The following is a 42,005-nucleotide window of genomic DNA, read 5'->3' as shown; positions in this document are numbered from 1 at the left end:
TGTCCCGGTAGCTCAACGGAAAGGTGTAATACAGCCAAACGCAGTAGCTAATAATTTCACCAGGGAAGCGATGACGGGAGTACATGGGCAAGCAGTCGTTCTTAAAGTTGAACTAGTACGATTATTCTACGTTCCGGTTAACCTGACAATACGCTCTGTCGTTAACCTAGAGTCTTTATCTGCGTTCAAATTGCAACAAAATTGCAAACATGAGAAGTACAACTATTTTTCGTCTTTCTCATCCATTGCCGTATTCAAACTAAAATCACTTTAGAGTCTCTACCTAACCGGAGAGTCAATAGATAGGAGAAAGTTTTTTGAACCGATTAGGAAATACTTAACTGTCAGCAAAAAGCACTCCCTAAAACACATAGGGAGTACTAAACAGGGTGCACAGGGTGCAGATGAAAAACTAAAAGGAAATCAGGAGGACTGACCTCATTGAATGATGGGACAAATGAGGGTATCAGAATTCTCTAGAATGGCTGACTCAGAAAGCAACCCTTGGAGTTCTGATTTCAGAATTTGGAGCTGCTGAATTTGACGATCAATGTCGGAAATCTTGTCCTGCAATTTGACTCGCACATGATCACACGGTAGCTCACCTTGATCATGCACGGCTAAAAACTCTTTGATTTCTGCCAGGCTTAATCCAAGACTTTGAGCCCGTTTAATGAAGCTCAATCGAGTAAACACATCGAAACCAAACAAGCGGTATCCTCCTTCGGTTCTGCCAACCGCCTGCAATAACCCTAATTCTTCGTAATACCGGATGGTTTTGATAGGAACCCCACTTTCTTTGGCAATGGGACCAATCTGCTTGGGTCGCTCGTAAGACAACATGCGGACCTCCACTGAACATCTATTGCTGATTTCTAGCTTAAACTCTCCAGCCAAGTAGAGAGTCAAGCGATCTCGCACTCGTGAAAGTAACGAATTTTTTCTGTTTTTCCAAAGGGTTGTACTGCCTTGCTACTGAGCAGTTTTGGGCGTGGGATTAATTGATTGCCTAGGATGAGTACCTAGGTCTCACCTCAATGACCCCACGATTCATCTTCATGCCACACATAAACTCATACTCACCCGGCTGCTTCGGCATAAATTCAACCTCAGTTGTTGTATCTAGTTCTAGATCAACTGCAATGTCAAATGCTGGGATCAGAAATTGGTCGTAGCAACTACTGGGATTGATGCGCTGAAGGTGCAACCGGACTGGAGCGCCGACTTCAACGATCACTCGCTTGGGTTCATATCCTTTCGCAACTGTTACGGTAACGTCCTGAACTCCCGCTTTGGTCATGCTGGCTTCAAGACTCTCTGTTGAAGGTGGCACATGGTGAGCGTGATAATCAGCTTGGTTGGCATGAAGAACGCTTTGATCCAGTTGATAGGCTTGCTTAGAAGTTGATGGAGGTGTGTTTCTCGTTGCAGTATCCGTAGACTGTGCTTCAACGACACCGCGAAACATATTCATGCCACAAGTAAATTCGTATCGACCCGGTTTATTTGGCAGAAACTCAATCGCGGTCGTTTGATTCAGTGGCAAAGATTGAGCAATACGAAAATCAGGAAAACGAACTTCTTCTAGACAGCTACTTGGGTCTTTGCGATCAAACTGTAATCGCACCGGTTGTCCTGCTTGTACAACAATTTGACTCGGTTCATATCCGCCATCAACCGTAATGGTTGCTTCCTGAATATCGCCTTCTGCCTTTGCTTGCCGGGATTTAGGTTTACTGAGCAAAAACCACCACAACTCTAGACCAATGAGCCCTATTCCACCGAGTGTAACAGCGACCTTATTGCTCAAGGGTTGCTCAATGCGTTGAAATTGACTGGCATCAGACGCAGGATGGTTATCCATCTCGCTCATTCTGGGTTCAGCCGCAACCGCCCCAGAGATTGCACCAAGGAGAAATCCCAATCCTGCTAATGTCCCCCAAAATGTTGCTTTTTTAAGCATTTTCTTGTCCTCTTACATCAGTTGAATTAACTCAATGGTTTGGGCTGAAAGTTTCGCAGCCGTAAGGCATTCGTCACCACTGAAACTGAACTAAATGCCATTGCGGCTCCAGCAATAATTGGACTCAGCAACCAGCCAAACAGTGGGTAGAGAATGCCTGCGGCAATTGGAATCCCTGCCACATTGTAGATAAACGCAAAGAACAGATTCTGCTGAATATTGCGGATGGTCGCACGGCTGAGTTGGATCGCAGTCACAATGCTCCGTAAGTCACCAGAGATCAACGTAATGTCGCTGGCTGCGATCGCAACATCAGTTCCGGTCCCGATCGCCATCCCCACATCAGCTTGTGCTAAAGCAGGCGCATCATTGATGCCATCCCCCACCATTGCCACGACTTTTCCTTCGCGTTGAAGCGTTTCAACCGTGGCGGCTTTTTGATCCGGGCGAACCTCCGCAAATACTCTTTGGATATTGACTTCTCGCGCAATCACATCTGCGGTACGGCGATTGTCTCCGGTCAGCATCACGACTTCTAATCCAAGCTTTTGCAAAGCTCGAATTGCTGCGACCGACGAAGGTTTGACTGCATCTGCAATACCCATGATCGCTTCCGCTTTGCCATCAACTGCAATCCAGATCACGGTTTTGCCCAGCGATTCGAGCTGATCCCACTGCTGCTGAAGCGGGCGAGTCTCAATGTTGAGTTCAGTCATCCAGCGATGGGTTCCGATCTGAATCCATTGATCTGAGACATAACCCTGCACCCCGCTGCCTGCAACAGCATTAAACTCCTGTGCGTCAGCTAAGATTGCACCCTGAGCCTGAGCATACTGAACCACAGCTTCAGCTAGGGGATGCTCAGAGTTGCGTTCAATGGAGGCAGCTATGCGCAGTAGATTCAATTCATTGTGATCGGCAGTGCCTCGAACGGTGACAAAATCGGTGACGGTCGGTTTGCCTTGGGTAATCGTTCCGGTTTTATCCAGCACGATCGTTTGTAATTTGTGCGCGAGTTCTAGACTTTCTGCACCTTTGATCAAGATGCCATTTTCTGCACCTTTGCCCGTTCCCACCATAATCGAGGTGGGTGTCGCTAACCCTAACGCACAAGGACAGGCAATAATCAACACGCCAACTGTTGTAATCAGCGCCATTGTCACATTACCCATGACGTTGTACCAGAGAATGAATGTTGAGATCGCAATCGCAATCACCGCAGGCACAAACCATCCGGTCACTTGATCCGCTAACCGTTGAATCGGGGCTTTTGAGCCTTGCGCTTGTTGCACCAGTTTCACAATCTGAGCGAGAAAGGTATCCTTTCCAACTCGTGTGGCGCGGAACTTGAAGCTGCCGGTTTTGTTTAAGGTGGCTCCAATCAATTCATCGCCAATTTGCTTGGTCACAGGCACACTTTCACCCGTCACCATTGCCTCGTCGATCGTTGAGCGACCCTCAATAATCTCTCCATCCACCGGAATTTTTTCACCCGGACGAACGAGAATCACATCTCCAACAACGACTTGGGCGATCGGTAAATCGATTTCTCGTCCTTGACGAATCACTCGCGCTGTTCTTGCCTGTAAGCCGCTCAGCTTACGAATCGCGTCCGAAGTTTGTCCTTTGGCACGACCTTCGAGCAATCGACCCAGCAGAAGGAGTGCAATAATCACGGATGCTGCCTCAAAGTAGACATCTGGATTCAGTCCTTGAGCAATAAACCATTGTGGAAAGAAGGTAGGAAAGAGAGAGTAGAGATAGGCTGTGCCGGTTCCAACTGCTACCAACGTGTCCATCGTCGCCGTATGGCGCTTTAAAGCTTTCCAAGCATTCACGAAGAAAGAGCTACCTGCCCAAAACAGTACTGGAGCCGTCAGCACAAACTGAAGCCAGGGATGATGTAGCCACATGGGAAGCAGGGGAATCGATAGACCTGTCATCGCAGGAAGCGAACCAATCACCAAAACTGCACTGATAATGCCGCTGACCCCAACTCTACGGGTCAACTCACGATGCTCCGCTTGTCGTACTCGTCGATCTGCATCATCTTCAGGCGCTAGTACGTTATCTTGTAGAGGCTGAGCCGAGTATCCAGCAGCATCAACTGCTTCCTGAATTTCAGCTACATCGGTTTTGCCAGGATCATAGGTGACAGCAGCTTGTTCAGCCCCAAAGTTAACGCTGCACGCTTCTACTCCGGGTACAGAGCGAATTGCATCTTCAATGTTATTGGCGCAGGAGGCACAACTCATGCCTCGCAATTTAAGAGTCGTATCTTCCATGGTGAGCTACTCCTCTGCAACTGTATAGCCTGCATCGATAATGGCCTGTTTAATGACAGACTCAGAGGTTTGAGTTTCAACGTTGACAAGCTTTGTTTTAGGATCAGCATGAACCGTAGCAGTTGGATCAATTGCCTTTACGGCTTGAGTAATGGTTTCGCTACAGGCGGAACAAGCCATGTTAGGAACAGTGAGTTGAAGTGTCATGATCTAAATCCTCTTGATGTGCAACTGATCCCATCTTGGAGTGTCTAGCAAGCTGGAGAGTCAAGGGGATAACAACAGAAACTTTACAAGTATCTTGCAAAGCTTAAATCATGCAAAATTCTTCAACTATTCTGCTTGTAAAGAGCGGTTGAAGAATTTTGCCATCGTCGGTGAATGAGTTTTACGCCATTGCTGCTGCCATCTGGTGGCAGGATTGGGCACAGCGACGACAAGACTCGGCGCATCGCTTACAGTGGTCATGGTCATGCTTCTCGCACTCAGCGGCACAGCGGTCGCACGCTTGCGCACACACTCCACATAATTGGGCATGAAGGTCAGAATTGCGAGCCATGAAACGGGCGCAGATGTCGCATGTATCGGCACAGTCGCGGCACAACTTAATGCACTGAGCCATCATTTGCACCATGTCACTGTCTAAGCAAGCGTTGGCACAGTTCTCACAGTCTCGTAGACAGTCAAAACAAGCCTCAATGCAGGTTTCAAGTCGGGATTGGTGAGATTGCCTTGAAGTCATAGTTTGTCTTCTGTGAATTAATAACCAGAACCTATTGGCTCTCTAGGCTTCACCCTAAAGTTGCATTGAAGCAATTACGTCTCTCCCTCGAAAGAGAGATAACTTGCACTTTTGAGCGAGAGCGATTTCATTCTAATTTCATAACTGTGTGCAATATTTTGAAGAGATGTACCGTTCTGCCATTAACTGACCCTTTGCAGGTTTCCAGATTTGGAAAATTTGACTGGTTGACACTCCAGTCAGCTGGAGCATCCAGAATAGCAACATCACTTTTCTGACCCTTTATCTGAGGCACAGCAAACAGATGTCACGCAACTTCTTCGCAAAAACAGGTTTTCTAGCTCTCACACTTGGAGCAATCGCCACCAGTAGTTTTCTGAATGCCTGCTCTACCCCTGCTCAAAACCAAACCCAAGCCCCCAGTCCTGCTGCAACTGATGCTAGCTCAATGCAAGGCATGGATCACAGTAGTATGAACCACGGCAACCCGGGCAGCATGTCGATGGATCTGGGTCCAGCCGACGCTGAATTTGATCTGCGGTTTGTCGATGCCATGACTCCTCATCATCAAGGTGCCGTCGAAATGGCAAAAGAAGCGCAGCAGAAATCCAAGCGTCCTGAAATCCAAAAGATGGCGGCTGACATCATCGAAGCTCAAGACAAGGAAATTAACCAGATGAAGCAATGGCGGCAAGCTTGGTATCCCAAAGCTAGTGCAGAGCCAGTCGCTTACAACTCAAAAATGGGTCATTCCATGCCTATGTCTCAAGATCAGATGAAAGGCATGATGATGAATATGAATTTGGGTGCAGCAGATGCCGAGTTTGATCTGCGGTTTCTCAACGCCATGATTCCGCATCACGAAGGCGCCTTCGTGATGGCACAAGATGCTCTGAACAAGTCGAAGCGTCCTGAAATTAGACAGCTGGCTCAAGGCATTATTGCTTCTCAGAAAGCTGAAATTAAACAGATGCAGCAGTGGAAACAAGCTTGGTACAAGCAATAGGTCTGACTGCAAGATTTCACGTTGATTTCATTACTCTGTGAAACGCTGGTAATTGAGTGCTGTGCGAAGGAAGCTACCAAAATGACTTATCTCCCTCAACGATCAACTGCCCAGGCGACAGTCTCCCTGCTAATGGTGTTGCTCCTAGCAACTCCAATTCGCGTTTTTGCTCATCCTGGGCACGGCAACGAATTTCAGGGAGGAAGCCATTCAGCTCAATCGGCAGATGCCATTGAAGTCGATGCGGAAACGATGAAACAATTGGGCTTAAAAGTCGAATCTGTATCGCGTCAACGCTTGGCCTTTGGCATTAAAACCACCGGACAAATTGAATCTCTCCCCAACCAACAGGTTGAAGTGACCACTCCAGTCAGAGGAACGGTGACGCAGCTACTTGTTCAACCGGGAGATAAGGTGAGCGCGGGTCAGGCCGTGGCCATCATGACTAGCCCAGAATTGGCAGAACTGCGTACGGTTGCCTTAGACCGCCGATCAGAGGCGATCGGCTCTACCCAGCAAGCACAAGCTGATTTGCAACTGGCACAGCAAAACTTCGCTCAACAACAAAAAATCGCAGCAACAGACGTCGCTCAAACCCGAACCCAACTGAACTTTGCTCAGGAGCGATTCGACAAAGACCGGGAACTGGCTAGCAGTGGTGCCCTCCCCCGACGCAGCTTTCTAGAATCGGAAACCAAACTGGCAGAAGCAAAAGCGGCTCTCACCAAAGCTGAAAGCCGCTTAGAGGTTTCAGAGGCATCGGCACAACTACGACGAGCTGAATCGGCTGTACAAGTCGCTCAATCACGAGTGCAACTGAGTGAAGAAACCTATCAGGCTCGCCTGAGGCAACTGGGTGCAAGTGCAAACCAGGACGGCACAATCACCATAACGGCTCCGATTTCAGGCACCGTTGCCGATCGTGAAACTACTACGGGCGAATCGGGCGAGGACGCAGGCAAGAAGGTGATGACGATTATTAACGGCAGCAGTGTCCAGGTGAGCGCCAACATCTATGAGAAAGACCTCGATCGTATTCAGACTGGGCAGCAAGTCCAGATAAAAGTTGCCAGCTTGCCCGAGCGTACGTTTCAAGGACGCATCAGTGTGGTTGGATCAGTCGTCGAAGATGAAACCCGCATCGTGCCTGTAAAAGCGCAACTAGACAATCCGAATGGGGTGCTCAAACCAGGGATGTTTGCTGAATTGGAAGTGTTAACTGATCGGGCTCCCGCTGCCTTGTTAGCAGTTCCAAAATCAGCACTGGTCACCACAAACGATAAAAAGACAATTGTATTTGTGCAAAATGGCACCGCGTTTCAACCGACAGAAGTCACATTAGGTAGAGACACAGGTGAATTGGTCGAGGTCAAGTCCGGGTTGTTTGATGGCGATCGCATTGTTACCCAACGCGCTAATCAGTTGTATGCTCAATCGCTACGAGGCGGCAGCAAGCCAGCCGATGATCACGGGAAGGCAAATTCTGCATCAGCCTCCAACCCACAGCCTTCGATTCCTTTATGGGTTGGAATTCCTATTGGAGGAGCAGTTATGGCGGGTACTTTTGGGGCTGGAATGCTATGGGCGAATCATCGCCGTCGCAAAGCATTCGTTCCATTCCCAAATGGGCACACAAGCCATGAGTCTCTCGATGGCTTGAGCCTGACTGATTATGACGCCCACCCGCCAACGCCTGCTTTGAAGTCAGAGGGTGATCATCATCCTCACCAACCGCGCTAGGTAAACCGTCATGCTAAGTTCTATCATTCAATGGGCGATCGCTCGCCGATGGCTCGTGATTCTAGGGGCGATCGTCATCACTATTTGGATCTTCCGCACTATCATTCAGATGCCGCTGGATGTATTTCCTACCTTTGCACCACCGCAGGTTGAAATTCAAACCGAAGCGCCAGGCCTTGCACCTGAAGAAGTGGAGTCTTTGGTGACACTCCCCATTGAAAGCGCAATTAATGGCACACCAGGGGTGAGTGCAGTGCGGTCTTCGAGTGCAGCCAGTATTTCAGTAGTGCGAGTGGTTTTTAACTGGGGCACCGATATCTATCAAGCCCGGCAGCTAGTGACCGAACGGTTACAGTCTGCTCAAAGTAAACTTCCAGAAGGGATTGAGACTCCACAAATTGCTCCCAGCAGTTCGCCCATTGGCACAATTGTCACTTACGCCTTTACCTCTAAAACAACCGACTTAATGGAAGTGCGGCGCATTGTCGATTGGCAAGCCACCAATCGCCTGCTGGCAGTGCCGGGAGTCACGCAAGTTATCGTGTTTGGTGGCGATGTGCGGCAATATCAAGTTCTCGTTGCGCCCGAAAAGCTACAAGCCTTCAATGTGTCGTTGCAACAAGTATCAGAAGCAGTGGCAGCGGCAAATGTGAATGCGCCAGGTGGTTATTTAATTACGCCTGATCGCGAAAAACTGATCCGGGGCATCGGGCGAATCGAGGATATTGAAGCGTTGAAGCAATCGGTCATTACGGCTCGCAATGGAACACCCGTTAGGATTACAGACGTTGCCGAGGTCAAAATTGGCGCAGCCGTGAAGCGTGGGGATGCCAGCGTTAACGCTCAGAAAGCAGTCGTTGCGATCGTCAATAAGCAGCCGCAAGCCGACACACCCACCGTCACTCGTGCCGTTGAAGCCGCAATGGCTGAGGTAAAAGCAGGATTGCCAGAAGATATTCAGGTTGCCACGACGTTTCGCCAAGAAACCTACATTGATGCCTCGATCGAGAATGTGCGGGAAGCATTAGTTGAAGGCAGCATTATCGTTGCCTTAATCTTGATTCCATTCTTGGTGAATTGGCGCAACTTAGCAGTATGCTTGGCGGCTCTACCTCTGTCTTTATTAATCGGTGTGCTGGCACTCAACTGGCTAGGACAAGGGCTAAATACCATGACCCTAGGCGGCTTGGCAGTTGCCATCGGATCTGCTGTGGATGATGCGATCGTAGATGCCGAAAATGTCTATCGCTGCCTGCGAGAAAATAAATATTCTCCCAATCCTCGCCCCGTTTTAGAGGTAGTGTTTGAGGGTTGTCAAGAAGTTCGAGATTCTGTATTTGGAGCCACTATCATTACGATCGTCGTCTTCTCGCCCATCTTTGCGCTCACGGGTGTAGAAGGCAGCATTTTTATCCCAATGGGGCTGGGCTACTTGGCGGCAGTGCTCGCATCTAGCGTCGTTGCCTTGACCGTTACCCCTGCTTTGTGTGCGATTTTACTGCCCTACGGTCGTCTGCCTGAGCGAGAACCTTGGGTCGCTCGATTCTTCAAAAGACTTTATCTACCACTGCTCAGGTTTTCAATGCGCCGCTCGACCATTATTTTGGGTATCGCAGGCGCAAGTTTAGTAGCGGCGGCGATCGTTGTTCCGTCGTTTGGACGAATCTTTTTACCGGAATTTCAGGAGCAATCGCTGGTCAATACGCTACTGCTGTATCCTGGCTCATCGTTGGAAGCCACAAATAGCGCCGCATCGGTGCTGGAACATAAGCTGAAAGATAATCCCAGCTTTCAAAGCATTCAAGTGCGTTCTGGACGAGCGGCGGGAGATGCCGATGCCGCCGGGGTGAATCTGACTCACCTGGATGTGGAGTTGAGCGAGACAGGGATGAAAGACCGTAAAGCTAGCATGGAGTTGTTGCGCAAGGAGTTTAGTAAAGTGCCAGGAGCAGCACCGAACGTAGGCGGCTTCATTTCTCACCGCATGGACGAAGTGCTCTCAGGAGTCAGAAGCGCTATTGCCGTTAAAATCTTCGGTCCTGAACTGGAACAACTTCGCATCCTAGGACAGCAAGTTAATGATGCCATGCAATCGGTTGAAGGCGTGGTCGATCTCCAACTAGAGCCCCAGATTCCAGTGGAACAGATTCAGGTTCAGTTTGATCGTGTTGCTGCTGCCCGGTATGGATTAACGATTGGGCAACTTTCAGAAACGATTGAGACGGCATTAAATGGACGGGTGGTTTCGCAAGTTCTAGAGCAGCAGCAAACCTTTGACCTAGTGGTGTGGTTAAAGCCTGAAGCGCGTCAAGGGGTGGATACCATCGGTAATTTAGTGATTGATACGCCCAGCGGCAAAAAAATTCCGTTGGCACAGGTGGCAACCGTTCAGGACGGTACAGGTCCAAACACAATTAACCGTGAAAATGTTTCTCGCTTGATTGTGGTGGCTGCCAATGCGCAGGGTAGAGATTTGCGATCGGTAGTGAGCGATATTCAGGCAAAGGTCAAGCAGCAAGTTCAAACTCCGCCCGGATATTACATCCAGTATGCTGGGCAATTTGAAGCCGAAGAGCGGGCATCCCAAAATATTTTGCTTTTCAGCGCGATCGCCTTTGTCATCATCACCATCATCATGTATCTCTCGGTGAAATCGGTTGCATCCACCGCCATGATCATGATTAACCTACCTCTAGCCCTCGTGGGGGGTGTGATTGCAGTGGCACTTACAGGAGGCATCTTGTCGATCGCCTCGCTGGTGGGATTTGTCACGCTGTTTGGCGTTGCAACCCGAAATGGGTTGCTGCTGGTAGACAACTACAACACCAAGTTTGTTGCCGGAATGCCGTTGAAAGATCTCCTGATTCAAGGGTCGATGGAACGGCTCAACGCTATCCTTATGACAGCGTTTACTTCTGCATTAGGGTTAGCGCCCCTAGTCATCGCTGGCGGACCCGGAAAAGAGCTTTTGCAACCCTTATCGATCGTTGTTCTGGGTGGACTCTTTACCTCTACAGCTCTGACGCTGCTGATATTACCTGCGCTCTATGCCAGGTTCGGCAAGTACCTATTTCCGAAACGATTAATTGTTGAGAACGGCAAAGTCTCTCAACTAGAGATGGAGCACCCTCAAGGAAAGGCTTAACGGTCTAAAGCCAACAGTTTTGTTTATTAACGAGGAGAAACATCATGCAATTGAAAATGAATGTGACAGCGATTTCAGCGATCGGGCTGCTATTCTTGGGCGCTTGTAGCAGCGGCAACCAAGCAACTAATTCAACCAGTAGCCCTGCTCCTTCTGCGGAAACTCAACCTTCTCCCCCTGCTGGCAGTCCCGCTAAATCTACATCTGGTGGGAATCACGGTGGGCAAGGCGGACAGGTGATTGAATCAGGACCCTATCATCTGGAACTTGTATCGAAAAAAGAGGCAGCGCAGACTCACATCGACTTTTTCTTACAGAAAGGCGACAATCATGAACCAATTCCCAATGCAAAGGTAACAGCTCAAGTTCAATTGCCTGATGGCAGTCAGAAATCACTAGATATGAAGTACGACGCAAGCGATAAGCACTATACAGCAATCTTACCCAGCGCTACGCCAGGAGAATACAAGGCTGTTATTCTCTCAGACATTAGCGGAGAAAAAGTGAATGGGCGCTTCAGCTTCAAGCACTAATACTGATTGGTATTTGATTTTGCTTAAGGTGTTTTGATCACCCCTCTGATTCACAGCCATATTACATAGGTAGAGTTATCTATCAAGCGATCTCATGCGCGTGTTACTAGTGGAAGATGAACCTGATTTAGGCACCGCGATTCATCGTGTGCTGAGTCGGGAAAAGTATGTGGTGGACTGGGTGCAAGATGGCAGCACAGCTTGGGCATATCTCGACAACTCCGATGTTCACTATACCTTAGCCATTCTGGATTGGATGCTACCTGGACTATCTGGGGTAGAGTTGTGCAAGCGACTCCGCTGTCAAAACAATCCACTCCCCATTCTGCTTCTGACTGCCAGAGATCGCATGGAAGATAAAGTAGCCGGACTCGATGCCGGAGCCGATGATTACCTAGTTAAGCCCTTTGGCATGGCTGAACTGTTGGCGCGACTGCGGGCGCTGCAACGACGATCACCCGAACTCCATCCCAAACAACTCCAAGTCGGCAGTCTCATTCTCGACTACGGTGCCCACACCGTTTGCTGGCAAACTCTCGATGGGTACCAAATTCCTATTTCTTTGACTGCAAAGGAATTTCAGACACTGGAATACTTTATGAGACATCCCAGTCAAGTGGTGACAAGCCATCAAATCATGAATCAACTCTGGGAAGTGGGTGCAGAACCAACCAGCAACGCGGTAGCTGCCCAAATTCGGTTGCTACGGCGTAAGCTTGCAGAAGCCGGGTGTGACGGTCTCATTGAAACGATTCATGGAATCGGCTATCGATTCAACGTACCTCATGCGTCAAAATAAGCTATTTAACCGCACTCGTATTCAGCTTGCAGGCTGTTACGCTGGGGTCATGGGATTAATTTTAAGCGTCAGCGGACTAATTACTTACCAGTCGTTATCAGCCGCTCATTGGCAGGCCGTCGAGCAGGAACTAGAGTCCATTTCAGGAACACTGCACGACTCTTTAGAACCGAAGTTAAAGCAACCTAACCGGCTTGAGCCTGCGATTAGACAAGCCCTCCCAGGGCTATGTCTTATGGGAACGGATTGCTCAAATGATGCTCAAAAGCGACATATTCTTGGCATTGTTCAAGAAGACAACTATTACGTGCGCTTCTTTACCCAATCTGGGCAACTTTTAGCGAATTTGGACAAGCAGCCTGCCAGCTTACCACCTCTAGTCACCAAAGAGGGTTGGACTACGCTGCACAACCGGAGTGGAACCCGCTATCGCCAGACCACGCTACTGCTAAAAACTGCCACCGGTTCTGCTTGGGGCTACATGCAGATTGGGCGATCGCTGAAAGAATATGACGATCATCTCACCATGCTGCGGCTACTGCTTGCTGTTGGGCTACCGCTTGCCATGCTGCTTGTTGCGGGGGCAGGATGGTGGTTAGCAGGACTTGCCATTCGCCCTGTCTACCAGTCGTATCAACAGATGCAACAATTTACCGCTGATGCGGCTCACGAACTGCGCACTCCCATTGCCGCCATCCGCGCTACTGTTGAGTCTGTCCAAGGTGTAGTGGATCTCCCGCTGGAGGAAATGCAGGGAGCATTCAGTGTCGTGGATCGTCAAAACAATCGACTAGCACACCTGGTACAGGATCTTTTACTGCTCTCGCGGATGGATCAAAAAACGCTGGTAGAAAAACGTCAGCCCTGTTGCATCAATGACCTAATTCACGATTTAGTGGAAAGCTTATCCATATTAAAGATTGCAGCTCCCATCCAGTTAACAACGCAGTACCGAGTTAAAGAGCCGTTGTATGTTATGGGTGATGAAAATCAATTGAGTCGCTTATTCTCTAACCTCATCGTCAATGCCTTGCACTACACGCCTGCCGGTGGAGTAGTAACAGTAATTGTAGGGCGAGAGGACACTCATGCTCTCATTCAGGTAAAAGACACTGGCATTGGCATCGCCCGAGAAGATCAGTCCCGTATTTTCGATCGCTTCTATCGAGTGAGTTCTGATCGCTCTCGTCAAACTGGAGGAGCTGGATTAGGGTTGGCAATTGCAAAAGCAATCTCAGAGTCTCATCACGGCAGTATTCAAGTAGACAGTGATTTGGGCAAAGGAAGTACCTTTGCCGTGCGATTGCCTTTAATTTAGAGTCGAAGGGTCATCTTTTAAAGGCAGTATCAACTTAACCATGTATGTTCAAAAATAAGCATAGTGATCCTTGAACATTCAAGCGTTGCTCAATTTTATGTAGCAATTTTGTACAGTGACTTTTTATTTAGTCGTGGTGGCGAATTGATGTCATCAAACGTGTGCAGCTTGTCTCTACTAGAGTTTAGCTTTGAGTCTGAACAGGGAGAATTGTCGCTAATTAGTGCCTGTCTTCGCTACGAGAAGCATTGCCAGAGTTTCTGTGCCACAACTCTTTAGTAGCCCTGCTAAGGTCATCTTAGGGTTGAAGCCCTGAGTAAATTGCTACCTCTGGCTGTTCACCTAAAAGTATCCTGCATACTCATAAGTATGGCATTTCCCTCTACCTCTCTCATTCATGCCCCAACGGCACTGGTTGCCGAAACGCATCTTGCCCTTGCCTCAAAAGAGATTGGGTACGCTTTCATTAGCATTGTCAACTTAACTAGATTTCGCGCTGATTGTTGAGAATGGGTGCACTTGGAGTTACGAAAAAGACAGCCTTTCCGCCTTTGAAAATCACCCACTTTCTCAATAAGCAAGGTTGAATTGAGTTAAGTTGACAATACCATTGGGTTTCAGCTTTCAACGTTTTCTCTTGCTTCAATTCATCCATCGCAACTGGATAAGCAGCATTTTTATCGACCGTGATGACTCGTGGAATTTGAGTGTGCTTGGCTCCTAATACTTTGCGAAAAAAGCGGGCTGCCGCCTTCCCATCTCGCTTTGCACTCAACATGAAGCCCACTGTATTGCCCTCCGAATCCACTGCTCGATATAGATATTTCCACTCACCTCGAATTTCGATGTAAGTTTCGTCCACCCGCCATGAGTCGTTCGTTGGATTCAGAAAGGGTCGAATGCGCTTGTCGAGTTCGGGAGCGAATTTCAAAACCCAGCGATAACGGTGGAATGATCGACTGCAACGCCCCTTTCTGCCATCATTTCCTCTAAATTCCGGTAGCTCAAAGAATAGCGGCAATACCAGCGCACGTTCAGCAAGATAATTTCAGGCAGAAAGTGATGCCATTTGAACAGTGAGTCGGTCGTCATTTAGGGCAAAGCTAGAGAAAATTGAGCTTCCACACCTTACCATTTTTGCGACACAACCGTAAATTTTACTTGGCAACCGATCGCGGAGTTTTCTACACAATTTATGACTGGATGCAGCGATCGGAATGGAAGGAACTGTACTTGGTTGAGCCGTAGTAGCCGACTTATTCTAATCATTAAGCACAGAGAAAACGAACTGAGTTCTGTTCTAGAGTATGTGACTTTCTCAAGTGCTTTGCTACGAATTGAATGATTGACACGGCTGCATCTTTTCGTTCCTTCAATCCTCTCTCAATCCCCTCAAACACTATGACAGCTCCCTCTTCAAGCCATCGGAAAATCTACAACGATATTACGCAAATCCAAGTCCAGCTAGATGCAACACTGCAAAGCATGTTAGAGCAGGCAGGCAGCAGAATTCACATCGATCGACAAACAGAACTCAAACAAAACATTGAAAGCACAAATCAGCGATTAGAAAAACTCAAAGCGCAATACATTTGCCCAGTCTGAAACAGCAGAACCACTCACAGAAATTACAAGGAGCAATGAGACCCCATGAGCAGCGAAACACAAACGCCTGAACGACAACTCCAGACCGAGAAAAATGCTTTTCAAGGTGAAGAGCATGAACTTCCCAAACGCCCTCCTAAAGCAATGGCTTCTCCTGAATACACCAGTAACAATATGCCCAATGTCTGGGTGTACAACGGCGAAGCTTACGACCTCACAGATTTCATGAAGAAGCATCCTGGCGGCGAATTCTTCATTGGGCGCATGAAGAATCGAGACATTACCACTGTTGTTAATATCTTTCACCGCAACCCTGCAAAGGTGAAGAAGATGCTTCAGAAATACGCTTTGGGACGAAAAACAACGCCCGAAGACTTGCACCCAAAATACAATGCACCGCCTTTTCTCTTCCATGATACCTTTGATGGTCGCAGAGACACTCCTCAGTTTGATTTCGAGACCAAAGAGCAACTCCTCGATCGCATTAGAACTCGATTGAATACGAAAGAAATGCAAGCAAAGGTCGATCGCATGGATTTCCTCTTTGATGCAGTGACCATTACTCTAGTTCTTCTCTACATCTTGGTACAAGCACTTCGACTCACAGTGGCACAATTCATGCCGATTTATCTCTTTGCGCCATTGATGGTGATGCTCAGAATCTCTCTTTCAGGTGCAGGACATTACTACAATCACCGCCCACAAGTTCGATTCAATAAGTTCTTCGCTCATGTGTTTGACATTAACTATGTTCCGATGTCCTTTGTTGTGATTGATGGTCATTCTTTGATGCATCATCCCTACACCCAAAGCAAAGTTGATGTCAAAACCAATGTATTCACGGCAATGATGGAACTACCTCGTTATTACCGAGTTCCATTCCATACCGTCCACAAGCTTGCTCATGTATTAACAGGGATGTTGGTTCGGACAGTCGAGATTTCATACTATGCCGTTCGATTTGGGGTACACAACTTCTATGGCACTTGGCAACGCGGACTACCGCACTACATCGGTATGATCTTTATGCGAGTGTTGCTACTCGGTGAGCTAGTTCTCTTTGCCCTTCGTGGAGATTTCGTTGCTTGGTTCGTACAGTTTGTTCTCACAACTTGGATTAGTACGTTCATGATTGTGGCAAGTCACGATTTTGAAGTCGAAGATTCAGCCAACACGGAACAGATTGAGCAACAAGATTGGGCAGTATTCCAAATCAACAATTCCTACGACTTGACGATGATTGGCAACAAATATATTGATTGCTTCTTATCAGCAGGTCTGAGTCCTCACCGAGTTCATCACGTCTTACCTTATCAACGCAGTGGGTTCGCCAACATTCTCAGTGAAGACATTGTTCGAGAAGAAGCTGCAAAGTTTGGTGTGCCCTGGTTAGCTCCTAAAAATTTCTTCCTCGATCGCTTACCGCTTCTGGTTAATCACTACTTGCTAGAGCGATCGCGCATGGCAGATGAGAAAAACTTTGGACTGCTGACAGAGCATTTCCACCCCCAAGCGTTAAAGACTTCGTTCGACTACATTCTCAAAGGTTTCGCTGGCATTGGTTCTATCTAATTTCACACACTCTATTGGAGCAATACATCATGACGACAATGATTCCTCTCAAACAATCCCTCTCGCAATCTGCGATCATTAAAGCTCAACCTTACTTCAGCAATTCTAAATCGATTCTTGCAACGATCGAGAGCATTGCAACTGGAACACCTGAACACTGTATTTCTCAAGTTGATGCTGCTCGGACTGTTGCCCAAATGCCGAATCTGGTAAAAAACCAAAGCCGCATCGAAACGCTGTACCAAAACACGCGTATCAACACCCGTCACCTGGCTCTCAATTTGTTATCCGAGGATGCGCTGACCACTACTCAAAGCAGTTCGATTCAAGATCGAATGCAGATGTATCAATCGTATGCGATTCCTCTAGCTGAGAGAGTTGTCAAGCAAGCCCTAGAATCTGCTACCGCAAAATCAACTTTCGGTTGTCCAGAACTGCTCAAAGATTCGATTCGTCAGATTGTCTTTGTGTCTAGTACAGGGTTTGTTGCTCCAGGCGTTGATACGAAAGTGATTAAGCGGCTTGGGCTGAGACGGGATATTTCCCGCGTTACGGTGAATTTCATGGGCTGTGCGGCAGCAATGAATGGCTTAAGAGTAGCGAGCGATCATGTGCGATCGCATCCTACGCATCGATCTCTAGTGATTTGCTTGGAGCTGAGTTCAGTCAATGCGGTTTTTGAAGATGACATCAATGATGTGATTATTCATAGTATTTTCGGGGATGGTTGTGCGGCAGTGGTTGTGGGAGCTTGCGAAGAAGGGCAGGCGTTAGAAGGAAGAATTGTTATTCGAGATTATCTGAGTCAGTTGATTGCTGATACAGAAGATGGAATTACTCTCGGTGTGCAGGACAATGGCATCACTTGTAAGCTATCCCGCCAACTGCCGGACTACATTGAAGCGGGAGTTAATCCAGTGATTGAAAGCTTTCTGGAGCAAAATGGATTGACCAAAGAGCAGATTGATTTGTGGGCAATTCATCCAGGTGGGACTCGAATTGTGGAGCGATCGCAGCGTTCTCTCGGTCTAAGTGATGATCAGGTTGCCTATAGCTGGGAGATTCTGAGTGAATACGGAAATATGCTGAGTGCTTCAATCTTATTTGTACTAGAGAGAATGCTATCGAAACAGGAATCTTCAGATGAAAGATTACTGACTGGACTGGCTTTTTCATTTTCGCCTGGAGTTGGAATTGAAGGCATCTTGTTTCAAAAACTTTAGGGCGTACTTCAAAGGCTTCTCACTACATCTCTATATTCAGGGCGGACATGAAGAAGCCGAAGGGTGTTAAACACGCTCTAGTATTGCAATCTATTCAAGACCAAATCATTCTATGAGGACACAAGCATGAGATTCATTCGATTCCTGTTAGAAATTTCGTGGCGGAGTATCGTGATTGCTGCGAGTGTGGGGTTTGTTAGTGGCTGCGGTAACTCATTGTTGATTGCACTTGTTAATCGTTCAATTCATGAATCTTCTGTGCCAAATGCGCTTCTCTATTTTGCTGGATTAGCAATCTTTACTTTACTCACAAGCGTTACCTCACAATTCATGCTGATTCACTTGGCACAGGGAGCCATCTATGAACTGCGATTAAAGCTCAGCCGCAATATTCTCTCTGCTCCACTGCAGCATTTAGAACAATTGGGTGAGAGTCGATTGTTGATGACTTTAACCGATGATATTCGAGTTCTATCTCATGCCGTATCTGTTATTCCTAATCTGTTTATTGATCTCGCGACAGTCGCAGGTTGTTTGGTTTATTTAGCCTGGCTATCAAGTACAATCTTTGCTTTAACTGTTGGAATTAGCGCGATCGCAATCTGGGGAGTTCAGACCAAAGTGAATCAAGCTCGATCACTGTTCACCGTTGCACGAGACGAAGAAGATCATCTGCTTCAACATTTTCAAACGATTACTCACGGAACCAAAGAACTCAAACTTCATCGAGCGAGACGAGAAGATTTCATCTCAAAGAATGTACAAAGTAGTGCTTCTAAACTGCGGCAGAAAAATAGCAAAGCAATGAAAAGCTTTGCGGTTGCTAATGGATTAGGACAATCCTCTCAATTCTTCACAATGGGTTTTGTTCTGTTTGTTCTCCCGCTGTTCCTGCACGTTCCCCTGCCGATGCTTTCAACCTATGTTCTAACTAGTACATTTATTTCGATGCCGATGCAGAGTTTGTTAAATCGCCTTCCTGATATCATGCGCGGCAATGTGGCTTTGCGAAAAATTGAGCGACTGCGGCTCTCACTTACCAGTCAGCTAGAACATGAATCGATGCCTACTTTCAAAGTCAACTCCCACTGCCAAGTTGAACTCGACCAAGTCACCTATCTTTATCAACCAGAGCGCGAAGAAGAGGGGCCTCAGTTGCATCATCCGAGAGGAGACCGACCAATCAGCAGCCGACTAGTCACGCCTCCTCCAATGATTGAAGAAAGAGGGTTTTTCTTGGGAGCTATCACACTATCTTTCAAACCTGGAGAAGTAACTTATATTGTCGGTGGTAATGGAAGCGGTAAATCAACCTTAGCAAAATTGATTGCAGGTTTATATACACCCCACGACGGCGCGATCTATCTGAATGGAGTTCGGATTACAAATCACAATCGCGAATGGTATCGGCAACATTTCTCGGCTATCTTCTCTGATTTTCATCTGTTCGATAGCTGTCTAGGATTTAACCGTCCTAACCTTGATGAAGAAATTGAAATGTACTTGCAACAGTTACGCCTCGATCATAAGGTACAAGTCAAAAACGGCATTCTCTCGACAACTCGCCTTTCTCAAGGGCAGCGCAAACGGTTAGCACTTCTGACCGCTTATCTTGAAGACCGACCGATTTACCTGTTTGATGAATGGGCATCGGATCAAGAACCGCTCTTTCGAGAACTGTTCTACAAAGAAATTTTGGTCAAACTGAAGCAGCAAGGTAAGACTGTGATTGTTATCACTCACGACGATCGATATTTCCATCTCGCAGACCACATTGTTAAGCTCGACTACGGCAAGATCGAGTTAGATGAAAAGCCACTCTCTATCGGTCACAAAGCTTAATCTGAAGCCAGCAAAGTTTCAGCTTAAATAAGGAATGATGCGGCATTTGGAGAATTCCCACCTGTGCTTTCCGTAACTCGATTTCTCTTGCAAAGCAAATCTTGTCAGCTCGCAAGTCATTTGATTGGTTTGAGTTGTTTCTGGATGAGTTCTCTCAATATCGCTGTTGCTCAATCGATTGTTCCGGATCAAACCCTGCCGCCCAACGAGCGATCGCAAGTCTTGCCTATCTTTCCCTCTGAAGATCTGATCACCGGTGGTGCAACTCGCGGCAGCAATTTATTCCACAGTTTCCGACAGTTTAACGTTGAAGCAGGGAAAGGTGTTTACTTCCTTGATCCTGGAAAGATTCAGAATATCTTTAGCCGAGTTACAGGTAATACTCGTTCTGAGATTTTTGGTACATTGGGCGCGATTCAAATCGTTAACGGTAATTTTGCACCTACTAACGCGAATCTGTTTTTGATCAATCCCAACGGAATTATTTTTGGTGCAGGAGCGCGGCTGAACTTAGCTGGCTCCTTTGCTGCAACTACAGCACCAGGAATTCAATTCGGCGACCAAGGTAGCTTTAGTGCCATTAATCCGACTGCTCCAGGTCTTTTAACGGTCAATCCTTCTGCCTTTTTATTCAACCAGATTGCAGCACAGCCGATCGTTGTACGATCGCTCAATCTAGATTTTACAAAGCCCGAGGATCTAGCCATCCTGGGAGTTAATCCAAATAGAAGCTTGCTGCTAGTTGGCGGAGATGTACGCTTAGAAGCAGGATTGCTCAGTGCGAACGGTGGTCGCCTTGAATTAGGAGGATTGGCAGGCTCAGGAGCGATCGGACTCACTACAGATAATGCTCGTTTGAGTCTGAATTTCTCGTCTGACAGTCCACAATCCAATGTTGCGTTTACTCAAGCTGCGGGTGCAAATGTAACGGGGCAAGATGGAACAATCTCAATTCAAGCTGGTAATCTCGATGTTCTTGATGGCAGTGTTCTTTTTGCGGGTATCAATAGCGGAACTGATCCCACAGCACAAGCAGGAGATATTCGCATCAATACAACTGGAACAACCACGATCGCGGGTTCTGGAACTGTTCGCTTTGCGACTGGAACACTCCTGACTCGGAATTCCAATGTCTTGAACACAATAGGAACTGGAAGCACCGGAAATAGTGGCAATGTTGTTATTCAAGCGAGATCAGTTAAGATTCAAGATTCTGCTCTAGTTGGAACGAGTGTGACTGGAATTGGAACTGCGGGAGATCTAAGTATTCAGGCGAGCGATCGAGTTCTTGTTGACAATGCCTTTCTTAACACAGGCGTGTTAGGTGATGGACAGGGAAAGAGTGGCAATTTGAACATTGTGGGGCAAACTTTGACCTTGAACAATCGCGCTCTGATTTCAGCGAGTTCATTTGGGCAAGGGGAAGCCGGAAATGTTCTGCTGCAAGCGACGGGCGCAATTTCGGCAAAAGATTCGACTGTCGCTGCCACGTTTTCTGGAGAAAGAGGAAAAGGAGGTAATGTTAGTATAGAGGCTGGCTCTTTGCTATTGGATAATGCTCGATTTAACACAGGCACGTTTGGACACGGAGACGCAGGAAGTATTGCAATTCGCACACGCGATGCAACGTCTCTGACGAATGGCAGCCAAATCAGTTCTAGTGTCATCGCTTTCCCACAGTTTGGATTTGTTGGAATTGGAAATAGTGGCGCAATTCAAATCGATGCGGCTGCACTTTCTCTAAGTGGGGATTCTACCATCTCAACACTGACCTTTGGTGTTGGGAATGCGGGGAGCATTAAGATTCGAGCCAGTGATGCAGTTCGGATGGATAACAGTAGTATTTTTAGCGATGTGAGTTTAGGTGCGATCGGTCGGGGTGGCGATACTCAAATTCAAGCACAGTCTGTCTCGCTGTTGAATCGCTCGCGATTAACAACTGGAACACTAGGGCAGGGAGATGCAGGTCATCTCTCGGTGCAAGCCAAGGATTCTATTCAAATCAGTGGCGAAAGTCTGGTTTTGAGTGCTGTGCAGGCGGGTGGAATCGGCAAAGCAGGCGATGTATTACTTCAAGCCCGATCGCTGTCACTTTCCGATAGTGCTAGATTAGTCACCGGAACTTTTGGACGAGGTGATGCAGGCAATCTCTCTGTGCAAGCAAAAGACTCGATTCAGTTGAGTGGTGATAGTTTAATCTCTAGCTCCGTGCAGGCGGGTGGAATTGGTAAAGGCGGAGATGTCACAATTCAAACGAGATCGCTCTCTCTAACAGAAGGCTCACAAATTCAATCAGCAATTTTCCGCTCACTTGGCGGTCTACCTCCTGGACAAGGACAAGGTGGAACGGTGCGAGTCAATGCTTTGGACTCTATTCAGCTATCAGGAACCAATGTAGAAGGATCTCCGAGTGCGTTGACTACCACGGCTGAAGTCAGTACTCAGGGACGAGCAGGCGATCTGTATGTCACAACCCCAGATTTGACAATCCGCGATCGTGCCAGTATTGGTGCTGAAACCCGCAATGCTGATCCAGGTGGAAAAATTGTCATGCAAGTCGGCAACTTGACGATCGCGAATGGTGGACGAGTGCAAACCAGCGCGACTAATTCGGGTAATGCAGGCACAATCGATGTCCAGGCAAATTCGGTGCAACTTCAGAACGGAATCATTTCAGCCGATTCGGTTCAATCTGGCGGCGGAAGCATTGCCTTAAATGCACGGGATGTTCGACTCCGAGATCGATCGCTCGTTAACACAAATGTTGCTCAAGGTGCAAGTGGTGGTGGTGACATTAGCATTAACGCCAATACTTTCTTAGCATTAGAGGATAGTGATATTTTGGCGAATGCAAACCAAGGTCGCGGCGGCAATATTACTATTCGTTCAACGGCTTTTATTGCTGATTTTTTCTCAAGCAATCGATCAAATTCAGCCCGTTACACCGGAGATTTGACCCAGTTTCGAGGAAACGATCGGGTTGATATTTCTGCATCTTCTGCGTTGGGAATTAGTGGTACAGTCACAATCCCGGATTTTAGTTTCCTGCAAGACAATCTGACACAGCTACCACAAGCGTTAATTGATCCAACTACCTTGTTAGCTGATAGTTGTATTGTTCGGAATCGTCAGGCGGGTAACTTCATCATCACAGGTTCAGGCGGATTGGCAGCACGCCCAGGAGATGCCGCGATTGCATCGTTCTCAACAGGTGAAGTTCACGCCCTTCAGTCAGAACCACACAAACAGAGCCGTGAACGCATTGTTGAACCCCAAAGAATTTATCGCCTGTCGAATGGTCAACTAATCTTGAGTCGAGATTGCCCGTAGTTTTCTGCAAACAGATTGACAGAATCGTACAAGCACTTTCGCTGAAAGATTACTAGGAGTCAGTTGTCCAAATTTGTAGTAATAGAGTACAGACACAAAGTTATTCCAAGCCATTCGCACTGTTATGAAATTTCGTCGTTTGTTCGCATCATTGTCACTGATCACGATCGGCTTCAGTTTGGGCTTTAGTTCTCTTCCCGCAATCTATGTTCCTGTCTCTGCTCAAACACCTGCGAATCGTGCAGCTAGATTAGTTGCTAGAGAACGAGGTAGCCAAATTAATGTACGATCGTCCCCCTCAATCTCTGCGCCAATTAAACACTATGGATTAGATGGTGATACTGTGGCAGTCTTACAGGAATCAAAGGGATCAGACGGTTATAGCTGGTATTTTGTGAGATTTCCAAAATCACAAGCGATAGGTTGGGTACGAGGCGATTTCGTTGTATTTTCAAATCAATCCTCCGCTCCGAATTCTCCGATTCAAACGCTACCAGATGTGGAAATGTCCGCTTTCGGGCTGTCACTTATGAACGAGCAGAATCTGTCAATGCACCTGCACTAGAAGCAGCGATCGCGAAAGAGCTAGCTAGCGATACTGCTAATGTGCGCTATCTCTATAACCTGGTTGACCTGAATCAAGACGGTAGCTATGAAGCCATTGCCTATTTACCGAGCGCCTGTGGAACTGGAGGATGTTCGATGATGATCTTTAGAGCAGCTGGGAATGGACACGCATTAGTGTCGAGACACACTTTGATTCGGAATCCGATCGTAGTTAGTAATACAACAACAAATGGTTGACGCGATTTAGTCGTGTATGTTTCAGGTGGCGATGCAAAGCCAAGCTACCACGTCTTGAAGTTTGATGGTTCAGAGTATCCGCTCAACCCTTCAACCGCGTCAGAAGTTCCACCGGGTACGATCATTTCAGGTCAGTCTGTGAGCGCAGATCAGATTTTTCCGAATATTGGACTAAGAATTTCTAATTGATAGTAGCAATACAAGCATCTCATAGCCGTTAACCCAAGAGAGGTTAACGGCTTCAGTTGTCTGATTACCGTTTTCGGCAAAGTCAGTGACTTGATTGGGCAATATTCTCTACAACATTGTGTCATTAACTTGGTCGAAACAGGCCGTGTGTTCTTGGGAGGCTCGCTCTACTGTAAAAGTAATCAAGCAATACCAAAGGAGAACCGAATCATGTTACCCCCAATTCTTGACACGATCGCATCCAAACTCGATGCTCTCGAAATTCAAAGTTCAAACATGGCACATTTTTTCTGCCGGCTCATTCCTGCTCAATGTCCCTTTGAACGCACTATTTCCTGTTTTGGTCGAACCTTACTCTACATCCCACCGCTTTGCAAACTTAACCCATTCTACGAACAGCTAGTGAGCTTACGTTTTCGAGCATTGTGCTATCTTGCAGATAGTTGTGGTGAAGATATCACTACCTACTGCTAGTTCAAAATGGTTGATACCGCACTGAAAAATACAATCCATTCTCCTGCAAAGAATTTCCACGCCCAGAAACTGATTTGAGCGGAATCCCATAATCGATCCGAACATTCACACTAGAACTAGGATTCCATTCCACTCCCACCCCAATTCCCATCAGTAAAGAGTCTAGATCTGTTGCTTTGCGATTCCAACCTTTACCAATGTCAAAAAACGGGGCAATCTGCAAAACACTTGGGTCTTTTGTCAAAGGAAGGCGAAGTTCAATCGAACCTAAAACGCCATTATCTGTGACAAGCTGATTCTGACCATAGCCGCGGACTGTCCCAACTCCACCCAGACTAAATCTTTCTAAAGATAGGAGCGAACCTGGTGTAATTTGAGCAGCAGTTCGCGTGAGCAACAACACTCGCGGCGACAACTGTTGCACCGACTGAAACTGACCTAACCAGCTAAAGAATTGCCCATCCGTGCCTGTCTCATTAACTGTTGCACCCAAAGCATTAATTCCAAAACTGAACTGCGATCGAGCCGCCAAGACTCGATTTGGCGCACGGCTCACCCAATCTTGAGAAACCCTCAGTACCGTCACCTTCGATTCTCCAGTCTCTGCACCTTCTGAAAACGAGAACGGAATATCATCGAGCAGAAAGGTCTGACTGCGGCGTAAATCGAGAGAAAGCCCTAGTGCAAATTCGGTTTGAGGAGTGCGGACGATCGGTTGACGAAACGAGATCGCAAAGGTGCGCGTTTTGCTCCTAATCCCATAATCCCGAAAAATTTCATCGGTAATTCTGCTGCTATTGTTGCCATAGCGAAGCGCGATCGTAGCATCATTAGCACTAATCGGCACAGAATAGCTCAGGTCATATAAGTTCAAACCCTCAGTGCGTCCGTATTCTGCATTGAAGCGATCGCCGAGTCCCAATAGGTTATCGTGGTTCACAAGCACTGAACCTTGAAGCGAACCGATACTAGGGGATTGATGATTGTCTAGCCCAAATCCGATGTGGAGTGCAGGTGCTTCGAGAAGTTGCACGCGCAAAACATTGCGACCCGGAACACTGCCTGCACTCAGCTCTGCATTGACCCTGACAATTAATGGATTCAGTTGCAAAAGTTGTAAGGCACGTTCGAGTTTCTGCTGATTTAAGGGGGCGCTCACTGCGAGTTCTAAGCGCTTTCTCACATAGTGATCGTGCAATCGCCGAAGTCCACTGATCTCAATTCGTTCTAGCACACCTTCAATCACTTGAATTTTAACAATTCCTTGATCCAAAACTTGATTGTTTGGAAGATATGCTCCTGATGTTACATAACCACTCTTGATATACAGTTGGGTAATTGCAGAACGCAATGCAATCAGGTCATCAAAGGTAATCTCTCGGTTCTCATAAGTAAGAATTAGGTTTGCAATTTCTTCTTTAAGAATAGTATTGCCTACAACTTCGATTTTTCGTGCTTTGAAGCGAAGGTCAGAATTTGCAGGAGTTTTAGATTGACTTAGAGTGGGGATCTGAAGCAGAGGTTGGGGCAGCGAATCAATCGGCGCTGGTGGCGTTGACGGGAAGGGCTCTGTAGGCTTTGAAATGGTTTGTTCGATAATATTAGGGACTATGGGTGGAATTGAAACAGGAGAAGGTGAATTTTGCGCTGTTGCGATGTTATTGGAACTACTCAAAGCGATCGCGACTACTATGACAAAATGTGCCTTTTTTTCCATAAATATTTGATTACAAAGATTTATTGTTATTCTGCCCAACAGATTCGCGGTTCTACTCTGTTCGATACAGTATCGTTTTTACCTCGATTACGACAAATGTTCTTAAGCTTAGGATACTGCTTGCTTATCAGTCATGTTTAAACTTTAAAGCATAAGTGGTCAAAAACCGATCGCTTCTCCAGAGGATGGATCGACGATCGGTTTCTGTAGATATTTTATAGCCTCACATTCGCATATTCTGCAATCTTGCAATTCTTGATCTCGTCTGGGAATTGCATTGATACAATACCTAATGCGAGAGCTGATCAGTACGCACAAAAGCGTAAATCATAGTAATCTTTATCGCTAGCAAGTTGAATTCGATAGTCTCCAGTTTGAGGAACTGTGACTGATCCAACTTCTCCGGCTGACATGAGAAAATCTTGAACTTGTTGTCCTTGGGGATTAATCAAGGTAACTAAAGAAACATACTCATCCATATTGCGAACCTCAAAGCGCTGTCCAGCTTTCAAGCGCATCATATACACTGGAAAGGATTCTTGCTTGTTGTAGGCATAAGAGACAGAATAGGGCGTGCAATGGCGTTTTGCCGGAATTTGTACTCGAATATCGGCTTTTGCAATGCTTGGAAATGCACAGAGCGCTACTGTGGCGGCAACCCCGATCGAGAGCAGTGAAGTGATAGTTTTAGATGTGTTTTTCATGAACATTGAGAGTTCTCCTAGAGTGATGATGAGTTTGAGATAGATTCGAGCAGGTATAAGATGCAATGCCCACGCAGGAAGGGAAGCAGCTACAACTCTGAATTTGCAATAACTGAGAGCTTTACAAATGCGGGACTTCCTGACTGATTGGAGAGTTTGAGACAGAAAGATAGCAACCGAGTCGGTAACGATTTTGAACCTCCTAGATTCAAAATTAAAGAACTTGAACTTTCACAATGACCCGAATTTGGATTGGCAAGAACATTCGGCGGACTGATAAGAGCTGCGATCGAGGTGGTTAAAATCATTGCTGTAGCTAGGAGGTTGTATTTCATGAGTCTTTCCTTTTAGGCAACGGCGGGTACTTCTTGATTCAGGAAAGCTTCACACTTACCAAGCTGCATAAACTCCAAATACTCCGATACAATCTCAGGGCTGAGAAACTCAAAGGCAAATTGATCCTCGACCCAGAATTCAATTACTTTGAATGGGCCTCGATCGCAGAGTCTAACGATCCATTCTTCTTGGACTCCGATCGCTTCAATTTCTTGCAGGCTGGTAGGAACCGAGAGTGCTGCGTGAACTGAGCCAAATCGGGGAGCGATCGGGGTTGTCTTAAATTCCACTTCTTCTAAGCCTGGAACAAGGCTTGTCCCAGCAGGTAGCAGTTCGATTGCAGTCCCATATTCATCACCTGCGACAACAATATAGCTACCCTCATGTACCGGAAACGGAAAGACTTGTCCACGCATCACTTTGGCGAGCACTTCAGCAACACGGCGGGGATTTTTAACATCGATGGAAATGTGGTGCAACATAGAATGAATTCCTCAATAGATAGGGTACTGATTTTTAGAAGCAATCGGTTGATATGTTGGATTGCTTAATTACTAGAGTAGAGAGATTGCTACCCAGAAGCACGTACTGTTTCTGTCAATGCGATCGCACAAATTAGAGCAATTCGCTGCACAATTTCGCCAACTCAATTGCAGAAAACAACGCGCAATCTATTCCAATTCTGTTAGTTCCAATTGCCGACTAGAACAAATGCTGCCCAATATGCTGGATGAGAATATTGACTATCAGATTCTAGTAGCGATCGCTGAGCCGCTCTTAAAGCCTCAGTCTTACTCAAATGGCTCCGTAACCCCTGATAAAACTGGCTCGATAGCTTAGCAGTCGCTGCGTCGTTAATAAACCAAAGCGAAGCTAATGCACTTTTTGCACCCGCTTGAATCGCGATTCCAGCTAAACCCAGTGCAGCCCGCTCATCTCCTGCGGCACTTTGGCAAGCGGTTAATGTTAGCAGTTCCAAGGGTTCATTCTGTCGAACCGTACTGCGAATTAAGACATCTAATTGATTGAGGGTGAGCTTCTGTCGATCGCCTGTGATCAAAAACGAATTTTCAGGATCGCTGCTAAATTCTCCGTGAGTCGCAATGTGCAAAATCGGATAACTTTCTTGAGTGAGTTCTTTCTGAAGTCGAGCGCGAGTAAAAGATTGATCTAAAAGCGGTTTACTTTCTGGAATCAGACGCTCTACATTTTGAATCTCCTGGGTCACGTAGGGGAGCGGTTGAAAAGTTCGTCCCGCGATCGTTGCTCCTTGAGTTAGCCCTAAAATCAAAGCGCGTAGAGGTCTCGTAGAAGGCGCTGATGCTTCGGTGAATGCCAGGCTTGGAGTTGTGACTACTGCATATTTTTGGATGAGAAACTGTTGACCATCGTGCAGTGCTGCCATCGGAACACTGCGTAAAATTCCATCTTGAACAAAGACTAATGTGGTTACTTTGGAGTTTGCGATCGACGATGCAAAGGGACGAATCACCCAATCATAAAGCTGCTGAGCGGGCTTGGAATCATAGTCATCATAAAAGCGCTCTAGTCCCCGTCGAAACTCATTCACCGTTGCTCTTAGAGTGCGATTGTCCGTATCAATCCAAGCAATCTGTTGTGCTTGGTTGGGTAGACTGAGAATAATTGCAGTCCGATCCTCTAGAATGATTGAACTAAAAACGGCTGTAGTTGACGCATCGATCGCTGATTTTTCGCTAATATTAGCAATCTTAATCACACAATCATTACCGAAATAGTTCTGTAATTCTGCTAACTTGAGCGAATCCATTGTTTTCAACACATCGCCTAACTCAGATGCCGTTGCTTTAGAACTAGATTTGTCTGCTTGTAATCCTAATGCAATCCGCTCACGGTAAATCGGTTCAACAGTATCTCGAAAATCTAGCTGGAGTTCTCGATCGCTGGTGAGAATATCGCCGCGAATACTTTCTAGAGTTTTAATCGTGCGATCGTACATTGCGATCGCTGCTTTTCGTTGATTTTGTGCTGTGAGCAATCGTGCTGCTTGCCATTCCCAGAGGTAAAGACTATCTTTCTCCTGTTCTGCTGCCCACCGTGCTTGCTGCGTCAGTCGAGTTGCAGTCGCGAAATCGCCTTGACACTCCGCTAAATGACCCCACTCTCCTAAAGCAAATGATTCTGCGCGTGGATTGCGAATTCGACTAGCAACTTGCTGCGCTTGGTTCAGTAACCGTTCTTCAGCGAGAATCGAAGCTTTGGATAAACAACGAGGTTTTACAAAAGACTCAGTGGGTTGGACTGGTTCAAGTAAATGAGCTAAGGTAATGCTGGCATAAACGCGATCGCGGCTTTCTGGAAGCTGTTGCAGTACCGTTATCGCCTGCTGATGTGTAGACTGTGCTGACTTTGGATCACCTATGCGATAGTAAATTGGGATCAGACCTTGTAAAACTTGCTGTCTGACAAGTGGCTGATTTTGAGAATTTAGAATTTCTAAGCTTCTTTTGAGATAGGTAATTGCTTGCTGATCTGATTCCTTTCCGATTTGCTGATAGCGTTTTGCTTCGATTTGATCGTCTCGTTGCGATGATGACTCAGCACGATGATAGTTAATTTGTGCTAAGTTACTATAACTATTTCCCAAGCTCAAAAGTGCGATCGCTTGATAGTCCTTGAGTCCCAAAGCTTGCGCTATCTTGAGTCCAGATTCAGCCGTTGCGATCGCAGCCTCATGGTTTCCTGTCAATCGATAAGCTTCTGCTAAACTCCCCAATGCAGCCGCTTCGACCGCTTGATTTTGACTGGCTCTTGCAAGTTGTAATGCGCTTCCTGGTTTACACAGTCCACTCGAATCTGATTGACAGACCAATGCGATCGCTTGTTTTGGTTGTCCGATTTGACTATAAAGCTGTGCTTTCTCGACTAGAATCCGTCCAACTTCACCCGATTGTTTGAGTCGTTGATAGAGTGCAATCGTTTGATCCCAGCTTTTGAGGGTTTGAGAGATATCGCCAAGTTGGTGATAGGCACGCGCAAGATTTTCTTGAACGATCGCCAACTCAGAGGTATTTTGTTCTCCTTGAAGCGCTTGGCTTGCAGTTTGCCACGCTTCGATCGCTTTTTGATAGCTGCCCGATCGATACTGACTCACGCCCTGTTGTACCCATTGCGAGGCATCTACTCTAGATTGGCTGTTTGCTGCCGTCCCAAACCAAAGACACAGAACTAACGTGCCTAAAAAAAGAACCCAAAGATGCCAACGAGGGTGGTTAAGGCGAATCGGCATGAGCAGCAGGAATCATTACTATTTAAGGGTGGCAAGTTGTTGTAAACGAGCTTTTTGCTCTTGAATAATCGCTCCTAGCTGCGGCGTTTCTTTTTCCGACTTCGCTAAATCATTGAGCAATGAATGCTGCAATTGTTTGACCGCAATAGACGGATTAGGCTGTGTAACTTCAGCGATCGCATCATACCAAAAGCTATTTTTGGCATACAGCTCGGCTCGTTCAATCTCACTCTTGGCGCTGTTAAGTTGCGATCGCAAGGTAGCCGGAAATGGCAAGATTTGCAGCGTTGCACCTGCGACCAAATCTTGTGACGGATGATTCGGATTACACGTTAGGATAACTTGCCAACTGTAGAGTTTTCCAGGTTGTAATTCAGGCTGGCTTGGGGGCAGTGAAAACTTCATCAGCCCAGATTGACTCTGCATTTGAACTTTTCTCAGCAGTTGACGCTTTCCACTACCCTCCTGATAGAGTCGAAACTCTAACGGGTAAGATTGCGTATCTGTTACAAACCAAATAAAGGCTGGACGGGTCGAGACGGTTTGACCCGCATAGCTTAGGGGTGCTAGAACCGTTAAGCCAGCTTCAGGGTTTCCAGAACACCCGCCGCGTGTCCCTGCCGTTGAAGTTCCTCCAGACGGTGCAGAAGGTTCGCTGGGAGGCTGGTAATCGGCATGGGCAGGTCGTGTTTCTAATAAGCCAATGAAGATTAACCCGATCGCGGTTTGAACCGATGCAGTAAGTAACCGTTTTTTAAGAGCCAGAAACATCGTTTTCTCAATAGCGCTGACAATTTGTTTTCACTTTACTAGATCGCTGCCCAACCTCCTAGACTGATAACAATAAATTTACAGGTTGAAAAGTGCAATTAGGTTTGCACTTTTCTGCGATCGAAATTTCTACTTTATGACACTGCGTTAGCGTAAAAGGCTCGTGCAAATCACGTTTTCAAGTCCTTAAAATGATTTTTGTAATTTACCCTTTTGGATCAAATTGTGTGAGCCTCATTCTTGGATTGATAGAAATGCTCTTATTAGGAGCATGGTTTGTTCTCCGGTGGCATCGACTTCAGCAAGCGTTGCAGTGGTGGTATCGGCAGCACGTATTGCGATTATTTGATGAAGCGGAAGCTGCGCGGAACGGTGTTCTTCAAGATGCTTTTACCCTGAGGCGTACTGTAGAACTATCGTTAATACAGCACCAAGCCCTAAAAAAAGCAGATGAAGAAAAATTGCTCATGACCTTGGGAGAACTGCACGATTCCCTCAAACGATTTAGTGATTTTCTATCGCCTCCTTACCTTGAAGATAGCTTTCCCATGTCGATCGAACATTTGCTGAGATCGCATCAACATCCCGATGTTGTGTTAGATTTCTCTCTTCCTAAAAAATGGCAACCGAATTCCTATGAGCAAAGCCGCGTGGTTTGGATCGCCATCGATGAATTGCTCCGCATTGCGATCGCGCCCTCGGTTGAATCCATTTCAGCGTGTTTGACTCAGCGTACTACAACTCATGAATTCATGATTCAGATTTTCTATTCAAACGACAATTGTCAAACCTTTCAGACTCAACTCACAGAACTGTCCCACCTGAGACGGGCTGCACAATTTTTAACAGCCGGAACCTGTACTTATCACTTCGATAATGCGACGCTGAAATGGTTACTACAATGGTCGTAGTATATTCAAAAGGTTAGAAACAAAAGGTTAAACACGATAAAAGGTTAAACATTATGGCAAGCTCGAAATTCGTGGTCATTGATGATCATGAAGCCGTATTAAGTGGAACGGTTGCGGTACTCCATCAACACTATCCAGACGTTGAGATTGCGATCGCCCAGACGGGGCAACAAGCTCTACAACAGATTGAAGGCACTAAGCCAGATTTAGTCGTGATGGATTTAGCACTACCCGATGTGCCGGGAGCACCTGCTCGACCGGATGTAGGCATTCAACTGCTCAAAACCTTATTAAAGAACTATCCGAGCCTCAATATTGTGGTGCAGAGCGCTCATGTACGATCGCTCGTTCGTCTCAAGCCTGAAATTAGCACCCACGAAGGCGGTTTTGCCGTGGTAGATAAAAGCTTACCAATGAAGGATATGCTGACGCGAGTCGATTGGGCACTGCAAGGATTACTCTACACGCCTAAGGAGATGCGAACCGGATTAGAGATTAAGCCAGAATGGTTAGAAGTGTTGCAGCTTGCATTTGGAGAAGGATTGCAAGACAAAGCGATCGCAGAACGAATGCGAGTGTCTGAACGCTCAGTCCGGCACTACTGGTCTAAAATCCAGGATGCGCTAGAAGTCTACCCCGATGCAGGTAAGAACATTCGGATTCAAACGGAAATGCGATCGCGTGAAGAAGGATTAATCGACTAAACGATCATGATTCGCAAACTAAAAGCAGAACTGTTACTGTGGCGAGTCGGTGCAATTCCTGGATTAGCTGTGATTGCTAGTACGATCGCGCTTCGTGCCTTCGGATTTCTTCAACCTTTAGAATTAATGGCATTCGATGCCGCACTACGATCGCGTCCCGCAGAACCGATAGATGAGCGAATTTTGATTGTTGGCATTACCGACGAGGACATTCATCGCATTGGCACTTATCCACTTCCCGATCGCGATCTTGCAACGATCATTCAGCGAGTTCAAGCAGATCAACCGAATGTCATTGGGCTTGACTTCTTACGGGATGTTCCCGTTTCACCGGGACGTGAAGCTTTTCTTAAAGCGCTTCAATCTCCGAATGTGATTGCAATTGAGAAAGCACTTCCTGTACAAGGCGGATTTAGTGTTGCAGCCCCTCCGAACATTCCCACAAAACAGATTGGCTTTTCTGATGTGCTACCCGATCAGGATGGGAGATTGCGACGTTGGTTACTGGGTGCAACGAACCCAAAACGACAGTACCGATTTTCTTTAGCACTTCAGTTAGCACGATCGTATCTATCAACTCAAGGAATTCAGTTAGAAAATGGGGTGCGCGATCGTGTCGCGATGCGATTCGGTCAAGCAGAACTGACAAGGTTTCAGCCGCATTCTGGGGGATATATCAATGCAGATGCAGGTGGAAATCAGGTTCTATTGTATCCACGGGCTGGGCGTAAACCGTTTCGAATCGTCTCCTGGCGCGACTTGCAATTGGGCACAGTAAATTCTGATTGGATTCGAGGACGAATTGTTTTGATTGGCTTGACTGGAATTAGCACCAAGGATGTTGTTAATTCAGATGCCGTACCTAGTGCAATCTATGGCTTGGTTAATGGTGTAGAAATGCAGGCGCACGCTGTCAGCCAAATCTTGAGCGCTACTTTAGACGATCGACCACTCCTGCAGGTTTGGTCAGACGGGTGGGAATATCTTTGGATTGTTGCGTGGGGAATTGTTGGCATCAGTTTCGGACGAGTGGCACGATCGCCTGGGCGCATTTTACTAGGTGTCGCGCTCTCATCAGTTGGATTAATTGCGATCTCGTATGGGCTGATCTGGATTGGCTGGTGGATTCCAGTCGTCCCAGCATTGATCGTTCTAGTATTCAATGGTGCAGGATTAGCAGCAGCATCAATTTATCGTTACGAACAATCATTACGGGAGCGATTGCGCGATCGTCAGGCTGTGATAGATCAGACATTCACCACGATTCACAATGGAGCTTTGCAAACGCTGGCAAAAATGTTGCGGGATGTGCAAATGCAAAATGCAACTCATCCTCTGCTACCGGATCTAAAGCATCTCAATCAAGAATTGCGTTCCGTCTATGAAGTCATCCAGCGAGAAACTCTAGAGCAGGAAACAAGCTTTCAACTCGATGCGAATTCTATCCTAGATCTACAAGCGCCGCTCCATACGCTCCTGTATGAAGTCTACTTGCAGACAATGGAGCGAGATTTACCTTACTTCAAAACGATTCGGACACGCATTGTAAAATTTGAACCCATGAACGATCTCGGTCTCAGCTTAGAGCAAAAGCGAAACTTGTGTCGATTTCTAGAAGAAGCATTGTGTAATGTAGGCAAGTATGCGATCAACACCACTCGAATTACAGTAATTTGCGCTGAAGAAAATAGCAAACAAGTCATTCGAGTGATTGATCATGGCAACACTGATTTCAGTGGGAAGGCTTCTGCTGCTGGATTGGGTACTCGTCAGGCAGAGATTCTAGCACAAAAACTTCGAGGCACATTCCAACGGTTGCCCAACAAACCGAAAGGAATGCACTGTGAATTGAACTGGCAAGCACAAAAACTTCGGAGACTGTAAATTAAATTAGACTTTATCGGAAATAGCAGGGATGAGGATTCGAGGCAATGCCTTCCAATCAGCTTTGATTAGGCGAACTTCGAGCGGTGGTCAAGACGGAAGTTGTGTAATCCACAAGCCGTCTCCGTCACTTGATCCACGTAGTTCTCCTTGCAGTTGCGAAACGTCTGCATCACAATCTGTGAGCGCTTGACCCCACCAATAGGTGTTCAATCACAACTCGTTGCTTTGAGATGAGTCGATTCAGCAGTTTCTGGGCTTCGTTGAGTTCTTGCTTCCTGGGTTTCTTCTTCGGTTGCAGCACAATCACGCCGCTCGGTGCAAATCCTTGAAAGCCTGTATCCTGCCAAAAGCGGTTGTGTCGCAGAAATGATAAGGTGTGGAAGCTCAATTTTCCCTGACCTTGCTCTAAATGACGACTGATTCTTTGTTCAAATGGCGGCACTTCTTGCCTGACATCATCTTGCTGAATGTGCGCTGGTATTGTCGTTATTCCTTGAGCTATCGAGACGGCATCGTCAACTTAACCACTTATGTTCAGAATTAAGCACGATAATGCTTGAACATTCGGCATTGCTCAATGTTACTCAGCAATTTTCAAGCAAGCGATCTCTCGCCACTCCTCAAAGCGTTGTTGTAGTTGTTCTCGGTAGCGTTTTGCACTCAGTTCATGTTGCTTCGGGTGGAAGTGTCCTCGGATCGGGTCAAATGCTGAAAGGAAACGTTGGGCTTGTCCAGGGGACTTGAATCGTCGCATTCGCCTTTCTCTGATTCGGGTAGGCGCGATTCTCGGCTCAGTTATTCAGCCCTTTATGCTGCCGATGCTCCACGCGCTTCATCACCTGCTTCTTTGCCGCTTCGTAGCTCTTGAGTTTGTCAGTGACCATTACCCGTGGCACGAACCCTTGTTTCTTCAAAAGCTTACGCAAAAAACGTGCTGCTGCTTTTGTATCTCGATGCCGTTGCAGCAACACCTCCAGTACGTTCCCCTCTGAGTCCACCGCTCGCCACAAGTAGTATTGCTGCCCTTTGATGTTGACGACCACCTCATCGAGATGCCATTTATCCGCAATGTAAAGTCTTTACGACGCAACTGATTCGCGTATTGCTGCCCAAACTTCTGACCCCATTCTCGAATCGATTCGTACGTCACCTCGATCCCTCGGTACAACATCATCTTCTCGATGTCCCGATAGCTCAACGGAAACGTGTAATACAGCCAAACGGTACTGTCAGGTTAACCGAAGTGTAGAATAATCGCAATGCTTCAACGTTGCCTGCTTGCTCATGTACTCCCGTCATCGCTTTCGGGAGCGAAATTATTAGCTATTGTGTCTGGCTCTATTACACTTTCCCTTTGAGCTACCGGGATATCGAGAAAATGATGTTGGTCGCTTTCAGCGTGGCGAAGCCAACGCGGCATTGAAGTGACCTATGAAACAATTCGGGAGTGGTGTCAGAAGTTCGGGCAGGAGTACGCGAATCAGGTGCAGCGCAAGCGTCCCCATATCACTGACAAATGGCATCTCGATGAAATGGTGGTGACGATTAAGAAGCAGCAATACTACCTGTGGCGAGCCGTAGACAGCGAAGGGAACATGCTGGATGTCTCGCTGTCGTTGCAGCAAGACACTGAGGCAGCGAAGCGATTTTTCCGTAAGCTTTTGAAGAAACAGGGCTTTGTGCCACGGGTGATTGTCACCGACAAACTCAAGAGCTATGAAGCGGCAAAGAAGCAGGTGATGAAGCGCGTGGAGCATCGACAGCACAAGGGATTGAACAACCGAGCTGAAAACTCTCACCAACCGACCCGAGTGCGAGAACGACGAATGCGACGCTTCAAGTCTCCAGGGCAAGCCCAACATTTCCTTTCTGCCGCTGACTCGATTCGCTCCCACTTTCACCCCAAGCAACACGAACTGAGTGCGAAACGATATCGAGAACAACTGCGCCAACGCTTTGAAGATTGGCGGGAGATCACGTGTGTGAAAGATGCTGCATAAACTTGAGCGAGACTGACGATTAAGGGAATTACACTGCTTAAATTCAAATGCTCCCGATTAAGTTGATAGTGCCGTCTAAAGCATTGAACAGACTGTTGATCGCTTCATCATACTGAGCTTGAGTTTTTGCAAACCCAGCATTGTACACCCCAATATTGATCCGACTAGCAACAAACGCATTGATCTGATCAATCTCGGTTCTCAATGCAGCCGGATAAAGGTCGATATTAGCTTCTGCGAAAGCATTAAACTCATTGTTCAGCATTCGCATGATGTCAGCTGATTCGTTGTTGACGATCGCCCCTAACTTTTTATCCCAGAGGACTGGAACCGTCACTCTACCCGTGGAGTCCGGCTGTGCTTTGGTGTACACCTGATGAAGAGCAGTACAACCATTGACGGTATCCGGTGTCGTATCGCTCCAACCGCCAAAGACCCAACCGTCAGGACTTCCCCAATCGGGACTGAGAACCGACATCGAAATCACATCGTCTAGCCGTTTCAGTTGCCGGACGAGAATCGTGCGATGAGCAAACGGACAAGCATACGAAACGTAAAGATGATAACGATTCGGCTCCACTTGGAAGTCAGAGGTTCCATCTGCTGAAACGTGCGATCGGAAAGAGCCGATCCCAATGGAATCGCCTTTAAGCTGCCCATTAGAATGCCAAATTCCATCAATTAACAGTTTCATTGCTCCTCGCTCCTAATCGATGAGAGTAGAGAGGTAAGAATGGCGTTGTTTGAGAAATGCGAGTAGGCGCTGGTGATACTCTTCGACAACTGCATTCTGAACAGAAGAGCGAGCCTGTAGAGCCTGTCGCCAGCGTTTGAGGTCTGGGAACGTGGAGAAGCAATCTAAGTTGATTGCATCCTCGAAGACATCGAAGTAGCGAAAGATTGGCGCGTAGACGGCATCGACTAGAGAAAAGGCCGCACCCGCAAAGTAAGGTTGACTGATTCCATTGCTTTCAATTCGAGCGAATCGATCAAGAAGCTCTTGGTGTTTCTGCTCAAATTTTTCTTGCTCAAGCGCGTTGTACAACCCTGCGATCGTATTCAAAATGCTTGATCCAAACTCAATCCAAGCTCGATGCTTCGCTCGTTCTAGTGGGTTGGCAGGATGCAATGAACCGGGCGTGATTTCATCCAGATACTCACAAATGGCAGCAGACTCAAACAAAACCTCATCGTCAACTCGGAGCAACGGAACTTTGCCGAGCGGCGAAATTTGCAGAAACCAATCTGGCTTATTTCCCAAATCAATGTAGGTACGATCGTGCGGAATCTGCTTTTCCAACAGCGTAATCACAGCCCGCTGAACGTAGGGACAAAGTGGATGGCTGACCAGTTCTAGGTGAGGAAGCGATGTCCCCATAAAGATACCTCCATAAGAGTAGGTTGAGGCGAACGGGCAATCAAGGCGAGTGTTCAAGAACCGTAATAAAAGCGTTCATGAATCACCTTGCCGTCTTTCCATCGCTGAACAGAAACCTGATCATGCGTGACTTTGCCCCAGTCCGCATGTGTGTAGTCCACGAACCATTCTGAAATAATTACATCATCACCAAATGCAACGGTCTTTAATTCCGCACTCCGAAATTCAGTCACTTTTGAGAAGAACTCTAACTCCCGCTGTCGATTTGCAGCTTTCCCGATCGTGGCAGGTGTTTCGTTCTCTTGCATCACGACATCCTCACCGTAGTACTTCTCAAATGCCTCCATTGCTTTGCCTTGCAACACGAGGGTCTTGATGTCTTCAAAAGCAGCCTTGAGATCGAAACTCATAATTTTGTTCTCCTTAGGTTAAGTAACAGGTTGAATGACGCGGAAATAAACTGCAAGCGAGCGAACTAGCGACCCTGACTGTAAATCTGCACACGACCATGCCCTAGAAATAGCCCATGCTCTTGATCTCCCGCAGGATAAGCAGTGATGCCAAATAAATAGACACCCTCTGAGCTTGGATTGCGATCACTTTTGAGCGAAACGGTCACAGTTTCACCGGGTTGAATCGGTTGAGCAAATGCGATCGTCGTTGCTGTATTTTGATTCCCCCCAATGCTCTCAAGTGGAATATTGGTGCCATTGCCAGCGATCGCTCGACTTCGATTGAGATTAAATTCGATAGTTCTGGGATTTCCATCTTGAGTGATGGCAACAGCTTGTAGCGGTGCACCTGCATCTTGAGGAACGGCAATTGTAAACTCATAAGCCGCTCCACCCACATAAGTAATGGGAATTGCATTTGTTTCTGCACGAACTAGGCGTGGAGCATGGTCGAAGAAGAATTGTCCCGCCGGGTGTTGTCCTGCAACAGCAAGCGATGTCGATAGAGAGACCAATCCTGCTGTCAGCGTAATTGCATGAGCGAGACGTGATTGCTGAAATGAAAGCAGTGCATTGAAAGGATGGAACATAATTCGATTCTCCTACTGTTTGAAACTAGACAATTGCGTTTGCAACTAAAATAAACATAGCATATTTAATTTCAAATGCAACTATCTGCTCTAGAATATTTGTAAATGCAACCATCTGTTTGACACAATGAAGCCTATGACAAAACTCAACGACCTTCACAATTCCACTTGGCGGTTGTTTCTCACCACTCATGTCAAATTGCTCGATCAAATTGAAGCCAAACTTAAGGCAGCAACGTTACCACCCTTGGAGTGGTATGACGTGTTGTGGACGCTCAAAGAAGCTCCTGAGCATCGATTGCGGCTGAGCGAAGTGGCAGATAGAGTGCTGTTGAGCCGAAGTAATCTGACGCGGTTGGTGGATCGGCTCGAAGCGGCAGGATTATTACGGCGAGAACGCTGTCCAAATGATCGACGGGGCGCATTTGCCGTGTTAACAGAATCAGGATTCGCAATGCAAGAACAAATCTGGGCGGTTTACTCGGATTGCATTGCTGAATATTTCGGTCAATATCTTAATGACGAGGAAGCTCAAGTCCTGCAGCAGGCTTTCAAACGGATAATTGCTGCACTTGATGCACAGTAGCAAGGCTTAGAAACTCAGAAGGTGAAACTAGCAGTCTGATTGAAATACAGAGACTTGTTAGAGTATGGCTGAATCTAGACAACCTATGAGTGCTGGTGCTGCCCAATCAACGCTAACCAATCTAGTACGAAAGCAAGCACAAGCCTAGAGATTTGTCGTGAAGCGGATTGTAAAACCGATGATGGGAATTTCTGATCCTTCAACGCAGCAAGAAGAACTTTGAGCAGCATAGAGGCAATGGCTATGATTTGCAAAGAGCAGGTGAAAGCGATCAATCAAGGGAATAGTGTATCTCAAGCAAGATTCATCAATAAATTCTTTAGAGTGATGGGGCGTTGTTGCATGAATAGGGGTTGCGGAGCGGCGACGTGATAGGTTTGAAGTACCACCAACAAGCCTTCACAGCAATGAGCTACCGCATCCGCAACTGGTCTGAGTATAACGCCCGATTGAAACGCATAGGAAGCCTGACGTTTTGGATGGATGAAGCCGTTTTAGCGCAGTGGGTTGTGCCAAGTTTGAGCGGACAACGTGGAGCTTCAGTGTTCTACAGCGATATCGCAATTGCGACGATGGCAACAGTAAAAGCAGTGTATGGACTGGCAGGACGGCAGTGCCAAGGATTTCTGACTTCAATAGTTGGGCTGATGGAATTCGAGTTTCCGGTTCCCGACCACAGCACCTTATCGCGGCGCATCGGCAAACTGTCTATTGCTCTGCCCGTCTTACCCGCAAGCGGAGCGCGTCATATCGTGGTCGATTCCACCGGAGTCAAAGTTTATGGCGAAGGTGAGTGGAAAACTCGGCAACACGGGATCAGCAAGCGTCGCACTTGGCGCAAACTGCACTTAAGAGTAGATGAGGCGACGGGCGAAATCCTCGCAGCCACGATGACCTCGAATGGGGTGCATGATGGCGAAGTTCTAGACGAGTTGCTGAACCAGATTGAAGATGACATCGAGCAAGTCAGCACTGATGGTGCGTATGACCATCGCCACTGCTACGAAGAAATCGTTGAACGCGGAGCCAAGCCTGTGATTCCACCGCGCAAAGATGCCGTGATTTGGCAGCACGGCAATTGTAAAGCTCCACCCCATCCACGAGATGAGAATTTGCGTTACATCCGCAAACATGGACGCAAGAAGTGGAAGCGCGATTCCGGTTATCATCGTCGCTCCATTGCCGAAACGACGATGTTTCGCTTCAAGACCCTCTTTGGCGGCAATCTTCGGTCGCGTCGATTTGACAATCAAGCTGCTGAGTTACTGATTAAATGTGCGGCGCTTAATCGCATGATTCAGATTGCCAAACCGGATAGCTATCACGTTGAAGCTTAATCTCGGCTTTTCTCAATCTCAGAACAGTCTCTTTTTCGATTCATGCAACAAAGCCGAGTGATGGCTTAAAGCAATACGAACGAGACCCGTTCGTTTGCCACTTTGAGGCTTTGTGACACAACCAGAAAAAGCGTGCAGCAGCTTTTCCATCCCGATTCGCACTCAGCATAAAGTCGAGTGTGTTCTCCTCCGAATCCACCACTCGATACAAGTATTTCCACGCTCCTTTCACCTCGATGTACGTCTCTTCAACTCTCACTCAAGAACAATCAAATGCGCTTATCAAGCTCTGGGGCAAATTTCGGCACCTGACGGTTAGCGTAGCGAAGCCATTGTGAAATCATCCACCTGAACTTCCATCTTGCATCAGGGTTGCTTCCGAAGAGACACCTGCCTAAGGCTAGAGATCTCTATCTGACAAGACCTGCTGATAACGAAATCTGTTTGATCTTTGCAATGACTTGAGTAGGCCTGGTGAGTTTTGTAGTGCTAAGTTCAATAGGCTATGCGCTTGCCTAACTGGTGAACCACAAACTTGGTCATGAGTTCAACGCATGAAAAATTTAACTTTTGAGCACCGGGATGTATTCTAAGGCAGCGCGAGCCCAATGTCCTAAATTCGCTGCTGCTTCGTAAGTGGTTTGCAGAAATGTTTAATAAGTTTACGTGAACCTTAGCGCACAAGCCGAACTCATCATTTGATTTTGCGTCACTATAAGTTATAGTCACATTCCCAAACGTGAGGGCAGAGACATGGCACTAGGAATCAGGTGCAGCACAGGGTTAACGGTTAT

At 47.0% G+C, this 42,005-nt stretch carries 34 protein-coding genes and 6 pseudogenes; 21 read left to right on the top strand and 19 right to left on the bottom strand.

Going from position 1 to position 42,005, the window contains the following annotated elements; all coding sequences use genetic code 11:
* From NC981_RS23740 to NC981_RS23715, 6 genes and pseudogenes are all read right to left on the bottom strand, one after another.
* Positions 1-85 (bottom strand): annotated as a pseudogene (locus NC981_RS23740) (IS6 family transposase); the annotation flags it as partial.
* Positions 86-438: 353 nt separating this feature from the next.
* On the bottom strand, positions 439-843 hold the full coding sequence (locus tag NC981_RS23735; protein WP_348245306.1) for a heavy metal-responsive transcriptional regulator: 405 nt from the start codon (positions 841-843) through the stop codon (positions 439-441).
* A 166-nt stretch (positions 844-1,009) separates the two neighbouring features.
* Positions 1,010-1,963: a cupredoxin domain-containing protein gene (locus NC981_RS23730; RefSeq protein WP_348245305.1), complete on the bottom strand. Its 954-nt coding sequence runs from the start codon at positions 1,961-1,963 to the stop codon at positions 1,010-1,012.
* Positions 1,964-1,989: 26 nt separating this feature from the next.
* Positions 1,990-4,248, bottom strand: a complete 2,259-nt coding sequence (locus NC981_RS23725; RefSeq protein WP_348245304.1) for a heavy metal translocating P-type ATPase — start codon at positions 4,246-4,248, stop codon at positions 1,990-1,992.
* 6 nt (positions 4,249-4,254) lie between these two features.
* Complete coding sequence (locus NC981_RS23720) at positions 4,255-4,455, bottom strand: heavy-metal-associated domain-containing protein (protein ID WP_348245303.1); 201 nt, start codon at positions 4,453-4,455, stop codon at positions 4,255-4,257.
* 181 nt (positions 4,456-4,636) lie between these two features.
* Positions 4,637-4,990 carry a four-helix bundle copper-binding protein gene (locus tag NC981_RS23715; RefSeq protein ID WP_348245302.1) on the bottom strand — a complete coding sequence of 118 codons (354 nt, stop codon included), beginning with the start codon at positions 4,988-4,990 and terminating at the stop codon, positions 4,637-4,639.
* Between the two features lie 304 nt (positions 4,991-5,294).
* On the opposite strand from NC981_RS23715, the gene NC981_RS23710 reads away from it, so the two are divergent.
* The 6 genes from NC981_RS23710 (at position 5,295) to rppB (ending at position 13,531) form a co-directional block, all read left to right on the top strand.
* Positions 5,295-5,996: a DUF305 domain-containing protein gene (locus NC981_RS23710; RefSeq protein ID WP_348245301.1), complete on the top strand. Its 702-nt coding sequence runs from the start codon at positions 5,295-5,297 to the stop codon at positions 5,994-5,996.
* An 81-nt stretch (positions 5,997-6,077) separates the two neighbouring features.
* Positions 6,078-7,736 carry an efflux RND transporter periplasmic adaptor subunit gene (locus NC981_RS23705; protein WP_348245300.1) on the top strand — a complete coding sequence of 553 codons (1,659 nt, stop codon included), beginning with the start codon at positions 6,078-6,080 and terminating at the stop codon, positions 7,734-7,736.
* 10 nt (positions 7,737-7,746) lie between these two features.
* Positions 7,747-10,881: an efflux RND transporter permease subunit gene (locus NC981_RS23700; protein ID WP_348245299.1), complete on the top strand. Its 3,135-nt coding sequence runs from the start codon at positions 7,747-7,749 to the stop codon at positions 10,879-10,881.
* A 44-nt stretch (positions 10,882-10,925) separates the two neighbouring features.
* On the top strand, positions 10,926-11,414 hold the full coding sequence (locus tag NC981_RS23695; protein WP_348245298.1) for a hypothetical protein: 489 nt from the start codon (positions 10,926-10,928) through the stop codon (positions 11,412-11,414).
* 94 nt (positions 11,415-11,508) lie between these two features.
* Positions 11,509-12,213: a two-component system response regulator RppA gene (gene rppA, locus NC981_RS23690; RefSeq protein ID WP_348245297.1), complete on the top strand. Its 705-nt coding sequence runs from the start codon at positions 11,509-11,511 to the stop codon at positions 12,211-12,213.
* A complete protein-coding gene (rppB, locus tag NC981_RS23685) occupies positions 12,200-13,531 on the top strand; it encodes a two-component system sensor histidine kinase RppB (protein ID WP_348245296.1) in 1,332 nt (443 codons plus the stop codon). Before rppA ends, rppB begins: the two co-directional genes overlap by 14 nt.
* 586 nt (positions 13,532-14,117) lie before the next feature.
* Here rppB and NC981_RS23680 read toward each other — a convergent pair.
* Positions 14,118-14,623: pseudogene (locus tag NC981_RS23680) on the bottom strand (IS6 family transposase); the annotation flags it as partial.
* A gap of 309 nt (positions 14,624-14,932) precedes the next feature.
* Here NC981_RS23680 and NC981_RS23675 point away from each other — a divergent pair.
* From NC981_RS23675 to NC981_RS23640, 8 genes are all read left to right on the top strand, one after another.
* The gene (locus tag NC981_RS23675) at positions 14,933-15,136 is read left to right on the top strand and encodes a hypothetical protein (RefSeq protein ID WP_348245295.1); all 204 of its coding nucleotides are present in this window, start codon (positions 14,933-14,935) and stop codon (positions 15,134-15,136) included.
* A gap of 45 nt (positions 15,137-15,181) precedes the next feature.
* Positions 15,182-16,708 (top strand): cytochrome b5-like heme/steroid binding domain-containing protein, encoded by a 1,527-nt coding sequence (locus NC981_RS23670; RefSeq protein ID WP_348245294.1) that lies wholly within the window; start codon positions 15,182-15,184, stop codon positions 16,706-16,708.
* A 29-nt stretch (positions 16,709-16,737) separates the two neighbouring features.
* Positions 16,738-17,931, top strand: a complete 1,194-nt coding sequence (locus tag NC981_RS23665; RefSeq protein ID WP_348245293.1) for a 3-oxoacyl-[acyl-carrier-protein] synthase III C-terminal domain-containing protein — start codon at positions 16,738-16,740, stop codon at positions 17,929-17,931.
* A gap of 126 nt (positions 17,932-18,057) precedes the next feature.
* Entirely contained in the window at positions 18,058-19,773 is a 1,716-nt protein-coding gene (locus NC981_RS23660) for a cyclic peptide export ABC transporter (RefSeq protein WP_348245291.1), read from the top strand.
* A 144-nt stretch (positions 19,774-19,917) separates the two neighbouring features.
* The gene (locus tag NC981_RS23655) at positions 19,918-23,103 is read left to right on the top strand and encodes a filamentous hemagglutinin N-terminal domain-containing protein (protein ID WP_348245289.1); all 3,186 of its coding nucleotides are present in this window, start codon (positions 19,918-19,920) and stop codon (positions 23,101-23,103) included.
* 124 nt (positions 23,104-23,227) lie between these two features.
* Positions 23,228-23,668 carry an SH3 domain-containing protein gene (locus NC981_RS23650; protein WP_348245287.1) on the top strand — a complete coding sequence of 147 codons (441 nt, stop codon included), beginning with the start codon at positions 23,228-23,230 and terminating at the stop codon, positions 23,666-23,668.
* 251 nt (positions 23,669-23,919) lie between these two features.
* A complete protein-coding gene (locus NC981_RS23645; RefSeq protein WP_348245285.1) occupies positions 23,920-24,096 on the top strand; it encodes a hypothetical protein in 177 nt (58 codons plus the stop codon).
* A gap of 210 nt (positions 24,097-24,306) precedes the next feature.
* A complete protein-coding gene (locus NC981_RS23640; protein WP_348245283.1) occupies positions 24,307-24,570 on the top strand; it encodes a Mo-dependent nitrogenase C-terminal domain-containing protein in 264 nt (87 codons plus the stop codon).
* A 1-nt stretch (position 24,571) separates the two neighbouring features.
* On the opposite strand, the gene NC981_RS23635 is transcribed toward NC981_RS23640, so the two are convergent.
* The 5 genes from NC981_RS23635 to NC981_RS23615 form a co-directional block, all read right to left on the bottom strand.
* On the bottom strand, positions 24,572-26,287 hold the full coding sequence (locus NC981_RS23635; RefSeq protein WP_348245281.1) for a ShlB/FhaC/HecB family hemolysin secretion/activation protein: 1,716 nt from the start codon (positions 26,285-26,287) through the stop codon (positions 24,572-24,574).
* Between the two features lie 305 nt (positions 26,288-26,592).
* A complete protein-coding gene (locus NC981_RS23630) occupies positions 26,593-26,991 on the bottom strand; it encodes a hypothetical protein (RefSeq protein WP_348245279.1) in 399 nt (132 codons plus the stop codon).
* 347 nt (positions 26,992-27,338) lie between these two features.
* Positions 27,339-27,809 carry a hypothetical protein gene (locus NC981_RS23625; RefSeq protein WP_348245277.1) on the bottom strand — a complete coding sequence of 157 codons (471 nt, stop codon included), beginning with the start codon at positions 27,807-27,809 and terminating at the stop codon, positions 27,339-27,341.
* 203 nt (positions 27,810-28,012) lie between these two features.
* Positions 28,013-30,595 (bottom strand): CHAT domain-containing protein, encoded by a 2,583-nt coding sequence (locus tag NC981_RS23620; RefSeq protein ID WP_348245275.1) that lies wholly within the window; start codon positions 30,593-30,595, stop codon positions 28,013-28,015.
* An 18-nt stretch (positions 30,596-30,613) separates the two neighbouring features.
* A complete protein-coding gene (locus NC981_RS23615) occupies positions 30,614-31,366 on the bottom strand; it encodes a DUF928 domain-containing protein (protein WP_348245273.1) in 753 nt (250 codons plus the stop codon).
* A gap of 227 nt (positions 31,367-31,593) precedes the next feature.
* Between NC981_RS23615 and NC981_RS23610 the strand changes: the two genes are divergently transcribed.
* From NC981_RS23610 to NC981_RS23600, 3 genes are read left to right on the top strand one after another with little or no spacing between them, the layout of a single operon-like run.
* Positions 31,594-32,277, top strand: coding sequence for a hypothetical protein (locus NC981_RS23610; protein WP_348245271.1), 684 nt, complete (start codon positions 31,594-31,596; stop codon positions 32,275-32,277).
* 53 nt (positions 32,278-32,330) lie between these two features.
* On the top strand, positions 32,331-32,981 hold the full coding sequence (locus tag NC981_RS23605; RefSeq protein ID WP_348245269.1) for a response regulator transcription factor: 651 nt from the start codon (positions 32,331-32,333) through the stop codon (positions 32,979-32,981).
* A 6-nt stretch (positions 32,982-32,987) separates the two neighbouring features.
* On the top strand, positions 32,988-34,865 hold the full coding sequence (locus NC981_RS23600) for a CHASE2 domain-containing protein (protein ID WP_348245267.1): 1,878 nt from the start codon (positions 32,988-32,990) through the stop codon (positions 34,863-34,865).
* Positions 34,866-35,037: 172 nt separating this feature from the next.
* On the opposite strand, the gene NC981_RS23595 is transcribed toward NC981_RS23600, so the two are convergent.
* Positions 35,038-35,256, bottom strand: a complete 219-nt coding sequence (locus NC981_RS23595) for a hypothetical protein (RefSeq protein ID WP_348245265.1) — start codon at positions 35,254-35,256, stop codon at positions 35,038-35,040.
* A gap of 21 nt (positions 35,257-35,277) precedes the next feature.
* Here NC981_RS23595 and NC981_RS23590 point away from each other — a divergent pair.
* Positions 35,278-35,376 (top strand): annotated as a pseudogene (locus NC981_RS23590) (IS6 family transposase); the annotation flags it as partial.
* 72 nt (positions 35,377-35,448) lie between these two features.
* On the opposite strand, the pseudogene NC981_RS23585 reads toward NC981_RS23590, so the two are convergent.
* A pseudogene (locus NC981_RS23585) lies at positions 35,449-36,084 on the bottom strand (IS6 family transposase).
* Between the two features lie 54 nt (positions 36,085-36,138).
* Here NC981_RS23585 and NC981_RS23580 point away from each other — a divergent pair.
* A pseudogene (locus tag NC981_RS23580) lies at positions 36,139-36,868 on the top strand (IS6 family transposase).
* Positions 36,869-36,911: 43 nt separating this feature from the next.
* Here NC981_RS23580 and NC981_RS23575 read toward each other — a convergent pair.
* From NC981_RS23575 to NC981_RS23560, 4 genes are all read right to left on the bottom strand, one after another.
* On the bottom strand, positions 36,912-37,562 hold the full coding sequence (locus NC981_RS23575; protein WP_348245263.1) for a hypothetical protein: 651 nt from the start codon (positions 37,560-37,562) through the stop codon (positions 36,912-36,914).
* A 12-nt stretch (positions 37,563-37,574) separates the two neighbouring features.
* Positions 37,575-38,246 (bottom strand): glutathione S-transferase family protein, encoded by a 672-nt coding sequence (locus tag NC981_RS23570; protein ID WP_348245261.1) that lies wholly within the window; start codon positions 38,244-38,246, stop codon positions 37,575-37,577.
* Positions 38,247-38,299: 53 nt separating this feature from the next.
* A complete protein-coding gene (locus tag NC981_RS23565; protein WP_348245259.1) occupies positions 38,300-38,656 on the bottom strand; it encodes a nuclear transport factor 2 family protein in 357 nt (118 codons plus the stop codon).
* Positions 38,657-38,721: 65 nt separating this feature from the next.
* Positions 38,722-39,288 carry a DUF2808 domain-containing protein gene (locus NC981_RS23560; protein WP_348245257.1) on the bottom strand — a complete coding sequence of 189 codons (567 nt, stop codon included), beginning with the start codon at positions 39,286-39,288 and terminating at the stop codon, positions 38,722-38,724.
* Positions 39,289-39,415: 127 nt separating this feature from the next.
* Between NC981_RS23560 and NC981_RS23555 the strand changes: the two genes are divergently transcribed.
* Together NC981_RS23555 and NC981_RS23550 are read left to right on the top strand one after the other, a co-directional pair.
* Complete coding sequence (locus NC981_RS23555; protein ID WP_348245255.1) at positions 39,416-39,874, top strand: MarR family transcriptional regulator; 459 nt, start codon at positions 39,416-39,418, stop codon at positions 39,872-39,874.
* Positions 39,875-40,281: 407 nt separating this feature from the next.
* On the top strand, positions 40,282-41,211 hold the full coding sequence (locus NC981_RS23550) for an IS5 family transposase (protein ID WP_348245307.1): 930 nt from the start codon (positions 40,282-40,284) through the stop codon (positions 41,209-41,211).
* A 124-nt stretch (positions 41,212-41,335) separates the two neighbouring features.
* On the opposite strand, the pseudogene NC981_RS23545 reads toward NC981_RS23550, so the two are convergent.
* Positions 41,336-41,467 (bottom strand): annotated as a pseudogene (locus NC981_RS23545) (DDE-type integrase/transposase/recombinase); the annotation flags it as partial.
* Positions 41,468-42,005 lie beyond the last annotated feature (538 nt).

This window comes from Leptolyngbya sp. DQ-M1 (assembly GCF_039962505.1).
GTDB lineage: Bacteria > Cyanobacteriota > Cyanobacteriia > Leptolyngbyales > Leptolyngbyaceae > Leptolyngbya.
Note: the sequence above shows the minus strand (reverse complement) of the source record. Positions and strands in the feature narration are given on the sequence as shown.

Excerpts from the sequence above, each read along its gene's own strand:
- NC981_RS23735 (WP_348245306.1), bottom strand. The coding sequence starts at position 843 with ATGTTGTCTTACGAGCGACCCAAGCAGATTGGTCCCATTGCCAAAGAA.
- NC981_RS23730 (WP_348245305.1), bottom strand. The coding sequence starts at position 1,963 with ATGCTTAAAAAAGCAACATTTTGGGGGACATTAGCAGGATTGGGATTT.
- NC981_RS23725 (WP_348245304.1), bottom strand. The coding sequence starts at position 4,248 with ATGGAAGATACGACTCTTAAATTGCGAGGCATGAGTTGTGCCTCCTGC.
- NC981_RS23720 (WP_348245303.1), bottom strand. The coding sequence starts at position 4,455 with ATGACACTTCAACTCACTGTTCCTAACATGGCTTGTTCCGCCTGTAGC.
- NC981_RS23715 (WP_348245302.1), bottom strand. The coding sequence starts at position 4,990 with ATGACTTCAAGGCAATCTCACCAATCCCGACTTGAAACCTGCATTGAG.
- NC981_RS23710 (WP_348245301.1), top strand. The coding sequence starts at position 5,295 with ATGTCACGCAACTTCTTCGCAAAAACAGGTTTTCTAGCTCTCACACTT.
- NC981_RS23705 (WP_348245300.1), top strand. The coding sequence starts at position 6,078 with ATGACTTATCTCCCTCAACGATCAACTGCCCAGGCGACAGTCTCCCTG.
- NC981_RS23700 (WP_348245299.1), top strand. The coding sequence starts at position 7,747 with ATGCTAAGTTCTATCATTCAATGGGCGATCGCTCGCCGATGGCTCGTG.
- NC981_RS23695 (WP_348245298.1), top strand. The coding sequence starts at position 10,926 with ATGCAATTGAAAATGAATGTGACAGCGATTTCAGCGATCGGGCTGCTA.
- rppA (WP_348245297.1), top strand. The coding sequence starts at position 11,509 with ATGCGCGTGTTACTAGTGGAAGATGAACCTGATTTAGGCACCGCGATT.
- rppB (WP_348245296.1), top strand. The coding sequence starts at position 12,200 with ATGCGTCAAAATAAGCTATTTAACCGCACTCGTATTCAGCTTGCAGGC.
- NC981_RS23675 (WP_348245295.1), top strand. The coding sequence starts at position 14,933 with ATGACAGCTCCCTCTTCAAGCCATCGGAAAATCTACAACGATATTACG.
- NC981_RS23670 (WP_348245294.1), top strand. The coding sequence starts at position 15,182 with ATGAGCAGCGAAACACAAACGCCTGAACGACAACTCCAGACCGAGAAA.
- NC981_RS23665 (WP_348245293.1), top strand. The coding sequence starts at position 16,738 with ATGACGACAATGATTCCTCTCAAACAATCCCTCTCGCAATCTGCGATC.
- NC981_RS23660 (WP_348245291.1), top strand. The coding sequence starts at position 18,058 with ATGAGATTCATTCGATTCCTGTTAGAAATTTCGTGGCGGAGTATCGTG.
- NC981_RS23655 (WP_348245289.1), top strand. The coding sequence starts at position 19,918 with ATGAGTTCTCTCAATATCGCTGTTGCTCAATCGATTGTTCCGGATCAA.
- NC981_RS23650 (WP_348245287.1), top strand. The coding sequence starts at position 23,228 with ATGAAATTTCGTCGTTTGTTCGCATCATTGTCACTGATCACGATCGGC.
- NC981_RS23640 (WP_348245283.1), top strand. The coding sequence starts at position 24,307 with ATGTTACCCCCAATTCTTGACACGATCGCATCCAAACTCGATGCTCTC.
- NC981_RS23635 (WP_348245281.1), bottom strand. The coding sequence starts at position 26,287 with ATGGAAAAAAAGGCACATTTTGTCATAGTAGTCGCGATCGCTTTGAGT.
- NC981_RS23630 (WP_348245279.1), bottom strand. The coding sequence starts at position 26,991 with ATGAAAAACACATCTAAAACTATCACTTCACTGCTCTCGATCGGGGTT.
- NC981_RS23625 (WP_348245277.1), bottom strand. The coding sequence starts at position 27,809 with ATGTTGCACCACATTTCCATCGATGTTAAAAATCCCCGCCGTGTTGCT.
- NC981_RS23620 (WP_348245275.1), bottom strand. The coding sequence starts at position 30,595 with ATGCCGATTCGCCTTAACCACCCTCGTTGGCATCTTTGGGTTCTTTTT.
- NC981_RS23615 (WP_348245273.1), bottom strand. The coding sequence starts at position 31,366 with ATGTTTCTGGCTCTTAAAAAACGGTTACTTACTGCATCGGTTCAAACC.
- NC981_RS23605 (WP_348245269.1), top strand. The coding sequence starts at position 32,331 with ATGGCAAGCTCGAAATTCGTGGTCATTGATGATCATGAAGCCGTATTA.
- NC981_RS23600 (WP_348245267.1), top strand. The coding sequence starts at position 32,988 with ATGATTCGCAAACTAAAAGCAGAACTGTTACTGTGGCGAGTCGGTGCA.
- NC981_RS23575 (WP_348245263.1), bottom strand. The coding sequence starts at position 37,562 with ATGAAACTGTTAATTGATGGAATTTGGCATTCTAATGGGCAGCTTAAA.
- NC981_RS23570 (WP_348245261.1), bottom strand. The coding sequence starts at position 38,246 with ATGGGGACATCGCTTCCTCACCTAGAACTGGTCAGCCATCCACTTTGT.
- NC981_RS23565 (WP_348245259.1), bottom strand. The coding sequence starts at position 38,656 with ATGAGTTTCGATCTCAAGGCTGCTTTTGAAGACATCAAGACCCTCGTG.
- NC981_RS23560 (WP_348245257.1), bottom strand. The coding sequence starts at position 39,288 with ATGTTCCATCCTTTCAATGCACTGCTTTCATTTCAGCAATCACGTCTC.
- NC981_RS23555 (WP_348245255.1), top strand. The coding sequence starts at position 39,416 with ATGAAGCCTATGACAAAACTCAACGACCTTCACAATTCCACTTGGCGG.
- NC981_RS23550 (WP_348245307.1), top strand. The coding sequence starts at position 40,282 with ATGAGCTACCGCATCCGCAACTGGTCTGAGTATAACGCCCGATTGAAA.